This window comes from Streptococcus sanguinis (assembly GCF_003943735.1).
Classification (GTDB): domain Bacteria; phylum Bacillota; class Bacilli; order Lactobacillales; family Streptococcaceae; genus Streptococcus; species Streptococcus sanguinis_E.
Window position 1 is genome coordinate 57,672 of sequence record NZ_RJMV01000005.1, and the last position, 56,364, is coordinate 114,035.

The 56,364-nt window shown below is 43.8% G+C and carries 60 protein-coding genes, 1 tRNA gene and 1 pseudogene (2 of these 62 running past the window's edge); 12 read left to right on the forward strand and 50 right to left on the reverse strand.

Annotated features, from left to right (window positions below; all coding sequences use genetic code 11):
• Both D8877_RS07115 and D8877_RS07120 read left to right on the forward strand, forming a co-directional pair.
• Positions 1-186: the final stretch of an amino acid ABC transporter permease gene (locus D8877_RS07115; protein WP_125340944.1), read on the forward strand. The gene continues 474 nt to the left of window position 1, outside the view; 186 of the gene's 660 nt are visible here — the last part of the coding sequence; the start codon falls outside the window, past its left edge; the stop codon is at positions 184-186.
• 109 nt (positions 187-295) lie between these two features.
• Complete coding sequence (locus D8877_RS07120; protein WP_125352908.1) at positions 296-694, forward strand: hypothetical protein; 399 nt, start codon at positions 296-298, stop codon at positions 692-694.
• Positions 695-798: 104 nt separating this feature from the next.
• Here D8877_RS07120 and thrS read toward each other — a convergent pair whose 3' ends face one another.
• From thrS to ccpA, 6 genes are all read right to left on the reverse strand, one after another.
• Positions 799-2,742, reverse strand: coding sequence for a threonine--tRNA ligase (thrS, locus tag D8877_RS07125; protein WP_125352911.1), 1,944 nt, complete (start codon positions 2,740-2,742; stop codon positions 799-801).
• A complete protein-coding gene (locus D8877_RS07130) occupies positions 2,739-3,380 on the reverse strand; it encodes an adenylate kinase family protein (protein ID WP_175859824.1) in 642 nt (213 codons plus the stop codon). Before D8877_RS07130 ends, thrS begins: the two co-directional genes overlap by 4 nt.
• Positions 3,381-3,641: 261 nt before the next feature.
• Entirely contained in the window at positions 3,642-4,124 is a 483-nt protein-coding gene (locus tag D8877_RS07135; RefSeq protein WP_125340946.1) for a hypothetical protein, read from the reverse strand.
• Between the two features lie 71 nt (positions 4,125-4,195).
• Positions 4,196-5,518, reverse strand: a complete 1,323-nt coding sequence (locus D8877_RS07140; RefSeq protein WP_125340947.1) for a glycosyltransferase family 4 protein — start codon at positions 5,516-5,518, stop codon at positions 4,196-4,198.
• Between the two features lies 1 nt (position 5,519).
• On the reverse strand, positions 5,520-6,518 hold the full coding sequence (locus D8877_RS07145; protein WP_002920724.1) for an LTA glycolipid anchor biosynthesis glycosyltransferase, IagA/BgsA family: 999 nt from the start codon (positions 6,516-6,518) through the stop codon (positions 5,520-5,522).
• A gap of 247 nt (positions 6,519-6,765) precedes the next feature.
• Complete coding sequence (ccpA, locus tag D8877_RS07150; RefSeq protein WP_002894913.1) at positions 6,766-7,770, reverse strand: catabolite control protein A; 1,005 nt, start codon at positions 7,768-7,770, stop codon at positions 6,766-6,768.
• 162 nt (positions 7,771-7,932) lie between these two features.
• On the opposite strand from ccpA, the gene D8877_RS07155 reads away from it, so the two are divergent.
• From D8877_RS07155 to D8877_RS07175, 5 genes are all read left to right on the forward strand, one after another.
• Positions 7,933-9,015, forward strand: coding sequence for a M24 family metallopeptidase (locus D8877_RS07155; RefSeq protein WP_125340948.1), 1,083 nt, complete (start codon positions 7,933-7,935; stop codon positions 9,013-9,015).
• 435 nt (positions 9,016-9,450) lie between these two features.
• Positions 9,451-10,497: a FecCD family ABC transporter permease gene (locus D8877_RS07160; protein WP_125340949.1), complete on the forward strand. Its 1,047-nt coding sequence runs from the start codon at positions 9,451-9,453 to the stop codon at positions 10,495-10,497.
• 1 nt (position 10,498) lies between these two features.
• A complete protein-coding gene (locus D8877_RS07165; protein WP_125340950.1) occupies positions 10,499-11,254 on the forward strand; it encodes an ABC transporter ATP-binding protein in 756 nt (251 codons plus the stop codon).
• Positions 11,255-11,309: 55 nt separating this feature from the next.
• Entirely contained in the window at positions 11,310-12,338 is a 1,029-nt protein-coding gene (locus D8877_RS07170; protein ID WP_125340951.1) for an ABC transporter substrate-binding protein, read from the forward strand.
• Positions 12,319-13,011: an alpha/beta hydrolase-fold protein gene (locus tag D8877_RS07175; RefSeq protein WP_125340952.1), complete on the forward strand. Its 693-nt coding sequence runs from the start codon at positions 12,319-12,321 to the stop codon at positions 13,009-13,011. Before D8877_RS07170 ends, D8877_RS07175 begins: the two co-directional genes overlap by 20 nt.
• Positions 13,012-13,132: 121 nt before the next feature.
• Here the strand turns inward: D8877_RS07175 and D8877_RS07180 are convergent, their stop codons facing one another.
• The 9 genes from D8877_RS07180 to D8877_RS07220 form a co-directional block, all read right to left on the reverse strand.
• Positions 13,133-14,320: an NADH-dependent flavin oxidoreductase gene (locus D8877_RS07180; RefSeq protein ID WP_125340953.1), complete on the reverse strand. Its 1,188-nt coding sequence runs from the start codon at positions 14,318-14,320 to the stop codon at positions 13,133-13,135.
• Positions 14,321-14,438: 118 nt separating this feature from the next.
• Positions 14,439-15,002: a bifunctional transcriptional activator/DNA repair enzyme AdaA gene (locus D8877_RS07185; RefSeq protein WP_260468675.1), complete on the reverse strand. Its 564-nt coding sequence runs from the start codon at positions 15,000-15,002 to the stop codon at positions 14,439-14,441.
• Complete coding sequence (locus D8877_RS07190; protein ID WP_049540659.1) at positions 14,999-15,493, reverse strand: methylated-DNA--[protein]-cysteine S-methyltransferase; 495 nt, start codon at positions 15,491-15,493, stop codon at positions 14,999-15,001. Before D8877_RS07190 ends, D8877_RS07185 begins: the two co-directional genes overlap by 4 nt.
• Positions 15,494-15,519: 26 nt before the next feature.
• A complete protein-coding gene (locus tag D8877_RS07195) occupies positions 15,520-16,425 on the reverse strand; it encodes a DNA-3-methyladenine glycosylase family protein (RefSeq protein WP_049540661.1) in 906 nt (301 codons plus the stop codon).
• A 124-nt stretch (positions 16,426-16,549) separates the two neighbouring features.
• Complete coding sequence (locus D8877_RS07200; protein ID WP_125340954.1) at positions 16,550-17,401, reverse strand: VOC family protein; 852 nt, start codon at positions 17,399-17,401, stop codon at positions 16,550-16,552.
• Between the two features lie 229 nt (positions 17,402-17,630).
• Complete coding sequence (locus D8877_RS07205) at positions 17,631-18,080, reverse strand: Rrf2 family transcriptional regulator (RefSeq protein WP_125340955.1); 450 nt, start codon at positions 18,078-18,080, stop codon at positions 17,631-17,633.
• A 56-nt stretch (positions 18,081-18,136) separates the two neighbouring features.
• A complete protein-coding gene (locus D8877_RS07210) occupies positions 18,137-18,985 on the reverse strand; it encodes a metallophosphoesterase family protein (protein WP_125340956.1) in 849 nt (282 codons plus the stop codon).
• A gap of 93 nt (positions 18,986-19,078) precedes the next feature.
• Positions 19,079-21,802 carry an FtsX-like permease family protein gene (locus D8877_RS07215; RefSeq protein ID WP_125340957.1) on the reverse strand — a complete coding sequence of 908 codons (2,724 nt, stop codon included), beginning with the start codon at positions 21,800-21,802 and terminating at the stop codon, positions 19,079-19,081.
• 1 nt (position 21,803) lies between these two features.
• Positions 21,804-22,505 carry an ABC transporter ATP-binding protein gene (locus D8877_RS07220; RefSeq protein ID WP_125340958.1) on the reverse strand — a complete coding sequence of 234 codons (702 nt, stop codon included), beginning with the start codon at positions 22,503-22,505 and terminating at the stop codon, positions 21,804-21,806.
• Positions 22,506-22,647: 142 nt separating this feature from the next.
• Here D8877_RS07220 and D8877_RS07225 point away from each other — a divergent pair, with 142 nt between their 5' ends.
• Positions 22,648-23,208 (forward strand): TetR/AcrR family transcriptional regulator, encoded by a 561-nt coding sequence (locus D8877_RS07225; protein ID WP_125340959.1) that lies wholly within the window; start codon positions 22,648-22,650, stop codon positions 23,206-23,208.
• 89 nt (positions 23,209-23,297) lie between these two features.
• Here the strand turns inward: D8877_RS07225 and D8877_RS07230 are convergent, their stop codons facing one another.
• The 22 genes and pseudogenes from D8877_RS07230 to D8877_RS07340 all read right to left on the reverse strand — a co-directional run bounded on the left by D8877_RS07230 (position 23,298) and on the right by D8877_RS07340 (position 42,390).
• Positions 23,298-25,349: a C69 family dipeptidase gene (locus D8877_RS07230; protein ID WP_125352913.1), complete on the reverse strand. Its 2,052-nt coding sequence runs from the start codon at positions 25,347-25,349 to the stop codon at positions 23,298-23,300.
• Between the two features lie 319 nt (positions 25,350-25,668).
• Entirely contained in the window at positions 25,669-27,738 is a 2,070-nt protein-coding gene (locus D8877_RS07235; RefSeq protein WP_125352915.1) for a M13-type metalloendopeptidase, read from the reverse strand.
• A 423-nt stretch (positions 27,739-28,161) separates the two neighbouring features.
• The gene (gene tehB / locus D8877_RS07245; protein ID WP_221761541.1) at positions 28,162-29,022 is read right to left on the reverse strand and encodes an SAM-dependent methyltransferase TehB; all 861 of its coding nucleotides are present in this window, start codon (positions 29,020-29,022) and stop codon (positions 28,162-28,164) included.
• A gap of 250 nt (positions 29,023-29,272) precedes the next feature.
• On the reverse strand, positions 29,273-30,109 hold the full coding sequence (locus D8877_RS07250; RefSeq protein WP_125340963.1) for an alpha/beta fold hydrolase: 837 nt from the start codon (positions 30,107-30,109) through the stop codon (positions 29,273-29,275).
• A 14-nt stretch (positions 30,110-30,123) separates the two neighbouring features.
• Positions 30,124-31,125 carry an NADP-dependent oxidoreductase gene (locus D8877_RS07255; protein WP_125340964.1) on the reverse strand — a complete coding sequence of 334 codons (1,002 nt, stop codon included), beginning with the start codon at positions 31,123-31,125 and terminating at the stop codon, positions 30,124-30,126.
• A gap of 81 nt (positions 31,126-31,206) precedes the next feature.
• Positions 31,207-31,638 (reverse strand): Rrf2 family transcriptional regulator, encoded by a 432-nt coding sequence (locus tag D8877_RS07260; RefSeq protein ID WP_125340965.1) that lies wholly within the window; start codon positions 31,636-31,638, stop codon positions 31,207-31,209.
• A 176-nt stretch (positions 31,639-31,814) separates the two neighbouring features.
• Positions 31,815-32,282, reverse strand: a complete 468-nt coding sequence (gene smpB, locus D8877_RS07265) for an SsrA-binding protein SmpB (RefSeq protein ID WP_125340966.1) — start codon at positions 32,280-32,282, stop codon at positions 31,815-31,817.
• Complete coding sequence (gene rnr / locus D8877_RS07270) at positions 32,245-34,593, reverse strand: ribonuclease R (protein WP_125352917.1); 2,349 nt, start codon at positions 34,591-34,593, stop codon at positions 32,245-32,247. Before rnr ends, smpB begins: the two co-directional genes overlap by 38 nt.
• An 89-nt stretch (positions 34,594-34,682) precedes the next feature.
• Positions 34,683-34,916: a preprotein translocase subunit SecG gene (gene secG, locus D8877_RS07275; RefSeq protein ID WP_002894878.1), complete on the reverse strand. Its 234-nt coding sequence runs from the start codon at positions 34,914-34,916 to the stop codon at positions 34,683-34,685.
• Positions 34,917-34,958: 42 nt separating this feature from the next.
• Entirely contained in the window at positions 34,959-35,108 is a 150-nt protein-coding gene (gene rpmG, locus D8877_RS07280) for a 50S ribosomal protein L33 (RefSeq protein WP_072074309.1), read from the reverse strand.
• Positions 35,108-36,310 (reverse strand): multidrug efflux MFS transporter, encoded by a 1,203-nt coding sequence (locus D8877_RS12425; protein WP_312023228.1) that lies wholly within the window; start codon positions 36,308-36,310, stop codon positions 35,108-35,110. Before D8877_RS12425 ends, rpmG begins: the two co-directional genes overlap by 1 nt.
• A 3-nt stretch (positions 36,311-36,313) precedes the next feature.
• A complete protein-coding gene (gene coaE, locus D8877_RS12430) occupies positions 36,314-36,910 on the reverse strand; it encodes a dephospho-CoA kinase (protein ID WP_125340969.1) in 597 nt (198 codons plus the stop codon).
• Positions 36,911-36,915: 5 nt separating this feature from the next.
• Entirely contained in the window at positions 36,916-37,740 is an 825-nt protein-coding gene (gene mutM / locus D8877_RS07295) for a DNA-formamidopyrimidine glycosylase (protein ID WP_125340970.1), read from the reverse strand.
• A 25-nt stretch (positions 37,741-37,765) separates the two neighbouring features.
• Positions 37,766-37,975 carry a helix-turn-helix domain-containing protein gene (locus D8877_RS07300; RefSeq protein WP_005590727.1) on the reverse strand — a complete coding sequence of 70 codons (210 nt, stop codon included), beginning with the start codon at positions 37,973-37,975 and terminating at the stop codon, positions 37,766-37,768.
• Entirely contained in the window at positions 37,975-38,466 is a 492-nt protein-coding gene (locus tag D8877_RS07305; protein WP_125340971.1) for a hypothetical protein, read from the reverse strand. The genes D8877_RS07300 and D8877_RS07305 overlap by 1 nt, the downstream gene beginning before the upstream one ends.
• A gap of 152 nt (positions 38,467-38,618) precedes the next feature.
• Positions 38,619-38,780: pseudogene (locus D8877_RS07310) on the reverse strand (DNA mismatch repair protein MutT); the annotation flags it as partial.
• A 43-nt stretch (positions 38,781-38,823) separates the two neighbouring features.
• Complete coding sequence (locus tag D8877_RS07315; protein ID WP_125340973.1) at positions 38,824-39,606, reverse strand: alpha/beta fold hydrolase; 783 nt, start codon at positions 39,604-39,606, stop codon at positions 38,824-38,826.
• A gap of 26 nt (positions 39,607-39,632) precedes the next feature.
• Positions 39,633-40,532 (reverse strand): GTPase Era, encoded by a 900-nt coding sequence (gene era / locus D8877_RS07320; RefSeq protein ID WP_125340974.1) that lies wholly within the window; start codon positions 40,530-40,532, stop codon positions 39,633-39,635.
• A 66-nt stretch (positions 40,533-40,598) separates the two neighbouring features.
• Positions 40,599-40,997: a diacylglycerol kinase family protein gene (locus tag D8877_RS07325; protein WP_002894866.1), complete on the reverse strand. Its 399-nt coding sequence runs from the start codon at positions 40,995-40,997 to the stop codon at positions 40,599-40,601.
• The gene (gene ybeY / locus D8877_RS07330) at positions 40,978-41,475 is read right to left on the reverse strand and encodes an rRNA maturation RNase YbeY (protein ID WP_011837247.1); all 498 of its coding nucleotides are present in this window, start codon (positions 41,473-41,475) and stop codon (positions 40,978-40,980) included. The genes D8877_RS07325 and ybeY overlap by 20 nt, the downstream gene beginning before the upstream one ends.
• Positions 41,476-41,699: 224 nt before the next feature.
• A tRNA-Thr gene (locus tag D8877_RS07335) sits at positions 41,700-41,772 on the reverse strand.
• 48 nt (positions 41,773-41,820) lie between these two features.
• The gene (locus D8877_RS07340; protein ID WP_125340975.1) at positions 41,821-42,390 is read right to left on the reverse strand and encodes a GNAT family N-acetyltransferase; all 570 of its coding nucleotides are present in this window, start codon (positions 42,388-42,390) and stop codon (positions 41,821-41,823) included.
• A 130-nt stretch (positions 42,391-42,520) separates the two neighbouring features.
• Between D8877_RS07340 and ald the strand changes: the two genes are divergently transcribed.
• Positions 42,521-43,633, forward strand: a complete 1,113-nt coding sequence (gene ald, locus D8877_RS07345) for an alanine dehydrogenase (RefSeq protein WP_125340976.1) — start codon at positions 42,521-42,523, stop codon at positions 43,631-43,633.
• 93 nt (positions 43,634-43,726) lie between these two features.
• On the opposite strand, the gene D8877_RS07350 is transcribed toward ald, so the two are convergent.
• From D8877_RS07350 to rplK, 10 genes are all read right to left on the reverse strand, one after another.
• Positions 43,727-44,284 carry a DUF6036 family nucleotidyltransferase gene (locus D8877_RS07350; RefSeq protein WP_125340977.1) on the reverse strand — a complete coding sequence of 186 codons (558 nt, stop codon included), beginning with the start codon at positions 44,282-44,284 and terminating at the stop codon, positions 43,727-43,729.
• Positions 44,277-44,561, reverse strand: coding sequence for a hypothetical protein (locus tag D8877_RS07355; RefSeq protein ID WP_125340978.1), 285 nt, complete (start codon positions 44,559-44,561; stop codon positions 44,277-44,279). Before D8877_RS07355 ends, D8877_RS07350 begins: the two co-directional genes overlap by 8 nt.
• 119 nt (positions 44,562-44,680) lie before the next feature.
• Entirely contained in the window at positions 44,681-45,658 is a 978-nt protein-coding gene (locus D8877_RS07360) for a PhoH family protein (RefSeq protein ID WP_142999426.1), read from the reverse strand.
• Positions 45,659-45,748: 90 nt separating this feature from the next.
• Positions 45,749-45,964 carry a YozE family protein gene (locus D8877_RS07365; RefSeq protein ID WP_002894860.1) on the reverse strand — a complete coding sequence of 72 codons (216 nt, stop codon included), beginning with the start codon at positions 45,962-45,964 and terminating at the stop codon, positions 45,749-45,751.
• Between the two features lie 68 nt (positions 45,965-46,032).
• On the reverse strand, positions 46,033-46,887 hold the full coding sequence (cvfB, locus tag D8877_RS07370) for an RNA-binding virulence regulatory protein CvfB (RefSeq protein WP_049541523.1): 855 nt from the start codon (positions 46,885-46,887) through the stop codon (positions 46,033-46,035).
• Between the two features lie 104 nt (positions 46,888-46,991).
• Positions 46,992-47,549 carry a ribosome recycling factor gene (gene frr / locus D8877_RS07375; RefSeq protein WP_061592056.1) on the reverse strand — a complete coding sequence of 186 codons (558 nt, stop codon included), beginning with the start codon at positions 47,547-47,549 and terminating at the stop codon, positions 46,992-46,994.
• A gap of 19 nt (positions 47,550-47,568) precedes the next feature.
• Complete coding sequence (gene pyrH, locus D8877_RS07380; RefSeq protein ID WP_002894857.1) at positions 47,569-48,294, reverse strand: UMP kinase; 726 nt, start codon at positions 48,292-48,294, stop codon at positions 47,569-47,571.
• A gap of 192 nt (positions 48,295-48,486) precedes the next feature.
• A complete protein-coding gene (locus tag D8877_RS07385; RefSeq protein ID WP_125352920.1) occupies positions 48,487-49,935 on the reverse strand; it encodes an APC family permease in 1,449 nt (482 codons plus the stop codon).
• Between the two features lie 130 nt (positions 49,936-50,065).
• Positions 50,066-50,755, reverse strand: coding sequence for a 50S ribosomal protein L1 (gene rplA, locus D8877_RS07390; protein WP_002894855.1), 690 nt, complete (start codon positions 50,753-50,755; stop codon positions 50,066-50,068).
• 101 nt (positions 50,756-50,856) lie between these two features.
• Positions 50,857-51,282 carry a 50S ribosomal protein L11 gene (gene rplK / locus D8877_RS07395; protein ID WP_002894851.1) on the reverse strand — a complete coding sequence of 142 codons (426 nt, stop codon included), beginning with the start codon at positions 51,280-51,282 and terminating at the stop codon, positions 50,857-50,859.
• Between the two features lie 151 nt (positions 51,283-51,433).
• On the opposite strand from rplK, the gene D8877_RS07400 reads away from it, so the two are divergent.
• Positions 51,434-51,781, forward strand: coding sequence for a DUF3397 domain-containing protein (locus D8877_RS07400; protein WP_125352922.1), 348 nt, complete (start codon positions 51,434-51,436; stop codon positions 51,779-51,781).
• Positions 51,782-51,891: 110 nt separating this feature from the next.
• On the opposite strand, the gene gloA2 is transcribed toward D8877_RS07400, so the two are convergent.
• The 3 genes from gloA2 to D8877_RS07415 all read right to left on the reverse strand — a co-directional run bounded on the left by gloA2 (position 51,892) and on the right by D8877_RS07415 (position 55,005).
• A complete protein-coding gene (gloA2, locus tag D8877_RS07405) occupies positions 51,892-52,278 on the reverse strand; it encodes an SMU1112c/YaeR family gloxylase I-like metalloprotein (protein ID WP_125352924.1) in 387 nt (128 codons plus the stop codon).
• Between the two features lie 108 nt (positions 52,279-52,386).
• Complete coding sequence (locus tag D8877_RS07410) at positions 52,387-54,693, reverse strand: DNA translocase FtsK (protein WP_125352926.1); 2,307 nt, start codon at positions 54,691-54,693, stop codon at positions 52,387-52,389.
• Between the two features lie 129 nt (positions 54,694-54,822).
• Positions 54,823-55,005, reverse strand: a complete 183-nt coding sequence (locus tag D8877_RS07415) for a PspC domain-containing protein (protein WP_002897145.1) — start codon at positions 55,003-55,005, stop codon at positions 54,823-54,825.
• 227 nt (positions 55,006-55,232) lie between these two features.
• Here D8877_RS07415 and D8877_RS07420 point away from each other — a divergent pair, with 227 nt between their 5' ends.
• Positions 55,233-55,652, forward strand: coding sequence for an NUDIX domain-containing protein (locus tag D8877_RS07420; protein WP_125352929.1), 420 nt, complete (start codon positions 55,233-55,235; stop codon positions 55,650-55,652).
• 54 nt (positions 55,653-55,706) lie between these two features.
• Positions 55,707-56,364, forward strand: partial view of a peptidylprolyl isomerase gene (locus D8877_RS07425; RefSeq protein ID WP_125352931.1) — the 5' portion only. The gene runs 161 nt beyond the window's last position; 658 of the gene's 819 nt are visible here — the first part of the coding sequence; it begins with the start codon at positions 55,707-55,709; the stop codon falls past the right edge of the window.

Genomic DNA, 56,364 nt, shown 5'->3' on the forward strand with positions numbered 1-56,364 from the left:
CTCTATTCTGTTATTGCGCTCCAAGAACTTTTTGGTTCTGCTCAAATTCTGATGGGACGCTATTTTGAAGCTGAACAAGTCTTCGCGCTCTACCTACTAGTAGCAGCCATCTATTTCCTGATTAACTTCGCTATTTCCAGCTTCTCGCGCAAGCTATCCCAACACTGGGCTCAAGCTGCAGAATAAGTAGCTCAAATACAGAACTACTTTCTAAAAGTTGAGTTTTGCCAACTCAGCTTTTTTATTTTTAATATTTGTGGTAGAATAATATCAAAGGATAGACAAGGAGAACGATATGAAAAAACTAACATGGCTTTTCATCACTTTCTTAACACTAATCTTTCTCAGCGCCTGCGGTCAGCACTCTAGTTTCCAGGGAAAATGGAAGGCTCAGAAAGCAAATGGAGAGGACATTGACATTGTCTTCAATGACAAGACCGGCAAGCTAGGCGATAAAGAATTTCACTATAAGATAGATAAGTCAGGCTATCAAGATAATACCAAATATTACAGTATCACTGTCAGCGACACCTATCACTACACCATCCTTTTCCCAGATGATGATATGAAAATAGCTACTCTTCTAGAACCTGACGACCCGTCTAGCGACCCTCTCTATGGGGAAATGCTCTATGCCATGAACCGAAATGAGTATCCTGATTTTGATGATTATGTGGATAAATATTTGAATTAAGTTTAAACTTGCTAACATAATTAGTTAAAGAAGTTTCTACCTACAGATAGAAAACAATTAAACCCGAGCCAATTGGCTCGGGTTTCATCGTTATCTAATGAATTCTACTTTTCAACACGTGATTTGTTGGCAATGTCTGCTAAGATCTGCTCTACAAATTCGTCTACCGGTATTGTATGTGTTTCTTTTTGACCGTAGCGGCGGACATTAACAGTACCGTCTTCTACTTCTTTGTCACCAACGATAAGCTGATAAGGAATCTTGCTAGTTTGTGAAGCACGAATCTTGTACTGCATTTTTTCATTACGCTCATCCACATCAGCACGGACACCCTTGTCACGCAGCTTCTTAGCCACTTGCCAAGCGTAGTCAATATGGGCTTCATTGGAAACCGGAATCAAGGTCACTTGATGCGGAGCCAGCCAGGTCGGGAAGGCACCCTTGTAATTTTCAATCAAGATGGCTGTAAAGCGCTCCATGGTTGAGATAACTCCGCGGTGAATCATAACTGGGCGATGCTCTTCACCGTCAGCTCCGACATACTTGAGGTCAAAACGCTCTGGCAAGAGGAAGTCCAGCTGGATAGTTGACAGAGTTTCTTCATTTCCTAGGGCTGTTTTAACCTGAATATCAAGTTTTGGACCGTAGAAGGCTGCTTCTCCTTCTGCTTCAAAGTAGTCCACACCCATTTCGTCCAAGGCTGCTCGCAGCATGGTTTGGGCATTTTCCCACATCTCATCGTTATCAAAATACTTATGCGTATCCTGAGGATCACGAAGAGACAGACGGAAACGATATTCTGTCAAGTTGAAGTCAGCGTAAACGTCGATAATCAACTGCAGCGCACGCTGGAACTCTTCTTGAATTTGCTCTGGCGTTACAAAGAGGTGGCCATCGTTCAAGGACATTTCACGGACTCGCTGCAAACCAGTCAGGGCACCAGATTTCTCATAACGGTGCATCATGCCAATCTCAGCAATACGGATTGGAAGCTCACGGTAAGAGTGAACATGGTGTTTGTAGACTTGGATGTGGTGAGGACAGTTCATAGGACGCAGAACAAACTCTTCCCCATCACCCATATCCATGGTTGGGAACATATCCTCTTGATAGTGCTCCCAGTGGCCAGAAGTCTTATAGAGCTCTACAGAAGCCAAAGGCGGAGTGTAGACGTGTTGGTAGCCTGAAGCTAACTCTTTGTCAACGATGTAGCGCTCCAACTCACGACGGACAGTCGCACCATTTGGCAGCCAGAATGGCAAACCTTGACCCACTTCTTGAGAAATCATGAAGAGATCCAGCTCTTTACCTAACTTGCGATGGTCGCGTTCTTTAGCTTCTTCCCGCATTTGCAGATATTTCTTCAGGTCTTTCTTGTCAAACCAAGCAGTACCATATACACGCTGCATCATAGCATTGTCGCTGTTCCCGCGCCAGTATGCACCGGCCACGTTCAAGAGGTGGAAGATTTGGATGCGACCAGTTGATGGGACATGAGGCCCACGGCAGAGATCGACATATTCACCCTGACGGTAGATGGTCAAACCGCCCTCATCTTCTGAGTGCTCTTCAATCAATTCCAACTTGTAAGGATCGTTTTTGAAAATTTCACGCGCCTCATCCTTAGTCACTTCTTCACGGATGGATGGGAAGTTTTCTTTGACGATTTTCTTCATTTCTTCTTCAATACGAGGCAAATCTTCATTTGAAATTTGCCCTGCTTCATTATCTGTATCGTAGTAGAAACCATCCTGAATGGCAGGACCAACGCCCAAGTGAATATCTGGGAAAAGACGGCGAGCCGCTTGTGCAAACAGGTGGGCTGCTGAGTGACGCAAGATATCTAAAGCATCTTCGTGGTCAGATGTCACGATTTCAATGGCACCATCTTCAGTGATGGCACGAGTCGTATCAATCAATTTGCCGTTGAATTTACCAGCCAAAGCTTTTTTAGCCAGAGAATTGCTGATAGATTGAGCAATTTCAAAAGTTGACACGCCAGATTCGAATTCACGCACAGCGCCATCTGGGAAAGTAATCTTAATCATGAGTTTTCTCCTTTAATATCTATTCTATTTATATTGGACAATTTAAAGATTCGAGCAATCTCTTCCGCAGTCTGCTTTTCTGATTGACTACCATCTGTTATGAGGCTAGAATAGCCTAGTCTCACCGCTTCCTTCCGAACCATTTGAGCAAAAAGAATGTCTCGCTGCATCCAGTTTTCAAAAGCTTGCTCAGGATTGGTTGTTCCCTCTAAGACATAAGGAACCCATTCTCTCTGTCTATAATGCTTTTTCTGAAAATCAGCTGTCGGAGTCAAGCATAGATAAGAGGGCACTGGGCATTCAAGCTCCTTTACCAAGTGAGGCAAAAGTCCTGCCCCCTCCACCAAGAGAGGTCTATCTTGATTTTTTATCAAGTAAGATTTTACATAAGGAAAAATCTCTTCATAAAAGCGCCATTCTTCATCTGCCATCTCTTCTGGATTTCTCATCCAGATTTGTTCCGGATTTCTGTCCTGTCTAAGAAGGCAAATCGGCTGTGAGTCTGCACTTGCTTGACTCATCATCTCGTCTACCAAATCATCCAGTTTGATATGAAGCAGCTGATACTGTCTAGCAAGAAGTGAAGCAATTGTTGACTTCCCACTACAAGGCGATCCGCCAATCATATAAAGCACCATTCTCCCTCCTTCTGACAAAAGAAAAACGACATCCAAAAAGGACGTCGCAACGTGGTTCCACCTTCATTTATGCAAGTCGAAAGACTCACACCTCGAATCGGCTCTAACGTAGCCACCGTTTTATGTTTGCATAAAAGCTAATAGAGTAGTCCCAACTGCATCCTCTACGCGATTCCCAGCTCCACGCGCTCTCTAAAAGATTTCCTGCAGGTGATTTGTCTCTAGAAAACATTATAGCACGATTGGAGAAATTTGCAAGAGCTATTGACCATCAAAACCAGAAAAACGATTTAGAGCCTCTTGACTCAAAGTGGCAACTTGACGTTTTTTACGGTATTGCTCTGCCAGCAGCATTCCTCCCAAAGAAAGGAATAACAAGACATGAATATCCCTAGCATTATAAAGCGTGGAAGTGATTGGATTATAAATCTTGTCTCCTGAGTAAAAAAGTCCGTCAAAAAAGTTTTTGAATAAGTAATAATACTGAACCCCTGGAATCAAAAGAAGAAAGGGCAGTGAAAAACCTTGCATCCGAGTATTTATATAAACAATCACTGCGCCAATCAAAGGAAGCAGCACAGCATAATAAAATAAATTAAGATTAGAAAGCCAGCTCAAATCGCTTTCCATACTTTCTGTATTATTTATAAAATATTGCCAAATTTGTTCCCAAATCAAGCCCGAACCAACGACAATGCCATAGAACAAAAGCAACCACGGCAACTGTTTGAGATATTTTTTCATAAGATTTCTCCTCTATTTTTAAACAAAACCTTGCATAAATAGCTATTGCCACAATGATGCAAGGCATATTTCTATTCTAATAACTTAGTAATATTCTTGATTTTTTTAACTTGCTTACTCGAAGCTTTGAGGATACGAACGGAGCCATTGATTGGAAGAGAGATGACCTTGCCAGGCAGATAGGCCACTGTCTTGGCCAGACGCTTGGCAGCACTTTCCTCTGGGCTGAGCTCGTTATGGAAGTCCTTGGAAATGGTTAAATCCAGATAAAACTCATAGACTCTGCGACTAAAGTTCTCCGCTGAAATCTCGTAAAGCTTGTCTGCTAGCTTTTGCTCATCCATGTCAGGCGTCGCAATAATCGCCTCTAAAATAGCGCCTGATAAATCCCGCTCTTGGTAATAAAGGGTCCCAAAAATCTTGTCACTGATAACATTATCCAGATAAGGATTACCATGGGCAATAATCGGTGTGCCGCTGGCTAAGCTTTCCAGATAAGTCAGACCTTGGGTCTCACTGGTTGACGCAGAGATAAAGAAATCCGCAGATTTGTAGTAAAGGGCCGTATCACTAGGAGCAATCATCCCCGTAAAGATGACAGCTTCTTCAATCTGAAGCTTGGCAACCAGTTCTTTCAAGTCTTCCGCATAGGGACCGTCGCCGACAATGACTAGCTTGACTTTGTCATTTTCTTCAAGGACAGCAGGCATCGCCTCAACGATAGCCTGAATATTCTTTTCATAAGAAATTCGCGACAGACTGAGCAGCATAATCTCATCTTCAGCTAGTCCTAGCTTGAAACGGAGTTTCTTGATATCCTCACGCGAAATTTCCGGCCGCTCAAACTTCGCCAGCTCAATCCCTGTCGGAATTACCCGTTTTTCTGCTTCGATTTTATAATCAACCAAGAGATCATAAACAATCTCACTAGGGCAGATAACCCCATCCAAGTCACTCATGAAGCCACGGACGATGTACTTGACCATACTAGGACGGATGACCATCCCCTTGGCAATATAATGCACATAATCTTCATACTGGGTATGATAGGTATGTACTACCGGAATCCGCAGCTCTTTGGCGATCCAAATCCCCAGTAGCCCTAGTGAAAACTCAGTCTGGGTATGGATAATATCTAGCTGGTACTGACGGGCAATTTCTAAGGCGTGAGAAAAGCCTCGGTAAGCCACTCTTCGGTCCTTAAAGGCAAAAAAAGGTACGCTGGGAATCCGAATAATCTGCCAATCCTCATAGCGATTGACATCCTTGTCCGTCGTCGTAAAAATAAATACCGTGTGACCTAATTTTTCCAGCTCCGTCTTCAAAGTCCGAATACTGGTAGCAACCCCAGAAACCTGAGGAAAATAGGTATCTGTAAAAAGACCAATACGCATCTTACATCTCCAAAACTGTTTGATAAGCCTTGACTAACTGATCTGCAACATCGTCAATAGACCGGCTTTTAGCCACCTGATAACCTGCTTCGCGCTTGTCCACCTTTTTATCTAAGACATTTCTCAGAGACTGGACAAACTCGTCTACGTTATGACAGAGCTCGGCTGAACGCTCATCCACCCAGCCATGATAAACTGGAATATCGCGCAGCACAACATTCTGCTCACTGGCCAAGGCCTCCAGGACAACAATTCCTTCTGTTTCCTCATAGGACGGGAAAAAGAAAGCATCCGCTCCAGACATGGCTCCCTGAAATACCGCTCCCTTAAAATAGCCGGGAAATTCAACATTATCAGGATGGTCAAAGAGAACCAGACGGCGAATCTTGCGCGGAATCAGCCAGAGATTGATAGAGCCCAGCCAGATAAAGCGCACATCTGGCATCCTGCGGGCAACCTCTACAAAATCCTCAATCCCCTTGCGGCGGAAATAAAGACCAGCACAAACGACCACCTTCTGCCCCTCTTCAATCTTGAAGTACTTTTTAAAAACTTCTTCCTTGCGAGCATCTTTCTTATACTTAGGCAGGTCAATACCGTTTGACACAGCCACCATAGGTGTTGTGACCCCATAAGACTGGATAAGCTGCTTGGAATACTCCGACGGCGTGATAATGAAATCCGCCTTTTTATACATGTGCGTCAGATATTTGCCAAAAAGCGGGGCAAAGAGATTGGAACCAATAAAGGAATTTTCAAAGTCCTCCTTAGTTGAATGCCCATGCATAATCACTTTTTTATTGCCCCTCTTGGCAGCATGCAGGAGAAGCAAGCTACGGGGACCATAGGTATTGATGTGGACCACATCATAATCTCCTAAAACGTCCGTCGTATAAGGAATCCCAGCCAAATCCAAGGCATGCATCTGATGCTGGAGGGCTCGGCCGATTCCTGATTTCTCCAAAACGGACTTTCCTTCAAGATACAGTAATACTTTCATACTTCCTATTATACCTAAAATAAAATAAAAAGGAAATCCACAAGGGCAAATGGGGTAAAAAATCCATCCAAAGCCTGATAAGGCTTAGAAAAGTACCCCTAGCTAATTGGAAACACAAAAAAGCTGAGGTATTACACCTCAGCCTCGCTTCATAATCATAAAACTCTCTTAAAGCAGTAATTTGTTTGATCTCCTTTGTCGCTTTTCAAGCTCAGAAGACTTGATAATTAAGCTTCTATCTCACCGCTTATTTCCGAGTTGATTTACGCTCGCTAATGCTGTGAGCTAGGAGAACTTCGCGTTCTTCCAATTCTTCCTTATGCATAATCTTAGTCAGCATGCGCATACTGATAGCGCCGATGTCATAGAGGGGCTGACCGATTGTGGAAAGGTTAGGACGAGTGAAACGAGCTACTTGCGAATCATCACTGGTAATGATTTCAAAATCTTCTGGAACTTTGATGCCTTGATCAGACAGACCATTTAAGAGGCCTGCTGCCAGTTCATCTCCTGTGACAAAAGCAGCAGTTGCTTTGGAAGCAATGACACGCTCTGCCAAGTGGTAGCCATCATCATAAGAATATTTAGATTCAAAAACCAAGCCTTCGCTGTATGAAAGTTTCTTGTTCTTCAAGCCATCTTTATAGCCTGATAGACGGATTTTACCGTTGATATCATCTACGAGCGGTCCGCTGACAAAGGCAATTTTCTTATTGCGCTTAGCCAGTAATTCTACAGCATCAACCGTTGCTTGCTTGTAGTCAATATTGACGCTCGGAAGCTGATGCTCCACATCAACAGTCCCCGCCAAAACGACCGGTGTGCGCGAACGTGAAAACTCTGAGCGAATTTTCTCCGTCAGATGATAGCCCATGAAAATAATGCCATCCACCTGTTTAGAAAAGAGGGTATTGACAACGGATACTTCCTTATCATCGTCCTCATCACTGTTAGCCAAGACAATATTGTATTTATACATTTCAGCAATATCGTCAATCCCTTTTGCCAAAGTAGAGAAATAGCTGTTGGTAATATTAGGAATGACAACGCCGACGGTTGTAGTCTTCTTACTGGCTAGTCCACGTGCTACCGCATTTGGACGATAGTCAAGACGGTCAATGACCTCTAAAACTTTTTTACGTGTGTTTTCTTTGACGTTCTTATTTCCATTCACCACTCGACTGACTGTCGCCATCGAAACTCCCGCTTCACGGGCGACATCATAAATCGTTACTGTGTCGTCTGTGTTCATATAGTTTCCTTTCTTCTATTGAAAATATCGTTTTCACTTTCCTACATTCACCATTTTATCACTTCTTGTAAACACTTTCAAGTATTTTGATAAGTTTTTGAAAAGTCTTGCTTTTTTTGACATTTTTTGCCAAAATAGAGGCATAGAAAGAAGGTTGTGACCATGACAAAAATTCAACAAATCACCCACTATCTCGAGAATGAGAAGCTAGATGCTGCTGTCCTGTCTGATCCAGTCACTATCAATTATCTGACCGGTTTCTACAGCGACCCGCATGAGCGGCAGATGTTTTTGTTTGTCTATCCTGACCATGAGCCCCTGCTCTTCGTGCCAGCTTTAGAAGTTGAGCGGGCTTCAGGAGCTGTTTCCTTTTCAGTCCTTGGCTATATGGACTCGGAAAATCCTTGGCAGAAGATTAAAGCAGCCCTGCCGGCTCACTCCTTTAAGACTGTCGCTCTTGAGTTTGATAACTTGATTTTGACCAAATATCATGGATTGAAAACTGTCTTTGAAACTGCAGAATTTGCCAACCTGACTCCTTACGTCAACCGCTTGCGCCTGATTAAGTCTGCCGATGAAATCCAGAAAATGCTGGTAGCTGGGCAATATGCTGATAAGGCTGTCAATATCGGTTTTGACAATATTTCACTGGAAAATACCGAAACAGATATCATCGCTCAGATTGACTTTGCCATCAAGCGCGAAGGCTATGAGATGAGCTTTGAAACTATGGTCCTGACGGGAAATAATGCAGCTAACCCGCACGGCATTCCCGGTGCCAACAAGGTCGAAAATAACGCCCTCCTCCTCTTTGACCTTGGCTGCATGGTCAATGGCTATGCTAGCGATATGACGCGGACTGTTGCTGTTGGCCAGCCTGACCAGTTCAAAAAAGATATCTACCATCTGACATTGGAAGCCCAGCAAGCTGCTCTTAACTTTATCAAGCCAGGTGTCACAGCTCATGAAGTAGACCGTGCCGCTCGGCAAGTCATTGAAAAAGCAGGCTACGGTGAGTATTTCAACCACCGTCTCGGCCACGGTATTGGTATGGATGTTCACGAATTTCCATCCATCATGGAGGGCAACGACATGGTCATCGAAGAAGGCATGTGCTTCTCTGTTGAGCCTGGCATCTACATTCCTGATAAGGTCGGTGTCCGCATCGAAGACTGTGGCCATGTCACTAAGAATGGTTTTGAACTCTTCACCGAAACTAGCAAGGACTTGCTGTATTTTGAATAGAATTTTATAAGCCTATATTATGTCTTGAATGATTATTGGGCTTGGCAAAGGACTTCTGGTTATTTGAGCTATCATTGTTGGACATCGTTATAGCTATCTTAGTCCTTACGCATTTATAATTTCCAAAAACGATAGAAAACTTTCTGTCGTTTTTTCTTGTTTCCTAGTAATTATACTAAGCCATTTAGGTTCACCTACTTTTCCTCCAATAATATCGGTTGTCATATACTTTCCGAAAAACTCAACTACTCCTCACTATCTAGTTCTTACACTAGCAAGATAATTTCATCACTGAAAAGATAAAAAAATTTTGCTACCAACAAAAACTTATCATATCAGAGGTGTTTATCCCTTCTTGCCCTTCTGATTTAAAAATGTTATAATTTTTTATGAAATTGTCTAAAAATTCTAATCTTTGCTGTTAAGGAGGTCTGGATGTTCTTCAAAAGGTCAGAAAATCACGGATTTTCTCGCTATATCTGTCTGCTCTTGCTTCTCATCATTTTTCTGGCTTGTTCTCTCTTTTTAGCTGTCTCCTTGGGATCGGTCACTATTGACATACAAGACACTTACCAGATTATTTTCAGCAAGCTCGGCTTTTCCCTTGGTACAGGCAAACTATCGCCGTCTACAATCGCTATTGTTTGGAACATGCGGGTTCCAAGAGTACTCTTGGGAATCCTAGCTGGTGCTGGCCTTTCTGTCTGTGGCAGCGTCATGCAATCTACTGTCAATAATCCTATCGCAGAGCCTTATATCTTGGGAATTTCAGCGGGTGCAACCTTCGGAGCCACACTGAGCATTATCTTAGGGCTCAAATCCATTACTGGCACAGGTGCCTTTATAGGAGCCATTCTGGCATCGGCTGTGGTCCTTTTTATCGCATCTATGCAGGGAAAAATGACGACAAGCAGTCTGATTTTATCAGGAACAGTTGTAAATGCCCTTTTTATCGCCTTTTCCAACTTTATCATTTCTGTCGGTGCTAATGCTGACAGCCTTATGACAATCAAGTTCTGGACTATGGGCTCACTGGCTGGAACTTCTTGGTCAGATCTTGCCTTGCCTGCTCTTGTTGTTGGTCTCTCCTTTTTGTTTTTCTGTTCCCAGTATCGTATTTTCAATACTATGATGATGGGGGACGAAGCAGCTTTGACACTGGGGGTACCTCTTCGTTTTTACTGGTTCCTCTATATCACAATTGTCGCAATAATGACTGCGGTACTGGTTGCCTGCTGCGGTATTATCGGCTTTGTCGGACTAATCACTCCGCACATTGCTCGAAGATTAGTCGGTACCAACTACAAAAGGCTCTTTCCTATCGCTACCCTGCTCGGCTCCCTCTTTCTGGTCTGGGCAGATGTTTTGGCTCGAATTTTGGTCAAAAATGCCGAGCTGCCGATTGGGATCTTCACCGCTTTGGTCGGCGCCCCCTTCTTTATCTACATTGTAGCCAAAAGCCGAAAGGAGGTAAGTAGCTGATATGGATCTAACTTGCCAAAATGTCCACTATGCTGTCGGCCAAAAAGAAATCTTAAAAGGGATTTCACTAACGGTCGAGGGAAATCAGTTTCACACCATTTTAGGACCCAATGGAAGCGGCAAAACTAGTCTGCTCAAAACCATCTACCGCCAAATCAAACCTGACAGCGGGAACATTTATCTAAACGGTAGGCCACTTGAACAGGTCAGCATAAAAAAAGCAGCCCAGAAAATAGCCGTTGTAACTCAGTTTAACCATCTTCAGTTTGACTGCACTGTCCAAGACATCGTCATGCTGGGCAGGACGCCCCATCTGTCCCTTTTTCAAAAAGAGAGCGAAAAAGACTATGCCCTTGTCCGTCATGCCTTGAAGCAGGTGGACATGCTAGATAAGGGGGACCGAACCTATCTATCCCTGTCTGGTGGTGAGAAGCAAAGAGTCCTGCTGGCACGCGCTTTGGCTCAACAGCCAAGCCTACTGCTCCTAGACGAGCCAACCAATCATCTGGACATCAAATACCAGCTGGATATGCTGCGTATCGTCAAAGACCTGAAGATCAATGTTTTGGCTGTTTTACACGATATCCAACTGGCTTGTCGGTATTCAGACTATTTGTACCTCATGAAGGGAGGTGAGATTGCATACCAAGGCGCTCCAAAGGAGGCCATCACCCATGATTCACTGCAAGGCGTTTATGGCATTCAGAGCAAAGTGATCTGGACCAAGGATCGACAGGCTATGATTCAATATCTATAAGAGCCTGTTTTCAGCTTTATCTATACAAGCTTCAAGCCCAAGAAAGGAAGGCAATATGAAAAAAACACTCAGTATCTTACTCGTCGCAACTGCTGCATTGACAATGGCAGCCTGCAATTCTTCATCTAAGGAAAGTACGAAAGAAAGCTCAACTTCGCAATCTTCTTCCAAAACAGAGAGCGCGAAAAAGAGCACAGCAGAGACAAAATATCCAGTGACAATCAAAACTTACGATGGCGAAGGCAAGGAGATTGATCAGGTCTTTGAAAAGGCACCGGAAAAGGTCATCACCAACAACCTTTCGACGACCGAAATCCTGATTGAACTAGGATTGAAAGACAAGATTGCTGGTATGCTCAATCCAGACAATGATGTCACAGATAAATACAAGGCTGATATTGCCACCATTCCGCAAGTCGGCGACAAGAAAACCGTATCACAGGAAACTGTGCTATCCTATGAGCCAGATGCTCTTCTTGGCCGAAACATGATGTTTTCCGAGAAGTCTCTGGGGACAGTCAGTGCCTGGAATGAAAACAAAATCCCTGTCTATACACAGAAGGCTTCCCTGTCCAATACCAAGCAAGATCTAGGCAATATCGTTGAAGATGTCAAGAATATAGGAACCATCTTTAATGTCCAAGACAAGGCCAATCAGTATGCTGACCAGCTGCAGGCAAGAATTGACAGTGTAAAGAAAACCAATAAGGCTAGTCAAGGGGAAAAGAAAAAAGCGCTCATCATGTGTGCCTACAACGATGAGACTTTCGGTGCCTATAAATCTGCCCTGCAGGAGAGTCTGCTTAACCAGCTCGGCTATACTAATGTAGCGACTGGAACCTCTGACCTAACCTTGGAAAATCTGGTCTCTATGGATCCTGAAGTCATCATCTACGTAACCAGCGACCGCAACAAGGCCATGGATGAGCAAGCAGTTGATCTAATGAAGGCTAATCCAGTTCTAGAAGATGTCCCAGCAGTCAAAAATCAGAAAATCATGACCATCTCCTATGATGAGTTCATGGATTATGGTCCTGCTGTAATCGACTCACTCGAGAAAATCAATGACTTTGTCAATAAATAAGACCTTTGTCTGGGAGGGTATCACTGTCAAAATTGCCCTGCCCCAAGATTATGACAAATCGCGATCTTATCCAGCAATCTTGCTAAATGATGGCCTGATAAACTACCTGAGCAGGCTTTCCTCATCGGTAATCTTGATCGGACTGATATCAAACAACAGGCTGGACGATTATACACCCTGGAAAGCCAATGCTCTAAAGCCTGGCAATCCTGATTTTAGCGGCAGAGCAGATAGCTACCATCAGAAACTATTCAGCAGTATATTAGCAGAAATCAGACAGTACTACCTACTGGATGATAAGAGAATTGCCTACGGTGGCTACTCTCTCGGTGGACTAGCGGCTGTTTACAGTCTCTATAGCGACTACAAGATTCCCTGTGTCTTTTCTATCTGCGGTTCCTTTTGGTACTCAGGTTTTACCGACTATTGCCGGACCCAGAACTTGAAAAACAAGGGCTGTCTAGTTTATTTGCAGAATGGGAAAACAGAAGGCGCGAATCACTCGAATCGACTTTCCAAGGCTCCTTTTTATGCTGAAGAAATTCATCGCTTGATTCAGAAAGAAATCCTTACCACATTCTCCATCTTTGACCCTTATGGGCATCATGAAGCCATCAAAGAGCGCTATGCTGCCTTTTCCGACTGGCTAGCCACACAATGGCATATTGACTAATGAAAATCCCCTTTGTCGCTTACAGCAGTTGACAAAGGGGATTTTTGGTTTATTGCTGTACGTAAAAAAGACTCTCACCAGTAAAATGGTAAAAGTCTTGGAAAAAATTACACCAAAATTATTACTGTCCTTCATCCCCAAATTTACCAGTATGAAGGTGGATAATACTGTCATGACCAGGTAGAACGGGCAGCCCGCCAGAATCCTTACGGCTGAACACTTCAAGCAAGCCTGGTGTCAATTGAGAGTTTTTCAACTGCTCAGGGCTAATCTCATGGACAATTTCTGCTCCTCGTCCCGTCTGTACCTTATAGCCAAACAGCGGGTCAATCAAGGTGCCACGGCCGATTGCAACTAAATCCGCAGCTGTATCCTCAATAGCAGCTTCTGCATCTTCCTGACTAAAGACACCACCGATTGTAATCAGTTTAGTTTGCTCATCCATCACTTCCTTAAAATGATCTGCATAGGTCTTGTCAGATCCTGCAGGTTTTGAAGCATAGCCAGTCAAAAGCGACAAATGGATGTAGTCTAGTTCGTGCTTGACCAGCTCCTTGACCAAAAGCTTGGCTTCTTCATAAGTATAGCCCACTTGGCCTTCATGGATTTCATCTGGGCTAATCCGATAGCCAATAATAAAATCTTCCGGCGCATACTTGTCCGCAGCACGCTTCACTTCCTCGACTACTGCCAAAGGAAAAGCCATACGTTTTTCCAAAGTTCCGCCCCATCTGTCCTGACGAACATTGGAAGTGCTAGAAAAGAATTGCTGCAGCAGATAGTGGTTGGCACCATGGATTTCCACTCCTGAAAAACCAGCTTGAACTGCACGTTTGACTGCCCGACCAAAATCCTTGATAATTTCAAGGATTTCTTCATCCGTCAATTCTCTCACAGGATAAGGCAGAAAAGAAAAATCTAAGGCACTGGGAGCCAATACTTCCTCACCCTTCAAAGCACGGCCGGAAGCTGCTATCCCACCATGATGAAGCTGCAAAATTGCTTTATTACCATCTTTCTGAAGGGCAGCAGCTAATTTTCTCTCCCCTTCGATGTGATCATCAGAGTAAATACCTAATTGAACTGGGTAACCAGTCTGGTTACAAGGCCCTCCTGATGGGCTAACATAATGAAATTCAGTAATCAAAAGACTTGCTGCCTGAGAGCGTGCTCCATAGTATCGCAAAGTATCATCAGACACAAATCCTCCTTCTAAGCCACTGAAAGTATACATAGGGGACAGTACCAAACGGTGGGTTAATTTGGCACCGTGACGCAATTGAATCGGGTCTATAATTTGTTTAGACATAGTAAAAATCTCCTTTCTTCTCCAACAATTATATATATGGTTTCCAATAAGTATTTATTACCAACAGGTATTCGCTATTAAAATCTACACTGTAACATCATGAGAATTCATTATACTCTTATTTATAATGTCGTTTTCTATACTCCATCGGACTCACTCCGTAAGTCTTCCGAAATAATTTTGCGAAATAGGCTGCATGCAGGCCACCTGAATGCTCTGCAACTTCTTGTATTGAGAGATTAGTGTTGATTAGTATTTCTTTAGAGTATTCTAATCGAAGTTCGCGTAAACGTTCTTGTGGTGTTTTTCCAGTCACACTCTTATAGACATGCCGAAGATAAGACTCAGAGCCTTTTGCCATAAAAGCTAAATCATTCAAAGTTAAACTTTGCTGGAAATATTCTTTTAAAATATGATCAATTTCTTCTACCCACTCCTCTTTGCTAACCGGCTTTCCTAGTGGACGGCATCGTTTACATGGTCTATATCCTGCTTCAACTGCCTGCTCTGCTTTTTGAAAAATCGTTACATTTTCTTTTTTGGGAAGACGAGAGGCACATGAGGGACGACAGAAAATTCCGGTACTTCTAACAGCATACCAAAAAAACGTATCATAATCACTGTTATTACTTTTAATAGCCTCCCACTCCCAATCTTCAGCCATATGTCCTAACGCCATCATTTCCTCGCCTCCAGCTTCAGCAGGTAAGCTTTTTTATCAAGTCCGCCGGCATAACCCGTCAGCTCGCCATCGCTTCCAACGATCCGATGACAGGGAATTAAAATAGAAATAGGATTATGCCCAATCGCACCTCCGACTGCTCTGGCCGAACCAATCTTACCATACTCGGCTTGTAACTCTCGTAGAATATCTGAATAGGTAGCCGTCTGACCGTAGGAAATCTTCTGCAACACTGCCAGAACCTTGCTTCTGAACTCAGTCACTTGAGGTGCCAATGGAATTTCATCTGTTGGGGGATTTTCTCCCTTAAAATAAGCATCTAGCCATGCAACAACGCGTTGGCTTACTTCTGTCTCCTCCTGCTGTGCTTGCTCCAAATCATAGCCTGCACCATAATATTTCTGTCCTTCCAGCCACAGCCCCAGCAGGGCAGTTTCGTCCGTCATAATGAGAATACGGCCGATTGGGGATTTGTAATAAGTTATGTACATTTCTTCTCCTTTTCGATGATAATCAACTAATAAAGCAAACGCCAAATATAAAAAACTGCATATGAACACCATGTTCCCCACTCATTTTTTAACTTTAACAGCAATTCCTTAGACGGTTTCTCATCTAAACCAAGTATATAAGATATGCCATTCTGCAATCCAATGTCAGCCATCGGAAAAGCCGATTGGATACGAAAACATCGCATCATCACATAATGAGCCGTCCACGGACCGACACCATAAAGTTTAAGCAGCTCTTTTTCAATTTGCTCAGCTGTATCTAACTTTTGATAATAACTTCTTGAAATGGTGCCCTGATACAAGAGCTTTGATATTGTTTGCAAATATTCTGCTTTTTTACGAGTCATTTGCAACTCCAATAACTCCTCAGCCATACTATTCGCAACCATCTTTGGCTTTGGATAAAGCCAGTAAGTTTCATGGTTATAGTGAAAAGCTTCGCCATATTTCTTGACAAAACGTTCTTTTAGGGTATAAGCATAAGCAAGATTTACCTGCTGTCCTAAAATTCCCCAAGTAATAGCCTCATAAAAATCTGGGACACCAATCAAACGAAGTCCGTAAAATTTCTGAACCAAAGGAGATAAAATATCATCTTCTTGTGCAAACTGATAAAAGTTATCTAACGACTGATCTAAATCCAACCAATCTCTGACAAAATTGCTAATAACTTTTCTAGCCTCAGCAGAAAAAATAGTCTGATTTTCCGCCTGGATACATATCTCTTGAACTTGCTCATTGTAAAAAATCGTACAAAGATAAAATTCATTTTCAACTTTAAACAAGCGCTTAATTCTGTCATTTGCAACTTGGTACATCACTTCCTTTTCCTCTCTTGATAAGTAGGAAATGATTTGTCCCCAGTCAAAGATAGATGACGTTTCTAAATAGATTATATTTTTAGCTAACATTTCTCCACCTTTCTTTTAGTTATTATACCATCATTTTGGAAGCGGAAATATAACAATCTGGCTTTCTCATCAGAAAAACAAAATCCCCCTATCTTTAGCAGATGGGGGATGACATCGTATTTAACTAGGTGACTTGGAGCTTAGCCACAATCCCATCTGGGTCTGTGACTTCTAGCTCTTGGGAGCTAATCCATCGGACTGGCGCCTGCAAATCCAGAGCATTTTCATAAATTGCTACTAGGTCTTCTTTTCCTTGAACTTGGGCTTCAAAATAGACTAGTCCTAGTTGCTTGGGTTTGCGATGATTCAAGTGAGAACCTCCCCATTCATTAACTGCTAAATGATGATGGTAGTTTCCTGATGCCAGCCAGCTAGCAGAAGGTACAGAAAATTTGTCCTCCAAGTCTAGAAGCTTTTGGTAAAAATGACTGGCTGCTCTGCTATTTTTCACAGACAGGTGGACATGGCCCATACGAGTGCCTTCAGCAATACTAAACGGCTGGACTTCCTGACCCAGTTCATAGATTTCTTGAGCAGCTAGAGCTTCCGTCACTCCGATAATGCGACCATCTTCTCGAATATCCCAATCATCCTGAGGTTTGTCCCGATAAAGCTCAATGCCGTTGCCTTCTGGATCCTCCAGATAAATGGCTTCACTATAACCGTGGTCCGCCCCTCCAACCATAGGAACTTTATTTTCTGATAAATGCTTAAGGATATCCGCCAAAGCTTGACGGCTTGGAAGTAAGAGTGCCAGATGATAAAGACCGTAAGCCGACTTGACTGACTGCCGGTCACTGGTCGCTAAGAGTCTCACCAGCACTTGTCCGTCCCTGCCCAAAGCTACCTGTCCGCCCTGCTCTTCCAAAAGCTCCAGCCCTAAAACACGCTGATAAAAATCCCTTTGTCTTGCTAGGTCAGCCACATAAAGTGCCACCTCTCCTAGATAAATCTTGCTTTCATATTCAAAAGTCATGTTTTTTCTCCTCTCTTTAATTTTAAATGTCAGCAGGTTTCCTGCCTAATCTTTCTTTTTATTTTCTCAAAACAGAGATAGGTTCCTTGATGCGGATGCCTGCCTTTCCATTTGCTTCGAAAGATTATTTTAAATTGTAATTATTTATGTTACATCTATTAGTATAGCACATCTTAATGTAATGTCAACAATTACATCTCAGAAAATTCTTAACAAAAAAATCTGCTCACTAGGTAACAGATTGTTCTTTAATTTCTTTTTCGGTTGCTGCGACGACCTCGTCAAGACTGGTCTGAGCCAATTCAGCTTCCATGGCTGCCTGGATAGCCGCCAAGCGGTCGTCTAAGACATTGTGAATGTTCTTACCGATAGGACAGTCTGGATTGGGCTTGTCATGAAAACTAAAGAGCTGGCCGCTCTTACCCAGACATTCAACCGCACTATAGACGTCCAACAGACTAATATCTTTCAAATCTTTGGCAATCTCCGCTCCTCCAGTCCCACGAGCAACGGTAATCATTCCTGCATTCTTGAGCTGGGACAGGGTCTTGCGAATAATAACTGGATTGACGCCGACACTACTAGCAAGAATATCACTTGTCAGTTTTTGTTTTTTTCCCTCCAAAGCTAGGACAATCAGCATATGAGTGGCAATGGTAAAACGGCTAGAAATCTGCATTTTTTCTCCTCCCTCATCATTTTCTCTCACTATTATATCTCAAAAATGGTGTAACTTCAAGAGTTACGACTGGACTTTAAGAAAGCTGCAATCTCATCCGCATAGCCTTCCCGCTCACTGATTTCCCGCAGCAGGTCGTGGTTGTGGGTATGGTGGATACCATTGACCAAACTCTCCCGATAAATCTCATAGTAAGGCAAGTGGAGCTCCCGAGCCAATTTCAGCTCCTGCTCCACATCGTAGGCCACGCGCCGTAGGTCGACATCAGCCAGACCCGTCTCATCTATCTCTAAAATGGCATACTGGGCTCGCAAGTCCTGACGCAAAGCCGAATCTAGAAAGAATGGCTGACCAATAGAGCCGGGATTGATAATCAGCTGCCCCTGAGTCCCGTAGCGGAGAAACTGCTGGTGAATATGACCATAAACAGCAACAGCGCAGTCGTTTCCCTCGAAAAGTCGGTCGAAATCACTCTGCTCGCCAATATGAATCAACTCCCGCCCCCAATTCTTATCTGGTAGATGGTGGCTAACCGCAATCTTCAAGCCTTCTACTTCTGTCAAGACCTGTAGAGGAAGTTCCTGCATGCGGTCAATCTCTTCAGGACAGATTTCCTCTAGAACAAAATGGCAGAGCCGGGTCAGATAGAGATGGCTGGGACGATCCAAATCCAGCTTTTGATGCAGGGCATGCCCGAGACTGTCTTCCCAATTCCCTCTAACCTGGAGGCTGTTCTGCAGCTTCTCCATCCTATTTAAAATATTTCTGCGGCCAGTTCCTGGCAGGAGCAAGTCCCCCAAAAACCAATAGTCTGTCACCTGCTGGCTTTCCGCATCCGCCAGTACTGCTTCCATGGCTGTGCTATTCCCATGCACATCGGATAATAAGGCAATTTTTCGTGTCATCGTATGTCTTTCTCTTTCTTTACAAAGAATATTATATCAAAGTTCAAAAAGACTTCCACCCATCAAGTGAGTGAAAGTTTTGAAGTGTTTTTTTCAATCGACAGACTTAAGTGCTTCCAGCATATCTACTCGTCTGAGACGGTAGTTGACAAAGAAGCCAAGCAAGGTCAGAATAAGAGTCACTGCAGTTAGAGGAAACGAATAGACTGAGGAGCTTACTTGAGGGTTTAAGCTGATAATGCTAGGCGCAACCTTCTCAATCAAAAAACGATGAAGGAAGAAACCGCCTAGAAGCCCAACTGCCATCCCAATCACTGACAGAATAATGGTCTCTCGATAGATATAGAGGGTCACTTCCTTATTGTGGAAGCCCAGAACCTTGATAGTGGACAGCTCGCGAATCCGCTCGGCCACATTGATATTTGTCAGATTGTAGAGAATGACGACTGCTAAAAGAATGGAAATCAGGACCAAAACCAGCATCGTATTATTAAGAGATTCAGCTAGAACGTTGAACTGCTTCACCATGCTAGCATTTTGGGAAACACTCTTGACAGACTTGAGACTCATAAATTCATTGGCCTTGTCAACAATATTTTTGCTAGAAGAGTCCTTGAGTCGCACTAGATAAGCGTTTTTCTCGGGCTTTTTCCCGTAAATCTTCTGGTAGTCAGTCGCCTTCATAAAGGCAAAATGGCCAAAATGATTCTCATTGACTGCTGCGAGCTTGACAGGCTTGCCACCCAGCTCTATACTACCACCGGGGCTAACTCCAGCTATGCGGGCCAATTTATCCGAAACAACTACACCGTCCTTGAGAGTCAGCTTTTGCTGGTTGTCAGGACTTTCCATAGAAATAAAAGGTTCAAAATTTTCCTTGTCCGCAACCATTAAAGTGACTGACTCTGTCTCTTTTTTCCCTTTGTATTTCTCTGTTAGGGTTTCACTATGGATTTCCTGATAGTCAGCAATCGAGTCATCTGCCAGCATCTTTTTCAGCTTGTCTTGTTCGGCTTGATTTTCCCCAGGATTGACAGCAACAATCAAGTCGTATCGCAGAATCTCCTCAAACTGACGTTTGGGAATACCACCAATAGAAGATTGGAGTCCTAGACCGGCAAAGAGCAGGGCAACAGAACCCGCCACACCAAAGATGGTCATAAACATCCGCTGCTTATAGCGAAAGATATTGCGTGCTGTGACTTTCTGAGTAAAGCTAAGATATCGCCAGATAAAGGGCAGTCTTTCCAAGAAAATCTTGGAGCCCTTGACCGGTGGCTTGGGCAAAAGCAAGTGAGCTGCTTCCTCTGTCAGCTCCCGTCTTGCCACCAAATAGGCAGGGAGAACGCTGGAAAGAAGGGAAAGCCCCAGGGCCAGTAAACTATAGGAAACATAAAAATATGCATGAGGGGCAGAGAGCACCATCCCTCTGGTAATAATAGAAGAAATCACTCCCGACAAGAAATAATGTCCCAGCAGAATCCCTATGAGGGTACCTAGACTCCCCGCCACCAAACCGTAAAGAGCAAACTTGCGAATGATATCTCGGCTATGATAGCCTAGAGCCTTGAAGACGCCTGCATTCGTTCGCTCCTCATCGACAAAGCGAGTCATGGTGGTAAAGGTCACCATAGCTGCCACCAGATAGAGCACCACCGGGAAGATATTACCAATCGACGCAATACTATTCATGGAGTTTTTATACATATGATAGCCATTCCCACCTGGCAGAGACTTGCGATCATAGCTATGATAGGCCGGCTCTTTCAAACGACTCAGGTCTGCCTTAGCGTCAGCTAGCTTGTCCTTACTAGCTGATAAGTCTTTCTCTGCCTTTGCTAGCTCTGCTTTTTTCTGATTGAGTTGGGACTCAGCTTCCTGAATCTGCTGCTGGCTCTGACTGAGCTGTGCAGAAGGGAGGATAGAAGCAGATTGAGCTGCCGATAGCTGGCTTTTTTGCTGGTCTAGCTGACTCTGAGCTTGCTCTAACTGTTTTTTACCTTGGGTCAGCTCACTCTCAGCCTGACCAATCTTATCTTGGCCCTTCTGAATGGTGCTTTTGGCATCTGCCTCTAATCGCTTAAAGCGAGCCACTCCGTTATCTTCCAGGCTCTTGTCCAAAGCAGTCTGGTGCTGCTCCAAACGCTCCTGATAGCTTTCAGAGAAGGGAGCCAGCTTTTTTAAATCATGATAGCGCAGGCGGACAATACTGTAAACATCTGTATCAAATGCCTTGGGGCTTACTACAGCATAGGCTGATAAAGCCCCGCTGCCACTAGTCGCATTGCCCAGATTTCTATCAGACCATAGCTCCGCCGAGTTGACAAAACCCACAATCTTATAGGTCTTGTTTTTCAGAACTGACCGACTGCCGGCCTTTTCAGTCAGATCAATCTCCTGGCCAATTTTATATTTTTTAGACCAAAAGCTAGCTAGGGCAATTTCTTGCTCATTCTTGGGAAGACGACCGGAGGTCACTTGAAAGCTTGAAATATCCTTGGTATCTGAGAATACTCGGAGAGCCTCCTCGTCCACGGTGACATCTGTCAGATAGCCAAACTCGACATCGGCTCCCTTGATAGCTTCCAGCTCTTTCTGATCCTCCGCATCCAAACCATAGTCCGCCATAACAACCAAGTCCATGGTTCTCTGTTCTTTCAAATAATCTGTTGCTGTTCTGCGCATATTGGGTGGAGCGACCTTGAGCCCCACAAGAGCTAAAGAGCCCAGCATCATGAGGATTAAAATAGATAGGAAACGTCCTTTAGAGCTAGTGAAGGAGCGCAGAATATCTTTCCAATAAATCTTTCTCTTCATATCAATACTCCAATGTACTTATATCCTGAGGCTCTTCATTGACTGTAACACTCTTGACCCTCGCATCGTGCATGCGGATAACCCGATCAGCAATGGGAGCCAAGGCAGCATTGTGGGTTACGATAATCACCGTCGCCCCTTGATTGCGGGACATGTCCTGTAAGATTTGCAGCACTTGCTTGCCGGTATTGTAGTCCAGAGCACCTGTCGGCTCGTCGCAGAGCAAAATCTTGGGATTCTTTGCCACTGCCCGAGCGATAGACACCCGCTGCTGCTCCCCTCCTGATAGCTGTGCAGGAAAGTTATTGAGGCGATTTTCCATACCAACTGCGGTTAGAACGGCCACTGGATCTTGAGCATCCTTGACAATCTCCGAAGCCAATTCGACATTTTCCTTGGCCGTCAGGTTGGGCACCAAATTGTAAAACTGAAAGACGAAACCCACGTCATTGCGGCGATAGTCCGTCAGCTGGTGGGAATTGTAGTCAGCAATATTCTGGCCGTCTATCAGGATATCTCCCTCATCATTGGTATCCATACCTCCAAGAATATTAAGCACTGTTGACTTACCAGCACCAGAAGCACCCAGGATAATGACCAGTTCCCCCTTTTCAATCTCAAAAGAAATATCATGATTGGCGACAATCTCCGTGTCACCTACCTGATAACGTTTAAAACTATGTTTCATTTCAATGTAAGCCATGTTATCATCTCTCCTTTTCAAAACTCGTTTCCTTAAACCAACAAGGTGTTGATTCTAAATCACAGATATTATATAATGAGCTTAGATAAAAAGCAATAACCAAAAATCAACAAAGTGTTGATTTAAGGAAAAAGGAAGAAAAATGGTCCAGAAACGAAAAACTAGTACCAAGGAAGACATCAAAGAAGCCTTGATTCAGCTACTATCAGAGGAAAGGTTTGATAATATTTCCATCAGCAAGCTCTGCAAGCGGGCTGGGATTAACCGCGGCACCTTCTACCTCCACTACCAAGATAAATATCAGATGGTTGATAGTCTCAAAAAAGAAATTATTTCCCAACTTTCTAGTTATAGCTTGTTTGAAGCAGAGAACGAATATCCCAAAAAGTTAATGATAGCAAAATTCCATATACTGCGCGCTAATGAACGTCTTATCAATGCCCTGACCAAGAGCCATTATATTGACTTTCGCGAAGCTATTCGGGAGTACATAACCACTATCATTCTGAGTGATAAGCAAAAGGATGCTACCCAGCGTTTTTTAGAGGAGAACTTCCATATCCCTCAGAAATACGCCTTGGAAATCTTCCTATCCAGTGTTGAGGGGATTATTTCTCTTTGGATAGCCGGCGGAGCTCAAGAAGAACCTGAAGAACTCACTGACATAATTTTGACTACTTATAACTATGATTATTTAAGATAAGGGCTCTAGTTTAAAGGATAGCCTAGACAAAAATCGTTTTTTCACCAAGAAAGGCCGAACATTTTGCTCGGCCTTCTTTTTATTTTAGATTAGTTTTTATTTGTTTTCTTCAAAAGGAAGAAGACTCCTGCTAGGATAATCAAACCTGCAAGGCCTATGATGGTGACTTGCTCACCTGTTGATGGCAGGTCTTTTTTCTTAGCTTTGACAGACTGCTCATTTCGATACTGCACTTGATAAACAGAGAAATGATTGGTCGTGAAGCTGATGGTCTGGTTTTGATTAACCGTTACATCAAATTTCTCAACTTGTTTGCCATTTTCATCCAGAGCATAGACGGCATCTACTGGCAAGTCTTTGCGAACTGGAATCGTCACAAGTGTTGGACTGACCTGATGCACCGGCTGACCATTCGGATCGGTCAAGCTAATGTCATAAGTATCTGTCGGCTGAATCTTGCTTTCCATTTTTTTCACTGACAGCTGAAGACCAGCCTTGACCAAGTCAGCATTTTTCAAGCGAATGCCAGTTGTGACATCTACCAAGCTGTCATCTTCTACATTGACTTCCGTCCGTGTATCCGAACTGCTAGAAGTTGCTGAAGAGGAAGAACTTGACGAGTTTTGAGTTGATGAAGAGCTGCTAGAATCTTTGCTGGAGCTAGATGGAGTTGTTTTTGTTGCTTCCTTGATTTTAGCTTCCATTTCAGCTTCTAGCTCTTTCATTTCCTTAAAGACTTGCGCTGCTCGAGCCTGTGTTTCCTCTGTGACTTTGGCTGAAGAGTCTGGAAGAGCTGCATTGGCTGCATCTAGAGCATTTTGCTCCTCAATAAATCGGGTTTCCAAAGCCTTCCACTTATCTTGGACAGAAGTTCCAAAGAGGTCCTGATGCTTGGCCGCCATATCGTAGATATGAGATGCTACCCAGTACCAAGAGTCTGGACTGTAGCTAGTTGTGTTGACCTTATAAGCATCGTAAGTATCCGTGATATTCCCATTATAAGGCAGGTAAGGTGAGAAGCGCGGACTGCCTACCGCCAGCCACATAGTGCCTCCGCCCATATTGGCTGGAACGCCGTCTTTGAGCTGGAAAATATGAGCTTCCATGACATTTGGGTTGCCCAACGGATATTTGTAAACAGGGTCTGTCGTACCGCGTTGTGGCAGCCCCTTACCATCTAGCTCCATTTGGTCCAGAGGTTTGAACTGAGTGCCCTCAAAGCGATTGCGCTGCATAGCCATGACATCTGCTACACTGATCTTTCTGTCTGTGGAGTGCATGAGATCAAAGTAAGAGTCGTTATAAGACACGGCCGCATTTGGATCTAGACTGGTGATACCTGCCCAGGCACGCGAACGATCTGCCTCTGCCATCGGTGGATTGTAGGACTGAGAAATGTGGAATTTGCCGTCAATTTCTTTATAAGAGTTAGCTTGCTTGGCTACATTCTGAACACCCTTTGAGGCAATAACATTTTCTGTATCGTCAAAGTCAACACTACCCAAGAAGAAAGTATTAGGAAAGACAGCATACTTGTCATCTGGGAATTTAATAGCAACATATTGGTGACCAGATAGGATTTCCATATACCAGACACCAGTCTTGTCAGCAATGGTGATAATATTACCCTCTGCTGCTCCCTTCTCTCTGACAATCTGCGCCATCAGCTCCACACCCTGACGGGCAGTCTGAACATGGGGCAGAACGACGGTTGTCAGGATAGACTCTGCCAAACCATTTGCTACATAAGGATCCACTTTTTGGATGGCATCATTAGCCTTGGCAGAAACAGTCGCAGAAATGGAAACACCGTATTCATTGAAGCCAACCTCATCAAAAATACCTTGGGATGGGGTCACATCTGATACCGAAGTATACTTGTAGCTTTCTGCCGGCAGGGTCCATTCAAAACCGTTGGCTTCATCGACTAGTTTGGCACCACTCGCATTAGTCTTTCTCGGATGAACCAGAAAGACCTTATTGTGATTTGGCTCCAAGTCCTCTGTCCGACCGTAAAGCGTTGTGCCGTCTGCCGTCAGGTCTTTCCCGACGATAAATCCTGTGCAGGCTTCGACCACTTGGAAAGGAAAGAGAAAAATGGTCGAAAGAGCTAACAAGGAACGAAACAATATTTTTTTCATAAAAATATCTCCTTTGTTTTTTTGTGAAAAATTACAAAATTAAATACTATATTCAGTATAGCCTTTTACTCTAGGTTTTGCAAGCGATTTCATTTTTTTGACGTGTAAGATTTACTAGATAAATAATTCATTTCAAAATAGAAAAAAGCCAGATAAAATCTGACTTTAAAGACACGTGGCTGCGGAGGCACAAACCGCAGCCGCGCAAGTATTGCAGGAAAGAATGGATAGGAGAAAAAGGACAAACTTCTCTCCTATTTCCAAACTGGTTGTGCTTCATAGCTTAGATTATTTTACCGTCTTCTCTAGACAAGCAATCTTACCATACGCTGACCCGCTTATCTGGAGCCAGATACATGGCATCACCTTCTTTGATTTCTGGATAGGTTTCATAGAAGGCCTCTACATTTTTGAGTTGCTGGTTGACCCGCAGTTCGGACGGAGCATGGACATCTACCTTCAGAAGAAGTTGGTTAAATTGCAGACTGGCCTTGCTTCTCCAGATATTGGCATAGTTTTCAAAGTAATTCTTCAAGTCCGCATCTGGATATTTCTTTTTCACAACTTCAAGAGTAGCTGAAAGTCCTCCAGCATCGGCTACATTTTCTGTTACCGTAAGCTTGCCGTTGACCTTGCCACCGTAGATTTCAATACCATCCCACTGCTTGGTAACAGCTTCAATTTTCTTGTCAAAAGCTTTCTTATCTGCTTCAGTCCACCAATTGTTCAAATTCCCCTCTTCATCAAAGTTTGCACCGTTTGAGTCGAAGGCGTGAGTAATCTCATGACCAATAACCATACCAATACCGCCGTAGTTCTTTTCCATCTCTTGCTTAGCATCAAAGAATGGATTCTGCAGGATTGCGGCTGGGAAGTTGATACTGTTATTTTCCTGTGAGTAGTAAGCGTTGATATCATAGGAAGGCATGACCCACTCGTCCTTGTCTACTGGCTCCGAGAAGTGCTCAACATCATATTGATGTTTTGCTTGACTCAAAGCAATTGCATTCTCAAAGAAGGATTTCTTATCGTCTACTTTCAAGGCCTTAGTCGCTTCGCGAACTTTTTCAGGATAGCCGATATAGAGTTTCATAGTATCCAGCTTCTTGACTGCCTTCTGTTTGGTTTCTTCTGATAGCCATTCGTTTTTCAGCATACGTTCCCGATAGACTTCCTTGATATCCTTGACCATTTGGGTTACTTCTTGCTTGGCTTCCTCACCGAAATATTTACGTCCATAGTAAAGACTGAAGACATCTGAAAAAGTTCCTGTTGTCAGATTGTAGGCTGCATCTTCTTTTGAAGTTGCTTCCTTAGTTCCTTGCAAGGATTTTTGGTACTCTGCAAAAATCAGCCGATAGTCATCGGTTAGAAAACTAGATGCTGATGCTGCCTGCTTCACAAGCATCCAAGATTTGAGCTTGCCAAAGTTCTTGTCATTGACTACCTTGGCAAAATTTTCATAATACTTAGGGTTAGGAACATTGACATCGCCAGATTCCTGGCCTAGATAGTCATTGATAATATCGTGAAACTTAAAGGTATCAGAGTAGGCATTGATGTCTTCTGCCGTCTTAGGATGGTGAAGATTTTTAATTTCCGAAGTTTCTTCATTACTTTGGGCATACTTGGCCAGTTCTCCATCAAATTCTAAGGCTTCTTTGACAATCTTTTCGCTGTCTTTTTCACTGTAGCCCAGCTTTTGCATGGCTTCTTTGAATGCTTTTTCCAGCGGATCCATCATCCTTTTCTTAGCAGCTTCATCTTCATAGTAGCTCTTATCCGGCAGCATAAGACTTGGACTGGACAGATTCACTTGTTTCTGATTGGTATTTTCTAGGTTAGAACTGATTTCAAAGGTAAATGGCAGTGCTAGACCACGCTTTTCCCAGTCAACAGCCTTGCTAGCTAGGTCCTTTAGATCGGACAAGTCTTCAATTTCCTTGAGATAGGACTTGAGAGGATCTAAGCCATCCTTTTCCCGCTGCTTGAAGTCCGTCGCTTGCTGGTAGTATTTGATAAACTCAGGCATGCCTTCAATCGTTGACTCTTCTTTACCAGAGACTAGATTTTTGACATCCGCCTTCATCTTATCCTTGACCTGCTCGTTCAGCTCATAAAACACACCGTTAGACGGCTGATCGCTAGGGATTTCTGCCTTTTCCAACCATTTTTTATTGATGGCTTGATAGTAATTGGTCCTCACTGTGGCATTCTTATCAATCGGTGTCTCCTGAGGGACAAAGGTCTTATAAGCCCAGTAGCCACCGGCAGCCAAGATTAGGCCGGTCACAGTCAACGTAGAAGTTAGAATGATTTTGGTTCTTTTCTTCATGAGTTCCTCCTTGTATCTTAAGTAAAATATAATTGACTTTTTTATTTTACTCATTTACTTTAACATATTCTTTTTTCCTCGTCAACAGAAAACTGAAGGTCTGGAAAAATTTGCCGCAAGAAGAGAGAATAAGGTCATTCAGTCTGCTTTTAAAAGTGATCTGCTCTAGACTCACACTTAAAGAAAAACTAAAGTTTCTATCAGCTGTCCTGTTGCTTCCAGCTCTTTTCTCTCCTCCTTGCACTTTCTAGTATAGCGTCCAAACTTCAGATATTTCTCAAGAAATTCTAAAATATTTCTAAAGTTTTTTACTAAAATAAAAAAACTGAGACAAAAATGCCTCAGTCTAGCTTTATTACGTTCAAAAAATATTGAATCTGAGACAATTTAAATTGTCTCCCAGACCTTTTAAACCTAAGCCTCAAAATAAGTGAGCCAAGCTAAATTTTCAAAAATCAACTTCTGTCCTACTGTCTTCTACTGAACCTTTTTAGCCAGCATAGTCGCAAAGCGCAGCTGAATTCGATTGCCGTTTTCATCCCGGCGATGGAGGTGACCAGGATTTTCATTGTACTTAACCAGCTCCCAGTCTTTGTAATATTCGGCAAGCTCACCTTCCTTAAAAGTAAAAAGAAAAGGCATAGAGCATGGGAAGTCTTCTGTATCCATAGCACAGACGATGAGATTGTAGCCACCAAGCGCTGTATGCTCTTGCATATTTCGGATAATATACGGAATCCGATCCGCCTGCAGGAACATAAGTACAACGGTGGAAACGATCAAATCATAAGTCTGGGTCAGACTAGCTGAGTTAATGTCGTAGCTACCCACTGGCAGATCTAAACCCTCCTGCTCCACAATGCTGCGTAAAATCTCCAGTGCCAGCTCATTCTGATCTACAGCCGTCACTTCAAAGCCCTGCTTGGCTAGAAAGAGAGCATTGCGACCCTGACCACAGCCCAAATCAAGCGCCCGCCCTGGTCGGACTGTCTGCATGGCTTCCAAAACCTCTGAGTGCACTGGATTGCTGCCGTATTTCTTTGAGAAATAATCCTCAGGCCGACAGTAAAACTCCAAATACCACTCTAGGTCATCCGTCAAGGCTTCGACCCGATGCCAAGCTTGGGGTTGGGCAAAAGGATTGTCCTGACCAGCCTCAAAGATGTGCTCAGCCAGCTCCTCACCCTCCTCTGACATCTCGACAAACTTAAGGCGTCCCTTGAGAACAGTAATTTTGCCCCAAGTTCCCTCTTTGGTATTGTGCTTTCTCTTTACCGCTTCTGGCATGGTCTCAGCCGTCCACAACGGCATGCGTTTATAGGCTAGCAATTCTTCTATCATAAAAAATCCTTTCTCTTAAAGCCAAGCTCCGAATAATCTAACTGTCTTTATCATACTCGAAAAGGATAAACTTGACAAGTGTTAAATTGGACAGAACTTTTTTGTTTGGTAATTTCGACAACGAACAATTTAAGATGGCTACTGTAGATGAGAATCACTAAGATAAAACTAAAAAAGACCGGTCACCCAGTCTTTTATCTTGTATGAAAGTTGCTATGTCCTTTTTTAACCCTAGCATTTTGACTATTTATGCTGCCAAAAAACTCAACAATTCCTTTGAGAATTCATCCGCATATTGGAAAATGGAACCATGTCCAGCATTTGGATAGATAAGAAGTTTGCTGCCTTCTACCTTTTCATGCATAGCATAAGAATTTTCTGTTGGGACTTGCATATCCTTATCACCATTCACAATTAAGGTTGGTTGAGTGATATATTTCAGATCGTCTTGTGGAGCTTGTCCCCAAGCCTTGATTGCCTTGAGCTGCGCTAAGAAACCAGCAATTTTCATGTCTTTGTCCTTAAATTCCTCAGTCCGCGCGCCCATACGATCTAAAACCTTCAAAGCCTCTACTTTACCTTGCTCATCATGATTGTAAAAAATATAGCGTTTTGGGTCAATACGCTCAAGGGCAGCTTTAAACATATATTTGAATGTTTTTCCGGTAACCTTATCCATTTCAAATCCACCTCGAGGACCAGTTCCTGCCAAAATAAGACAATTAACCAAATCAGAATCCATACGAACTATTTCTTGAGCAATCATACCTCCCATAGACAGTCCTAGAAGATTGATACGATTGTAACCTAAATCACTTATAATGGCGATGGTTTGCTCTGCCATGCCTTGGATAGTCGTTGCAACTTTTCCCTGACTTGCCCCAACACCTGGTAGGTCTAAGACAAGGACATGATGCTCTTTCGCAATCAAATCTAAAAGTTTTGGATCCCAATTGTCCAAGGTCGCAGCCAAGTGAACTAACATAACAAGCGGAAAGTCAGACTTACCCTTGCTAAGTTCACGATAGGCAATTTGATTGCCAGCAACAGAGATGTATTGATTTTTTGTTGTGATGTAAGACATAAACTTCTTTCTAATTATTCAAAGCTGAGAACTGTTTTCCCACGTGAACGTCCATTCGCAACCTTATCGAGAGCAGCATTCACCTCATCAAACGTGTAAACTGTATCAATAGATGGTTTGATTTCAAGTTTACTGAAAATATCTGCTACTTCTTGTAATTGAGCACCATTACTTTCAACAAAGATAAAATGATAATGAACACCATACTTCTCAGCCATCTTATCAAACTTACGACCAGCAAGTCCTAGCAAGATTTGTTTCCATTTTGGCAAGTTCATACGTTTAGCAAAAGCACCATTTGGCATCGCTCGAAGAGAAACTAAGTGTCCGCCTTTTTTCATGATAGACATTTGCTTCTCTGTTTCAGCACCACCAAGTGTATCCAAAACATAGTCCACATTGCTGACAGTTTTTGTATAATCCTCCGTCTTGTAATCAATAAAGCGATCTGCCCCTAGGTTCAAGATACGCTCAGCGTTAACGGCAGCACCATTCGTGATAACCTTCAAGCCTTTTGCTTTAGCAATAGGAATCGCCATGCCACCAACACCACCTGTCCCTCCAGAGATGAAGATTGTTTTACCAGCTTGAGCTCCCATAAGCTCAAGAGCTTGCATAATAGTCAAAGCTGTCAAAGGCATCGCAGCGGCTTCAATGTCTGTCAAATATTCTGGGACTTTTGCCAAGGCTTCACTATCTACGCCAACATATTCTGCAAAAGCTCCGATATGATCAAGTGGAAGGCGAGCAAAAACACGGTCGCCAAGCTTGAAGTTGCTGACACGGCTTCCAAGTTCTTCAACAACTCCAACAACTTCATTTCCAGCTGTTTGCGGCAATTTGTAAGGGACAATCATCTTAACTTCTCCTCGGGAAATCATATTGTCCAAAGGATTGACTCCCGCTGCAGTGACCTTAACCAAAACTTGATTATCTGTAATGATAGGCTTTGCTATTTCTGTTATCGTAAGGTTGATGTTCTTTTTGTCATATTTTGTATGTAGTGCTGCTTTCATTATAATCTCTTTTCTATCCTTTATCTTCTTTGCATCAAGTGCAAGACTGTATTTTTGTTTTTAAAACTAAGATTTTACAAGTCAGTTTCGAACTTGATTAGCTGTTTTATATAAATTATTGATGACATCATCTAATGTTTGATGACTTAGTGCTTTTTCTAGTTGAGCTTCTGTGCTAGCGAAAATCGGCGAGACCGCTTCTTGAATATTTTGTCCGACAGGACATTCTTGATTAGCGTTCTGATGCATTTGAAACAAACTAATGTGCTTAACTTCTTGGGTAGCATAATAAATCTCAAGTAAACTCATCTTCTTAGGAGTTTTACCGAGTTGGTAGCCCGATTTACCTTGATGAGAAATAATTAAACCTGCATTTTTTAACAAGGTAATGACTTTTCGGATATAGCTAGAATTAGTTCCTACACTCGTCGCTAAGTTTTGCGAACTCAAAGTCTCCCTACTCTCACTAATCATTGTCAAGATATGCAAAGCCACTGAGAATTTTGTATCCATAGAAACTCCTTTTTCATAAACTTGTATCTAATACAAGAACAAGTATATCATCTGGATGGTTACTTATCAACTATTATGCTCACTTCTTTTTTTAAAATTAGAAAAGTCATCGAAGACAATCGAATAACTGGAAAACTTGCTCCCTAAAATAAAAAAAGACCGGTCCCCCCAGTCTTTCATCTTGTATTAAAGTTCTTCATCTGTCTTGCAATGTCGCGGCTTTGCTCGCGGCGTTTGATGGATTCGCGCTTGTCGTAGTCGTGCTTTCCTTTAGCTAGGCCCAGGAGGAGCTTGGCATAGCCGTCCTTGAGATAGACCTTGAGTGGCACCAGTGTCATCCCAGTTCCCTTGGTCTCCTGCTCCAGCTTTTGGATCTGCTTCTTATGCAGCAGCAGCTTTCTACGACGCTCAGGCTCTTGGTTCCAGATATTGCCCTCTTCATAAGGCGCAATATGGACATTGCTGAGCCAGGCCTCACCGTTCTTAATCTGGGCAAAGCCGTCTTTGAGATTGATGCGGGCGGCACGGACGCTCTTGATTTCCGTCCCTGTCAGCACCATGCCAGCCTCGATGGTATCCACGATGGTGTAATCGTGTCTGGCTTTTTTATTTTGCGCGACGACCTTTCCTTCTCCCTTTGCCATGCTTGGCTCCTTTCTTGACTAGTTCCTTGTAAAATGCCTTCTGGCTCTTGCCTTTCTTGGACTTCTTATCTTTCTTATCTCTGTAGCCTTTTTCTTTGGAAGAATGGTTGCGCTTGTCATCCTCACAGCGTCTCTTTCTGCCGGATTTGCCTCTGACACTCTTGCTTGTCTTTTCTACCAGGTCAAATTCACTAGGCAGGTATTCAAAGTCAATCTCACCCGTAGCCTTATCCGCTCGGACCAGCTTGATGCGAATTTGCTGACCGACCTTGAAGACCACGCCAGACTTTTCTCCTTGTAGCGTCATCGTCCGCTCATTGTAGCTGTAAAACTCTGGCAGGTTGGTGACATGAATCAAGCCCTCGACCGTATTAGGCAGCTCTACGAAGAGTCCAAACTTGACCACGCTTGAAACCACGCCGTCAAATTCTTCTCCAACAAATTCTTCCATGTACTCAGCCTTCTTCATAGCTTCAACTTCACGCTCGGCCTCGATAGCCCGACGCTCTCGGCTGGAGGACTGACTGGCAATCTCTGGAATCACTTGCTCAAAATGCTCTGCTATTTCCTTAGACTTGCCATAATCCCGCACCATCCGGTGAACCAGAAGGTCCGGATAGCGGCGAATCGGACTGGTGAAATGCGTATAAAACTCCGCTGCCAGACCGTAGTGGCCGTAATTGTGCTCGGAGTAGCGAGCCTGCTGCATGGAGCGCAGAAGCATCATGGATAGGACATCCTCATAAGGCTGGTCTTTGACCGATTCCATAATATCCTGCAGGGCCTGCTGACTCATAGAGCTAGCCGTCCCGTATATCCGAATCCCAAAGCTAGAGGCGTAGTCGATAAACTTCTGCACCTTCTCCGCCTTAGGCTCCTCGTGGATCCGATAGATGAAGGGCAGATTTAGCTTAGCAAAATGCTCAGCCACCGTCTCATTCGCCACCAGCATAAAGGACTCAATCATGCGCTCAGCAATCCCCCGCTGACGCAGGATAATATCCACCGGACGACCTTCCTTGTTGACCATGATTTTGGCTTCATTGGTGTCAAAGTTGAGTGCACCTCGTTTAAATCGCATGCTTTCCAGAATCTCATGCAGCTGGACCATACTGTCAATACTAGGCACAATTTCCTTGAACTGCTCAGCTTTTTCCTGATTTCCAGCAATGATGTCGTTGACATCACTGTAGGTCATGCGGAAGGTCGTCTTGATGACAGTTTGGGTGATGGTATGCTTGACCACGCGCCCCTTGGCATCAATCTCCATGATAGCCGACTGGGTCAGCCGATCCACATTTGGATTGAGCGAGCAGATTCCGTTGGACAGGCGCTCTGGCAGCATAGGCACCACGCGGTCGGTCACATAGACTGAAGTCGCCCGATTGAGGGCTTCCTTGTCCAGCTCAGAGCCTTCTTTGACATAGTAGGACACATCTGCGATATGGACGCCTAGCTCAAAGTTGCCATTTTTCAGGCGCTTGATATGGACAGCATCGTCCAAGTCTTTGGCATCCGCTCCATCGATGGTGAAGATAACCTCTTCACGCAGGTCCAAACGCCCTGCCAAATCACTCTCTGTCGGCGCATCTGGAACTCGCTCGGCCTCTTCCAAGACCTTTTCTGGAAACTCAGAGACAATGTCCATCGACTCCAGCACTTCTAATACATCAATACCTGGATCGTTGACATGACCGACTACATCGACCAGACGAGCCACGAAGAAATCGTGTTTCTTGGTCGGATATTTGTCAATAGCGACCTTGAGCACCTCTGTACCATCCAGAACCATAGCTGGTTTTTTGACATAAATAGGCTGGCTTATTTTCTGATTTTTCGAGCGGATGTAGCCCGCATACTTGGGCTTTTCCTCATCCAGAACCAGCTGACCAACTGCTGACGTCAGGCTGTGCTCCAAAATATCGATAATCTTAGCCTCGGCTGACGTTCCCTTGATACGGTCTGCCACCTTGGTGATGACTACTTCCACCGTATCGCCATCAATGGCATGATTGACATCATTGCGGCCGACAAAGAGGTCATCCTCTTCCTCATTCAGGGTGACAAAGCCAAAGCCATTCTTGTGAGCATGAAAAACACCCTTGAGCGTCATACGCTCCTGCTTTTTCTTCTCATAAAGCTCAATCCGCCCCTCGTTATCAAAGCGAATCTGATGCTTTCTTTCCATCTGGGAAATGGTCTTAACCAAGCTACTAAAATCCTTGGAAGACTCTTTCCCCAAAGCAGCCGCCAGCTCATCCACGCTAGCCTGCTGCCTGTCTTTTAAATATTCAATGATTTCTGATTTCATATTCCTCTTCTCTTGATGAGTTCTTTCTTCATCTCTTTTAAATCTCTTTCAAACTTAAAAAATAGGCCAAGACGAAGTCAGAGCCCATTTTATTTACTAGATAATACTGCTAATACCAATGCAATCAGTAGCCAGAAGAAAATCATGATTCCCGTCATACGCTGCATCACAGCTTCAAAACCGCGTGCCTTAGGACGTTCGAACAAGTCGTTGGCACTGGCATCAAAAACGTTGCTGGACTGATTTTTGGTTGGTTGCATGAAAATTGCAATGACAATAATAGCTGATAAAATGACTAAAATGGTTAATAATAGGTTGTACATAAATAAAAACTCCTTAAAATCCTATCTATTTTATCATAAAATCTACTTGGATTCAAGATGTAAAGTAACTTTTCTTTCCTTAGGACAATACTTTAAGACCTCAATTTTTTCCGGATGCGTTTTAGTATTTTTGCTGGTCAGATAATTCTGACTGCCGCAGCTGGAACATTTTAAATTTATTTTAACGCGCACTAGATATCCTTCTTTTTAAATAAATTTCGAAAACTAAAGAGATTGGCCAACATACTGATGGCGACTAGCCCTGCTGTTGCATAAAAGACTGAATGATAGCCATAGGCTGCCGCAATGACCGATCCAGACATAGGACCGACCACCCCGCCCAGATAAAAGAATATCTGATTATAGCTGAAAATCCTAGAGATTCCAAATTTGGGTGTTATCTTACTTAGCAGAGCATTGACTCCTGGTATCAGCGCACCTGTTCCTAGGCCAAATAAAAAGCGATAAAAGCCCAGCTGCATAGGGGAGCCAGCATTGGCACAGAGCAGATAAATCAGGATTGAATAGAACTGAGCCAGCACTAGAAGCCGGTGATTGCCGATACGGTCTCCTAACCGCCCCAGAATACTGGAGCTCATCATGCTGGAAAGTCCCATGCTAGATACGATGAGACCCGAAACAAAAATCAGATTGTCCTTTTGTCCCAGCTCTCTGACATAGAGGGCAAGGATAGGGCTGATAGATTGAGCTGCAAACTGTATGACAAAGCTGGTCAGAAAGAGATTCATCAGCATCTTAGGATACCTGAGTTGGCGCAGCAATTCCCTAAAGCCTACCTCTTCTTGTCGGGTCACCGGCACAAAATCCTCCCGAATCAAATAAAAGGTCATCAAGGCTGCCACTAGAAAGAAGCCGCCAATCAGGAGAAAGACATTGCGAATACCGAACATCTCCGCAATCAGACCGCCAATAAATGGTCCCATAAGATTACCCGCAACGACACCGGTCGAGAGAGTTCCCAGAGCATAACCCGTTTTTTCCTTGGGAGCCTGACTGGCAATCAGAGCTGTGCTGTTGGGAATATAACCAGCAAAAACCCCATTTAGAAAGCGTAGGAGCAAGAGCCAGAAAATATTGGGTACAAAGGCAATACCGCCCATAGTGAAAACCATGGCAGTAGCTGCACGTACCATCATAGGCTTACGGCCATATCGGTCGGCCAGACTTCCCCATACAGGAGAGAGCAGTGCCGCTGAGATTGCCGAGAGAGAAATCCCTAGCCCAGCGTAATACTCCACCTCATGACCGCTAGCACCTAGCTGCTCCACGAAAAGTGGCATAAAAGGCGTCACCAGAGAAATGCTGGCACCTGTCAGGAAATTCCCAAACCAAGCGATTTTCAGGTTATGTTTCCAGTTTACTTGTGTCGTGATAAATCAACTTCTTTCTAATTTCTGCAAGGCATCGCGAATCTGCTGTCGAGTAGCCTCTAGCGAGCCATTATTATCAATCAACACGTCCGCCCTCTTTCGTTTTTCTTGCAAAGACAGCTGAGCTGCTATGCGTTTTTCCGCCTCTTCTTGACTAAGAGAGTTTCGAGTCATAAGACGACTGAGCTGAGTTTCCTCTGTCACGTCCACCAGCCAGATTTGGTCAAACCAATCTTCATATTGTAACTCAAACAACAAGGGAAGATCCATAAAAAAGATATCTTCCATCTCTGCCAACAAATCTCGTCTGCCAGCCAGTTCCTCGCGAATAATACGGTTTTGTATTTGACTGGACTGCGCCAAGAGTTCGGGATTCCCAAAAATCATAGCTCCCAGCTTAGGCCGATCCAAGCGGCCATCTTCCTGTAAAATAGCTGGGCCAAAAGTGGATAAAAGAGCTTGATAAAGCCGTCCGCCCGGCTCCTGCAGTTCATGCACTACTTGATCCGCATCAATGACTTGGTAGCCCTGCTGCCTCAAAAACTCTGTCACTGTTGACTTACCCGAGGCAATGCCGCCAGTGATACCGATAATTCTTACCATGACAGTTACCTCGCTTTCTGACAATGAGGACAGAGATGAGTACCGCGTCCACCCAGCTTAATTTTCTCAATCGGGCTGCCGCATCTAGCGCAGGGTTGGCCAGTCTTTCCATAGACCTGCAGAAAATCCTGCATAGTGCCATCCTCACCCAAAGCATTGCGGTAGGTCCGAATGGTCGATCCTCTCTTTTCAATCCCAAGCTGCAAAACTTCTATAATCTGCTCACGCAGCCGCTTCACTTCAGCTGGTTTCAGACTAGCTGCTGGCCTTGCCGGATGAATCCGCGCCCGCCAAAGGGCCTCATCTACATAGATATTGCCTAGACCGACGACCAAGGTCTGCTCCAGCAAATAGGGTTTGATGGGCTTCTTGGAACGACTCAAAGCTGCGGCAAAAGGTGACAAAAGAAAGTCCGCCTCTGTCGGCTCAGGACCAAGCTTTCTGGCAGTAAAATAAGCCTCCAGCTTGTCCTTTCTCAACAGCTCCATGGTCCCAAACTTGCGGACATCCTCATAAACAAGCGTCCCGCCATCCGTCATCTCGAAAAAGACATGAGCATGCTTGCGCTCAGGCACCGCATCAGGATAAAAAAGATACTTGCCTTCCATTCGCAGATGGGAAACCAGCACTCCGCCTGTCAGGTAAAAGAGCAAATACTTGCCCCGACGGCCAATCCTTTCAATGGTCTGACCTGGCAAGTCATGGACAAAACTATCCACTCCCGTACCAATCATCTTGGCATAGCGGACCCGCACCTGCCCAATCGTCTTGCCAACAACCAGACGCTCCAAACCGCGCCGAACCGTTTCCACTTCAGGTAATTCAGGCATAAAGCTCCTTTCTTTCTCCTATTCATTAATCAGAAATATACTCTAAAATATCAGCAGGCTGACAATCCAGCGTTTCACAGATAGCCAGCAAAGTCGCAAAGCGAATTCCTTTAGCCTTGCCTGTTTTTAGAATGGACAAATTTGCTTGTGTAATGCCAATAATTGTCGCCAATTCTTTCGAGGTCAGGCCTTTTTCTTCCAACACTTTATCTAAATTAACCTTGATTTTTCCCATCACACAAAACCATCTACATCTTCTTGAATTGTCTTCCCGTTTTTTATGACAAGATGCAAGACCCCCAAGACAATTACCAGAGCAAGACTATCCATATAGGGTAGAAATATATTATCTACAAGCTCTAGCCAAGTCTGTATGGACTTTTGACCGATAAAAACATCCCATATAACACTACCAATAGGTAAGCAAGTGACTAAAATCAATAGATGTCTGCTAATCTTATAACTTTCATCTGTAAAAAGTTGATGGTTTATCATACTGTGTAAAAATCGGCGAATCAGTCCAAAAAGCAAAATAGGAAGCAAACCCAACCAAAGCATTTCATAAGAGAACCTTAATAACTCTGAAAGTGGGGTAGCAGTTGATTGCCAGTTATAAATCATCAAGACAATGGCTACAAAACCTCTAGCTAAAAACCAGAAAGCACAAAATATTTGTACCAAACAAGTAATTATGGTTATTACTTGTTTCAAAATTCGCATCTTCATATCTTACCTCCTTATTGTTTTACAATAATTTATCCTTACAATTATTATAAAACAATAATTTAACTAGGTCAAGAAATATTATAAAACGATAATTCAATCAAACTATGAAGTATGATATTGTTCTAAATAAATGACATGCTCATAGTAAGATATCAAAGCCCCATAGCAAAGCTGTCCGAAAAATACTCATCCAGCATCAGGCGGTGTTTATCCGATACATTTTCCAGCTCTGCTATTTCTTCTTTAGAAAAAAAGCCTAAACGTAAAGTTTCCTCATTGTAAAAATTGGAAATATCAAAATTCAGGATAACCTTATCATGCCCCACCTTGGAGCGAATATAGGAAATATAGTCCATATCAAAATCCTTTCAATTTCTCTGGAAAGGCAGCGTTTTGAAAGAAATAGCGCAATAGCTGAATATGCGTATCCACATCACTAAAAAGCCAAGCATGCCCTTTGCCAGGATAGTAGGCGCATTCAGACCTAGCATTTTTCTGCGCCAACCTGCGGTGCCAGTCATGAATGGTCTCAGCTTCTTTTCCACCTGAGACAAAGAAAGCAGGATTATCAAACTGCAAGTCAAGTCTCAACAGATTTGCCTTTGACATCGCATGGCGAAATGAGCGCTGTTCAGCTCTTTGGAAATCTGCAACAAAGCTCTGAACGTCTTGGACAGGTGCTCCGTCCTCTTGCATCATCTTTGTCAGGAAATTAGCTACAAATTTAGTATTTTTCAAGAAAGACATCAGATAGACAATGGCAATGATCTTGCGATAGCCCTTAATTGGCTGAGGACTTGCCACATCCACAATGACTTTATCTATAAGACTGGAATGTTTTTCCAACAACTTAAGTATGAGGGAACCGCCTAATGAAAGACCAACCAAGTGCGGCTTGCCATGTGCTTTGCTTTTAATGACAGCCACAATCATTTCCACGACATCATCAAAGTTTGTCCACTCAATATTATGACTGGCTCCGTGACCAGGTAAATCCACAAGAATGCAATGAAAATCTTTCTCAAGCACAGCAACATGGTGTCGCCACATCTGACTGCTAGAGCCTGAAGCATGCAAAAAGATAATACTTTTTAAATTTTGCTGCCCTCTTTCGTCAATGAATAATGACGGCATCTCCATCACCTCACTTACTAGCTTAGAAAACCTCAATACTCCTTCTTATTATAGCCAAAGTCCGCTAAGTCCAGCTTCTTATCCCGCCAGTTTTTCTTGACCTTGACCCAAGTTTCTAGGAAGACCTTGTCCCCCAGCATGAGCTCAATATCGCGGCGAGCCATGGATCCGATTTTCTTCAGCATGGATCCGCCTTTACCAATGATAATGCCTCTTTGGCTGTCGCGCTCCACCATGATAGTCGCTCGGATATGGACCTTGTCCGTCTCTTCGTCTCGCTTCATGCTGTCAACAACCACCGCGACTGAGTGGGGAATTTCCTCCCGTGTCAACATCAACACTTTCTCCCGAATCATCTCTGACGCCAGAAAGCGCTCCGGATGGTCGGTAATCTGGTCTTCAGGGAAATACTGGAAGCCTTCCTCCAAATTCTCACTGAGGATGTCAACCAGACGGGAAACATTATTACCCTGCAGTGCGGAAATCGGCACGATTTCTTTGAAGTCCATCTGCTGGCGGAAATCATCAATTTGCGCTAAAAGCTGATCCGGATGGACTTTATCAATCTTATTAACCACCAAAATAACTGGCACCTTAGCCGCTTTCAAGCGCTCGATAATCATGTCATCGCCCTTGCCACGCGGCTCATCAGCCGGCACCATGAAGAGGACAGTATCCACCTCGCGCAGAGTGCTGTATGCTGCTTCTACCATGAAATCGCCTAGAGCCGTCTTAGGCTTGTGGATTCCCGGCGTGTCGATAAAGACAATCTGCTCCTTATCCGTCGTGTAAATCCCCATAATCTTATTGCGCGTGGTCTGAGCCTTATCGCTCATGATGGCAATCTTTTGCCCCATAACATGATTCAAAAAGGTTGATTTCCCAACATTAGGACGTCCTAAAATAGCTACAAAGCCTGATTTAAAAGTCATTATTTCACCTCTATTATTTCCATTAAAACAGCAGAAAATCGGCAGTCTCCCCCGATTTTCAAATCTTTAAAAAATCCAATCCCAAATCTTGGGAACAAAAATAATCAGTCCTGTCACAACGGCAAAGCCAGACACGACCAGAACAGCTCCCGCTGCCATATCCTTGGCATTCTTGGCCCGCATAGAAAAGTGGTAATCGCTGGCCAGATCTACGACATTTTCAATGGCAGAATTGACAATCTCAAAGGCAATGACCAAAAAAATGCTCAAAAAGAGAAAGAGCCATTCTATCGCGGACAAGTCAAAAATCAGTCCCGCAACTATCACTGCCAAAGCCGAAAGGACATGCTTGCGCAGATTGCGCTCCTCTTTAAAGGCTGTAAAAATACCGGTTAAAGCAAATTCCAGACTCGAGACCACATCTCGATTTTTCCATTTGCGTTTGTTATTTCCTTGTGAGTCCATAAGCAGTTAAAATTTCTTCCTGTAAACCAAACATTTCTGCTTCTTCTTCCGGCGTATAGTGATCATAGCCATTGATATGCAGAAAACCATGCACTGCCAAAAAGCCCATCTCCCGCTCAAAGCTGTGGCCGTATTCTTCAGCCTGCTCACGCGCCTTGTCCACTGAAATGAACAGCTCGCCGATATAGGCATCAAAATCCTCCAGCATCTCAGCTAGCTCAGGATGGTCCAGCAAATCCTCCTCGTCAACAGCGATGTCCAGCTCAGGCTTATACTCCAAGCTAATCACATCCGTCGGCCGATCTGTATCTCTATATTCCAAGTTGAGTTCATGACTGCGCTCATTGCTGACAAAAGTCACAGCCATTTCCTTATTTTCCTTGCCCGTTTTCTGAGCCGCAAACTCTAAAATTTCCTGAGTCTGTTTAAGAATCTCTTCTGAAACCTGACCCGTTTCATCTACCATTTCGATATACATATCTTACCCGCTTTGCTAGTATTACCTTATTATATCATATTTTGACTCACTTTAGGGAGCCGAGGGCAGGGTTTTGGAAAATAGCAGAGCAGATTTGTCAACCTCTCACCGCAAAGACAAAAACAGCTATTTTCATTTTTACCCACCTCAAAACTTTGCCTTCCACTACCTGCTGTCATTGACAAAAAGAAAAGGCTGGGAAAACCCAACCTTGTCCTACAAGATGCTAATTGCCGGGATCGAACCGGCGACCTCATCCTTACCATGGATGCGCTCTGCCAACTGAGCTAAATCAGCGTACCTATCTAATATATCATGTAGATAGGTGCTTGTCAATATCCTTTCTCATTTTTTTGCAAAATAATCTTCCTTAGTCAGATAGTAATGAACCCGTGTCACAATACGGCCTTTCTCATGCTTGTCTAGTGATGCGTAAGGCTCTTCGTGGGAATATTTCATACCCGACTTGACCATAACCCTGCCAGATGCTGGATTGTCCGCATCGTGCAGCGCCACAAGTTTGTTCATCCCGATTTGCTCAAAAGCCAGCTTGATTACTGCGCGATTGGCCTCTGTCGTATAACCCTGATTCCAGTATTTTTTATTGATTACATAGCCGATAGCCGCCGTTTTCAAATCCAGCCTGATCTTATGCAGGTCAATCGTACCGATGAATTTGCCGCTTTCTTTCACTTCTATCCCCCAGCGTCCCAGAGGATTGGCCAGATAAAAGAGAGCGATATTATTGCGTGTTTCTTCCAAGCTTTTATTTGTCTCAAAAGTATAGCGAGTATTTTCCTCATCCGATGCGTACTCAAACATCGCCGGGGCATCCTCCAAGGTCACCGGACGCAGAATCAACCGCTCAGTTTCCAGTCTGGTATGACGAGCCAGTTTGACATAGATATTTTCCATCAGGACCTCCTAGTTTTTCTTAACAGAATAGCACAATTCACTAATGAAAGCAAACCGCTCCGATTTTTTCTTGATTTTTGAAGCGTTTTCATATACAATAAAAACATCTTAAAAAAGGAGCATATTTTTTATGTTAATCGGTATTCCAAAAGAAATCAAAAACAATGAAAATCGTGTCGCTCTGACACCAGCTGGTGTTCAAAGCCTCGTTGGTAAAGGACATGAAGTGCTGATTGAGACAAATGCAGGGCTGGGATCTGGTTTTACAGATGCAGACTACCAAAAGCAAGGTGCAAAAATCGTCCCTACTGCTGCAGAAGCTTGGGCAGCTGAGCTGGTGGTCAAGGTCAAAGAACCTCTGGCAGCCGAATATAGCTTCCTCCGCGATGACCTCTTACTCTTTACCTACCTGCACATGGCTGCCGCTCCTGAGCTAGCAGATGCTATGACAAGTGCCAAGACGACTGGTCTGGCCTATGAAACCGTCCGCGATCAAGATGGACAACTACCACTCTTGGTACCTATGAGTGAGGTAGCTGGTCGGATGGCGGTCCAAATCGGAGCCCACTTCCTGACTAAGCGTGAAGGTGGATCTGGCGTACTTCTCGGTGGTGTACCAGGTGTTCCGAAAGGTAAAGTCACCATCATCGGTGGCGGTGTCGTAGGTACTCATGCCGCTCGTATCGCTCTAGGACTGGGTGCTCAAGTGACTATTTTGGATATCAGCGCTAAGCGTCTGTCTGTCCTAGAAGATGTCTTCGGTCATCAAATCCAGACCCTCATGTCTAATCCGTTCAATATCGAAGCTAGCGTTCGAGACGCAGATGTCGTGATTGGCGCTGTCCTCATTCCAGGTGCGAAAGCTCCGAAACTAGTGACAGACGATATGGTTAAGCAAATGCATCCAGGCTCTGTCATTGTTGACGTAGCTGTTGACCAAGGCGGTGTTATTGAAACTGCTGACCGCGTAACGACTCACACCGAGCCTGTTTACGAAAAACACGGTGTCCTCCACTATGCAGTTGCTAATATTCCTGGTGCCGTAGCCCGCACTTCTACTATCGCCTTGACCAATGTCACCCTTCCTTATATTGAAGCCTTGGCAGAGAAAGGCTTCAAACAAGCCATTGAAGATGACCCAGGCCTGCGTCAAGGTGTCACAACCTACCAAGGCCACATCACCAGTCAGCCAGTTGCAGAAGGCCTCAACAAGGACTACACATCTATTGACGAACTCGTTTAGTTGATTATTTCAACTTTAAAATCAATCGCACAAAAAAGAGCAGAAATAAATCTGCTCTTTTCGTATGTTATTAGATAAAAATCAAAGCTTTCTTTAGTAATACCCCTTTAGCTCTTCCTGATTTTCTTTGAAAAATTCCTCTAGCCATTCCATACCATAGGCATGACTAAAACCTTCTAAAAGAACAGAAAAATCAATCGTATCAAAGCCCAACTTTCTCAGGTCCTCAAAGGTATTGAATGGGGAATGAAAATCTTTGTATTTGATAATAGCTCCGATGTCTTTCAAATCCTGTTCTCTAATGCTGATCATTTTCATTCCTAAAACATATTCAATCGGAACCATTAAAACCCTTAAATGACTAAAAGTATATAAGGTCTCACATAAGTCAACCGCAGGTTGCTTGTTCATACTCGCTACATTATTATTGAGCCAAAGTTCTTCATGAGTATTGAGGTTAAATCGTTGTCCTACTCTCGCAATAATCTCATTGATTTTTTGGTTTTCTTGGTAAAAAGCATCTACATCTTGCGTTGCTCGCAAGCCATGATGTTCCAAGACATAGCCCCCAACACAGATAATAGTTAAAGTAAGGTTGGCTTGGGCCAATTCTTGATTTAAGGCTTCAAAAACTGGTTTCATTTTATCCATGCTTGTATTTCTCCATCAGCTCTTGAACATTTGTTAACTTAGCAGGTTTGTTTAAAGAAACCACATACTCATGCGTGGGAGTGTGTTCTTGTAGAGCATATTTCAGACTAACCTTTTGAAAATCTGTCAACTCTTTTGAAGCCAACAAACGTTCCACATCTTTGTCAGTCAAATAAGAACTATCTTCAAAAATAACCTTTCTAAGGTAACGAAACCAATGACTGGCGTTAAACCTTGATTGCCTAGAAGCATTAATCATGTAATCATACCAATCCATCTTCTACCCCTTTTTAAAATTTTATCTTTCTAAATAATCATTTTTATTCATTTTATAAATCTTAAAAATTCTATATCATGGCCGATGTATACTGATATTTAGTTCTCTTATTCCATTTCTTATGGCTCAGTTGCAGCCTCTTTAACAGGAGTTGGTTCATAAGCTCGGATAATCTCCGCCACCACTGGATGACGAACGACATCCTTAGCTGAGAAATGCACAAAGTCGATCTGAGAGATGTTCTTCAATTTCTCCTGAGCGTCAATGAGTCCTGATTTGACATTGCGAGGCAGGTCAACCTGGCTGATGTCTCCATTGACAATCATCTTGGACTGGAATCCCAGCCGTGTCAGAAACATCTTCATCTGCATGATGGTAGTATTTTGAGCCTCGTCCAGAATCACGAAGGCATCATCCAGCGTCCGTCCCCGCATATAGGCTAGGGGAGCAATCTCAATGATTTCTCGCTCCATGAGGCGCGTCGTCTGGTCCTTACCCAAAATCTGATACAAGGCATCATAGACCGGACGCAGATATGGATCTACCTTTTCCTTAAGGTCACCAGGCAGAAAGCCCAAGCTCTCACCAGCTTCCACTGCTGGACGTGTCAGGATAATTCGTTTGACCTGCCCACGTTTGAGAGCTGTCACCGCCAAGGTCACCGCCAGAAAGGTCTTCCCTGTTCCGGCTGGCCCGATACCAAAGACAATATCATGATTTTTAACACTGTCCACATAGATTTTCTGACCAAGTGTCTTGATCCGAATTGGCTTGCCATAACTGTCCTTGATAATCTCTTCTTCATAAAGAGCTACAAACTTATCAATTTCATCATTTTTGACCATTGTAATGGCTGTCACAACATCGGGCGTACCGATGGTCATGCCACGATTAACCAAGACCAACAGAGCCTGAATGACCTGTCGAGTCTCCTCACAGGCAGCCTCCGTACCCAAAATCTGCACAATCTCGGTTCGGGCATGAATGGTTACCTTCAATTCCTGCTCCATTAGGCGCAGATGGCGTTCATTAGAACCAAAAAGATGAAAGGCATCATCTGGATGGCCCAGTTTCAATTCTACTGAATGTTCCTGCAAACAAAGAACCTCTCTATTTTATTTTTTTGAATGAATTATCTTTATTATATCAAAGCAAGCAGAAAATGACTATCCCTAGCCACTATCCACTTAATGGGCCTGATACTCTTCCCAAATAGCATCGAACTCGCCCAAGTTAAAGGAAAAATTTGCATGCTCCTCCAGAAAACGACTGACCTCATCAAAATCATCCGTATGCTTAGGAAAGGCTGTATCCTGAAAAGCCAAATCCGCCAAAATAGCCTTGGGCTCCTTGCTCTTAGGATTACGCTCTGTCATCAGCCAACTGTAAAAAGATTTTCTCATAGGTTCCTTTCATTTCTTTAAGATCATATCCTTCCAAGCATCAGCTCTAGATACGAGACTCTCTACCCTCACACCAACTCCGTTCCGGTCGGGTCCTGCTTGATTTTACCAGCTTTCATCAGCCCACCCAGAGCTTTTTTAAACTGGCCTTTGGAAATGCCAAAGGTCGCCTTGATATCGTCTGGTGAAGACTTGTCGTTCAAGGTCATAAAGCCGCCATTGCTCTCCAGATAGGTCAGAATCATCTGGGCATCGTTTTCCAACATTTCAAAGGAACGAGGCTTGAGGGAGAGGTTAAGGGTGCGGTCTACTTCACGGAAGCCAATCACCCGTGCGTCCAAGACCTGACCGAGACGAGGCTCTGCATAGCGCTCGCTCGGATGAATGAAGCCCAGCATATTATTCTCCGGCAGGTAGACAAAAGTGCCAGAAAGCTTGAGCCGATAAACGATGGCTGGCCAGTTTTGATTTTGCATGTTATTGTAAGCAGGACGAGCCAGACGCTGGAAATCCTCTTGATAAGCCAATTGGCCCCAGATGCGATCTTTCTTGTCCACATCTAAACGGATATAAAGGCGGTCGCCTTTCTTAGGCCAGAGTTCCTTGATTTCTGGCAAGATGTCTAGTGACACGACGATTTGCTTGTCCGGCAGACCGGTATCTACAAAGACACCAAGATCCTTGCGAACCTCCGTCACTGTTCCCCAACCAAACTGCTCTTGAGTAGCTGTAACTTCAAGGGTTGTCAGGCGAAGCTTCTGCTTCATATCGCTATAGGCAAAGCCTTTGACAGACTGACCCAGCTCATGCGCTCCCTCTTCCTTAGAAAGAGCGTAAACCTGACCGTCCTTTTGAACAAAGTAAAAGCGATCATTTTCATCCGTGATGATACCCACGATGAAGCTGGCAAGATTTGTATTCATATAGACCTATTTTCTACCTTGCTTCTTCAAACTAGGCAAGGATTTTTGATGTTAAAACAACTCAGTCAGCCAAAGCCAACTGAGTTTTGATTCTGATAAAAATGTTAAACTTCTAAGAGTTCTTTTTCTTTATTTGCTGCCATCTCATCGATATGTTTGACAGCATCGTCCGTTACTTTTTGAATGTCCTTTTCCAAGGTCTTCAATTCGTCTTCAGTGATTTCTTTGGCTTTTTCCTGCTTCTTAGCTTCGTCCATAGCATCGCGGCGGATGTTACGGATAGCAACTTTAGCATTTTCACCGACCTTTTTCACTTCTTTAGCCAAGTCTCGGCGAGTTTCCTCTGTTAGAGCTGGAATGACCAGACGAATCACAGAGCCATCGCTGGCTGGCGTAATTCCAAGGTCAGAAGCATTAAGCGCACGCTCAATGTCCTTGATAGAAGACTTGTCAAAAGGTGTCACCAAAAGAACACGCGCTTCCGGAATCGTAATCGAAGCGATTTGATTGAGCGGAGTTTCTACTCCATAGTACTCCACATGGATGCGGTCCAAAAGGCTGGCATTGGCGCGGCCTGCACGGATGCTGCCAAATTCACGAGCCAAACTTTGGTGCGAGTGGGTCATTCTTTCTTTTGCTTTTTCTACAATTGCATTTGCCATGAGTTTCTAATCTCCGTTCTTATAAATTATTTGATACTGTTGTTCCGATTTGCTCACCGATAACAACGCGTTTAATATTGCCCGGCTCATTCATGTTAAAGACAACCAAGTCAATATCATTGTCCATAGACAGAGTCGAAGCCGTTGAGTCCATAATCCGCAGTCCCTTACTGATGACATCCCGGTGGGTCAGCTCATCAAACTTAACAGCGGTTTTGTCTTTCTTAGGATCGGCATTGTAAACACCGTCCACGCCATTTTTAGCCATGAGAATCGCATCTGCTTCAATCTCAGCTGAGCGCAAGGCAGCGGTTGTATCGGTTGAAAAATAAGGAGAACCAATACCTGCACCGAAAATGACGATACGGCCTTTTTCCAGATGCCGAAGGGCCCGACCACGGATGTAAGGCTCAGCCACCTGCTGCATGGCAATCGCTGTCTGCACGCGCGTATCTACACCTACCTGCTGGAGCGAATCGGCCATTACCAGCGCATTCATGACAGTGCCCAACATACCAGTATAGTCGGCCTGCACGCGGTCCATGCCTGCTTCTGCTGCCGGCTCACCCCGCCAAAGGTTTCCACCTCCGATAACCAGAGCAATTTGAACTCCCAAATCATGAACTTCTTTGATTTCTTCCGCCATCTTCTGAACAGTCTGAATATCAATACCAACGCCTTTTTCACCGGCAAGAGCTTCACCTGACAACTTAATCAAAATACGCTTATACTTAGGTTCTACCATTTTTTTACTCCTTATTTTATCTGTACTATTTTACCACATTTTATGATTTTTATATAGTTAAATCACTGAAATTTTTCTTTTTTCCTTTTTGTAAAATAGCAGAGCAGACAAGCTCATTTCACAAAAAACCAGCCCCATCATCAGATAGGACTGGGAATAAATACTTCAATTATCTTTTGCAAAACCTACTCACTACTTGAGCGACTGTTTCTTTTCCCGCTTAGCTAAGAGTGGCAGGATGACACCCAGACTGATTAAGACGATCGGCGTCAGGATATTTGTTAATAGAGAGAATTGCCAGCCTGCTGGGTCTTTGGCAAAGTCTACTTTGGGAACCATCCCTAAAATGCAGGCAAAGGCTGTAAAGAGGAAGCACCAAGCTCCGATGGCAAAGCCAACTTTTGGATTTTTGGTAAACTTGTACTCGGCATCCTTGTACTTCTTCCAGGCCTTGTTCAACATCATGTAGGCCAGGAATACCCAGAGATACCGCATGGGCATAACGATGGAGTTGAGGTTGGTCATCCATTTGACTAGGCCGTCAATTTCCTTGATTCCAAAGATTGGCAGAATAATCAAGAAGCTAACCAAAATCCCTGTCAGAATGTAACCGTTAATGAGGACACCTTTTGATGTTCGCTTACGCAGCCAGCTTGGGACAAACTCTTCATCGGCATTATTGAGCATGATTTGCAGAGGTGCGTCAATAGAGAAAGCCAGTGCAGCAATCTGTCCAACCATGTTGGTCAGGGCATAAATGACTACTAGTACATTTCCCACACCCCAGTAATTGCCCAGCTTTTGGAAGGCTTGGTAAGCGCCGTTTCGCATCAGATCCTCAGGGATATTGCTGCCATCAAAAAGCATGCCCATAGCAATAGAGCCTAGGATAGCAGATGCCCCAACCATGACAGCCATTACAATCATTCCCTTTGGGAATTCCTTGGCTGGATTGCGTGTTTGATTAACGTAAGGAGAGATTTTCTCTGCTCCACCAACCGCAAAGACTAAGAGGGAGATGGTCGTGAAATAAGAAAAATCAAAGTTGGGAATATAAGTGCTAAGCTTATCCATATTGGCCGTCGCAAACTGCATGTCAGGTTTGATAAAAGGCGCGCCGACCGCTAAGAGAACGAAGAGGAAAGACATAATCAGCATGGCACTTCCTGCCAAGCCCCCAATCACCTTGAGCGTGGACAACCCCTTGGTAGACAAGTAGAGAAAGGCACCGAAAATCAGTAAGCTAAGAATAACAATCCAGTGAATATCAAGACTGCTCAAAAAGTCGCCATTTCCCTGAATAACCCAGCCCAGCGGAATCAAAACTCCCTGCGGCTTTTGAGCCAGATATGGAATATGCACCACCCAGTAAGTCCAGGCCGCAAAATAAGCCAGACGCTTGGTAGAGGTTTTCTCTACCCAGTCACTGACACCACCTCCACTCTCCTTGAAAGTCGATCCAAGCTGCCCCACGATAAGGGCATAGGGAATAAAGTAAATAGCAAGGATAAGAATCCAAGAAACAATTACCGAAATACCCTGCTGGGAGTAGTTATTAACCACATTTCCCAGACCCCAGACCATATTAAAAGCAATCAGAGATACCATCAGCCAGGTTAGCTGGTTCTGATCTTTTTTCATGACACCGTCTCCTTTTGTTATAAAATAAATTGATTCGATATTATTATAACATGTTTCTATAAGTTTGTAATCGCTATCATCAATTTTATTTCAAAAAAAAGAACTACCCGAAGGCAGTTCAATTTAATTCTTAAAGTGAGTTTACGTCAACCTTGATACCAACACCTTGTGTAGTAGTGATAGTCAGGTTGGTTACGTAAGTACCTTTAGCAGTAGCTGGTTTCGCTTTTTGGATTGTGTCGTTGAAAGCTTTGAAGTTTTCAACCAACTTGTCAGCTTCAAATGAAACTTTACCAATGATAGCTTGTACGTTACCCGCACGGTCTGCACGGTAAGTAATCTTACCACCTTTAGACTCTTCAACTGCTTTTGCAACGTCCATTGTTACAGTACCAGTCTTAGGGTTTGGCATCAAGTTACGAGGTCCAAGGACACGTCCAAGGCGACCTACAAGTGCCATCATGTCAGGTGTAGCGATTACTACGTCAAAGTCCAACCAACCGTCGTTGATTTTTGCAACGAGGTCATCTTCACCAACGAAGTCTGCACCAGCAGCTTTCGCTTCTTCTGCTTTAGCACCACGTGCGAAAACAAGAACTCGTGAAGTTTTACCAGTTCCGTTTGGCAATACCATTGCGCCACGGATTTGTTGGTCAGCTTTTTTAACATCAATGTTCAAGTTGTAAGCAACTTCTACAGTTGCATCGAATTTTGCAAAGTTAGTTTCTTTTGCAAGTGCTACAGCTTCTTCTACGCTGTATGCTTTTGTGCTGTCGATTTTTTCAAGAGCAGCACGAAGTTGTTTGCTTTTTTTAGCCATTTTATCTTTCTCCTTGTAAGTGGTTCAATCGATTTTCATCTCCCACGTCACTCGTCAATCTGATCAAGTGTAGTGCGGGCAAATGGGACGAGTGTTATTGATTAGTCAACAACAGTGAATCCCATAGAACGAGCAGTACCTTCAATCATACGCATTGCAGACTCGATGTTTGCAGCGTTCAAATCTGGCATCTTAGTTTCAGCAATTTCTTGTACTTGCGCACGAGTAACTGTTGCAACTTTCGTTTTGTTTGGCTCACCAGAACCTTTTTCAACACCTGCAGCTTTCTTCAAAAGAACAGCAGCTGGCGGAGTCTTAGTTACGAAAGTGAATGATTTGTCTTCGTATACTGAGATAACAACTGGAATAATCATACCAGCTTGATCAGCTGTACGAGCGTTGAACTCTTTAGTGAATCCCATGATGTTGATACCGGCTTGACCAAGCGCAGGACCAACTGGTGGAGCTGGAGTAGCTTTACCAGCAGGGATTTGCAATTTTACAAGTTTTTCGACTTTTTTAGCCATTTTTAAATCCTCCTTTGTGGTTTTGGCGGTAAATAAATATTTTTACCTCCCACAAGTATGCTTTTCGCATACCTTTCTATTATACACTAAACTTTGTTAAATGCAAGGAATTTTATCTTCTTTTTTGAATTTTTTGTGGTAAAATAATCTTATGACACTATTAAAGATTGCTTCGATTTTATTTATCTTTTTAACTTTGATTTTAACCACTATTACTGTGCGAGTTTTTCAATTAAGAAAATACGGTTTAAACTTTGCGGACTTGGCTTTTCCGCTTTTTGTTGTGGAATTTTATATCATTTCAGACAAGGCCTACTATCATAGCTTACTGCCCCAGCTTACCCTAGCTCTCTCAGTTCTCGCTATCGCCATCACCATCTATTTTCTCAAGAAAAAACGAAGCTTCTACTATCCTAAGTTCTTTAAGTTCTTCTGGCGGGCTGGTTTTCTTTTGACCTTCTTCATGTATCTAGGCATGGTCATCGGACTCTTTTTGTAACAATGTAAAACAAAATCCATCGGTTATTAGATAGCCGATGGGTTTTTCATATGCAGGACTTACAAGTCGTTCTTTTACCGAGAAAAAGGGACCTTCCGATGCTCCTAGTCTTATTCGTGAATCTCCAGAGGCAGGCCATCCGGATCAAAGAAGAAAGCCATCTTACGGCCGTCAAAGTCGTCATAGCGCAGCTCGGTATGAGGAATCTCCAAACGGTCAAATTCTTCCAGTATTTCTTCGACATTTGTCACTCGGAAGGCCAGATGCCGCAGACCTGTATGCTCTGGAGCAGGCAAGGCTGGCCGCTTAGGAGCTTCTTCCTTGATAAAAATTTCCAGAGTCAGATTTCCCTTGCGGACATTAAAGAGAATATCCTGTTTGTCTGGTCGGTGGTGCTCATCCAGCTGCTCAAAGCCTAGCTTATCCACATAAAACTCCCTGGTCTTAGCATAATCATGACCGATGATAGCTACATGGTGAATGGTGTCTAGTTTCATACCTTCTTTTCCTTTCCTTGGAATAAGTAGAGAAAATCTGCCGGCTGACTGCTGGCAGATTTGTTTTTATCAAATGGCTATCTTGCTGGCAGACTAGTGAAATTAGAATCAATTTGTCTGCAAAACCTTTCTCGGCTTGGTTCCTTCGGCTGGACCGATAACGCCTGCTGCTTCAAGTTCTTCCATGAGTCGAGTAGCGCGGTTAAAGCCGACCGAGAGTCGTCGCTGAATCATAGATGCGCTGGCTTTCTGAGTCTCGATAACCAAGGCCTTGGCTTCTTCAAAGAGAGGATCGCCTTCATCGTCACTCCCGCTAGTATCCAAATCACTTTCAGATACTTCACCCGGATCAAAGCTATCGTCATAATCCGCTTCAGCTTGATTCTTGACAAAGGCTACGATTCGCTCCACATCTTCATCTGAGATAAAGGAGCCCTGCAAACGAACCGGATGGTTTTCATCAATAGGCTTAAAGAGCATATCCCCACGCCCCAAGAGCTTTTCCGCCCCATTTTCATCCAGAATGGTCCGACTGTCTGTCCCGCTGGACACAGCAAAGGCAATCCGAGAAGGCACATTAGCCTTAATCAGACCGGAGATAACATCTACAGATGGCCGCTGGGTAGCCAGAATCATGTGAATCCCAGCCGCACGCGCCTTTTGTCCCAACCGGATAATGGCGTCTTCCACTTCCTTGCTGGCCACCATCATAAGGTCAGCCAACTCATCCACGATGACAACGATTAAAGGCAGGGGAACCTGCTTGTATTCTGACTGAGCATTGTACTCAGCTACTTTAGCATTGTAGCCGGCAATGTTGCGGGCACCGACCTTGGAGAATAGTTCGTAGCGGTTTTCCATCTCGTCTACAACCTTCTGCAGAGCTCGACTAGCCTTGCGGGGATTGGTCACGACGGGGATAAGCAAGTGGGGAATGTCATTATAAACGGACAGCTCCACCATCTTAGGATCTACCATCATAAATTTGACTTCATCCGGTCTGGCCTTCATGAGAATGCTGGCGATAATACCGTTTACGGCCACAGATTTTCCAGAGCCAGTAGAGCCCGCTACCAAGAGATGGGGCATCTTAGCCAAGTCAAAGGAACGGACAGAGCCGTTGACAGCCTTACCAAGTGGGATTTCTAGGAGCTTGCTGGCATCCGTCTTGGACTGTTCCCAAAGTTCTCGGAAAGTCACGGTCGCAACTTCAGAGTTGGGTACTTCAATCCCGACTAGGGATTTCCCAGGAATTGGTGCCTCAATCCGTACATCCTTAGCAGCTAGGGCAAGAGCCAAGTCATCAGCCAGATTGGAAATTCGATTGACCCGGACACCGACTGCTGGCTTGACCTCATACTTGGTGACGGAAGGTCCGATTTCAGCCCGCTCAACAGCAGCCTTGATGCCAAAACTAGCAAAGGTTTCTTCCAAAATCTTAATATTGTCTCGGACAATGCGCTTTTCTTTAGACTGGTTTTTAGGCTTGTCAGGCGCAAAGAGGTTGATGGTCGGCAGCTTGTAGTCCAGACTTTCCTTGGCGGTGAAGTCCACTTCTACGTCCACGTCCGCGTCTGCCTCCTCCATCTCTTCTTCGCGACCAAAGTCCAGAGGCTCATGAGGGTCATACTCTCCTAGTTCCTCATAGTCTGCTTCGTCAAAGTCCACAGCTGTTTCTGACAAGTCCTCGTCATCTAAAATCTCTCCTGTTTCAGGATCGACTTCAGCTTCTTCTTGCTCTACTTCAATGGCTTGCATCGCTGCCTGTGCAGCTTTCTCTTCCTGCTCAAGGAAACGGAGCTGACGCTTTTCTTCCTGCTTTTCTCTCCAATTTTGAAAGGCTGCCATAGCCTTTTCTGAAATGTCATAGATAGACCAAGGGCTCATAAGCAGACCGCCCAAAAGAATGAGCAGCAGGCCGAAGAAATAGGAACCGATATTTGAAAAAAGGAAAGAGATAGGCGCGTATAAGAGAGAGCCCAGCAGACCGCCTCCCGCGAAGGAGCTGACCTTAAAGGCTGTCAGATCAGTCAAAACCCTGCCTAGAGTTGTGGATAAGACAGCTGCCCCTTCTAGCTTCAACACACTGACGAAATAAGCTTGGAAAATTAACTCCAGTCCCAAAAAGAGGCTGATAAATCCTGAAAGCGTCCCCTCGTGCTTGTGCAGCCACTTGAAAAAAAAGAGATAGCCAAAGCTGGCCAGAATGGCCAGATAGGCCAAGCTTCCCACCAAGAGGCGAATCATATTATAAATAGTGACCCCAAAGGCGCCCAGCTTAATTGCTGCAAACAAAAGAATAAGAGCCAGCACAAAGGTGGCAATCATTCTCTTTATTGCTTTTTGTCTTTCTAATTCTGCTTTTGTCGGCCGACGAGTAGTCCGGCCTTTTTTCGTGTTTTTCTTTGTTGCCATAACCCTTATTATACCATATTTGGGACTTAGATGAGAAATCTTTTATCTAGATCAGAAGCAAAAAACTTATTTATCCACGCAAAAAGAACTGGGCTAACCAGTTCTCATTTCACTATCACAAAATTCTTATTAAGCCTCTGGCATAACCGCCCAGGCAATCAAGTAAGCCAAGACACCTGTACCTGCTGCACAGCAAAAAACAATACAAAGAATACGGACCAAGGTTGGATCCAAATCAAAGTAGTTTGCGATACCAGCACATACACCAGCGATTTTCTTGTTGTTGACATCTCTTGTCAGTCTTTTCTCCATGGAAAACACTCCTTATTATTTTTACACTGTTTATTTTACCATAACATTTCTCTATGCACAAGTTCGCCTGCTATTAAACTCTCTTTTCAAATAAAAATTAATTAGATCAAGATGAATTTGTTCACTCTACCATACTTTTAGAAAGTCCCAGCAAAACTCTTGTTCTTGTGTTAGAATAAAAGGAAATTCTAATTAGTAAACAGTAAAAATATTTCAGGAGGAAGATAATGCGAGCCGGAGTCATTCTTTTCAATCCCCAAACTAAGCAAATACTGCTCATCCACCGCTGGAAAAATGGAGAAGAGTATTTTGTGATACCGGGAGGCGGAGCCGAGTCAGGTGAGACTGCAGTCCAAGCAGCTCAGAGAGAAATTCAGGAAGAGCTGGGTTGGAGCTTGTCTGAAAAGCAGCTGCAGCCAGCCTTTACTTTCAAAAATGGCCAACACTTAGAAATCTATTTCCATGCCACTATCGGCCATACATCAGCTCCAATGATTCAGGGCGAGGAAGCCCTTCGCAGTCATGCCCGGAATCTCTATAAGCCTGAATGGGTAGACATAGAAGCAATTTGCGGCCTAAACATACAGCCAGCAGGACTTAAAAATCTGCTTCTGGATTGTCTGACACAGGAGGGTTTGAAAAACTAGCCTAATTGTAGTAAAATATCAGTAGTTTACAATCTAATGCGAGAAAGGTTTTATATGAAAAAAATTCTTCTTATTAGCCTCTTATCAGGACTTGTCTTGGCTGGCTGCTCTGGCAAAGGCAAAGAAGAGGAGACTACTAGCTCCTCCAACTCATCCAGCAGTTCCTCTCTAGTAAGCTCTAGCTCTGACCCAGAGGAGACCAGCAAACTCCGTGAGCAACTCAAGGATGCCATGACCAACGAAAATGCCAACTTCCCGCAGCTATCTACAGAAGTTGCAGAGGATGAAGCGGAAGTCAAGTTGGTAACGACTGAAGGCGATATCCGCATCAAGCTCTTTCCAAAACAAGCCCCACTGGCCGTTGAAAACTTCCTAACTCATGCCAAGGAAGGCTACTATGACGGCATTATATTCCACCGTGTTATCAATGAATTTATGATTCAGACCGGAGACCCTAAAGGTGACGGCACTGGAGGCGAGTCTATCTGGAAGGGAAAAGACAAGTCTAAAGACTCTGGAAACGGCTTTAAAAATGAGTATTCTCCATATCTTTATAATATTCGCGGCGCCCTATCCATGGCTAATGCAGGCCCTGGTACCAATGGCAGTCAGTTCTTCATCAACCAAAGCAAGAAAGACTTGTCTAGCCAAATGTCTACGGATTCCTTCCCTGCTAAAATCATCGAAGCTTATAAAAACGGTGGAAATCCTA

What these genes read in the sequence shown, in the direction of transcription:
- rnr (WP_125352917.1), bottom strand. Translation starts at nt 34,593, where the DNA reads ATGAAATCAGAAATCATTGAATATTTAAAAGACAGGCAGCAGGCTAGC.
- D8877_RS07300 (WP_005590727.1), bottom strand. Translation starts at nt 37,975, where the DNA reads ATGGGAAAAATCAAGGTTAATTTAGATAAAGTGTTGGAAGAAAAAGGC.
- D8877_RS07135 (WP_125340946.1), bottom strand. Translation starts at nt 4,124, where the DNA reads ATGAAAAAATATCTCAAACAGTTGCCGTGGTTGCTTTTGTTCTATGGC.
- D8877_RS07235 (WP_125352915.1), bottom strand. Translation starts at nt 27,738, where the DNA reads ATGAGTAAAATAAAAAAGTCAATTATATTTTACTTAAGATACAAGGAG.
- D8877_RS07195 (WP_049540661.1), bottom strand. Translation starts at nt 16,425, where the DNA reads ATGTTAGCTAAAAATATAATCTATTTAGAAACGTCATCTATCTTTGAC.
- pyrH (WP_002894857.1), bottom strand. Translation starts at nt 48,294, where the DNA reads ATGGTAGAACCTAAGTATAAGCGTATTTTGATTAAGTTGTCAGGTGAA.
- era (WP_125340974.1), bottom strand. Translation starts at nt 40,532, where the DNA reads ATGACTTTTAAATCAGGCTTTGTAGCTATTTTAGGACGTCCTAATGTT.
- ald (WP_125340976.1), top strand. Translation starts at nt 42,521, where the DNA reads ATGTTAATCGGTATTCCAAAAGAAATCAAAAACAATGAAAATCGTGTC.
- D8877_RS07145 (WP_002920724.1), bottom strand. Translation starts at nt 6,518, where the DNA reads ATGAAAGTATTACTGTATCTTGAAGGAAAGTCCGTTTTGGAGAAATCA.
- rplA (WP_002894855.1), bottom strand. Translation starts at nt 50,755, where the DNA reads ATGGCTAAAAAAAGCAAACAACTTCGTGCTGCTCTTGAAAAAATCGAC.
- D8877_RS07140 (WP_125340947.1), bottom strand. Translation starts at nt 5,518, where the DNA reads ATGCGTATTGGTCTTTTTACAGATACCTATTTTCCTCAGGTTTCTGGG.
- D8877_RS07255 (WP_125340964.1), bottom strand. Translation starts at nt 31,125, where the DNA reads ATGAAAGCAGCACTACATACAAAATATGACAAAAAGAACATCAACCTT.
- ybeY (WP_011837247.1), bottom strand. Translation starts at nt 41,475, where the DNA reads ATGTATATCGAAATGGTAGATGAAACGGGTCAGGTTTCAGAAGAGATT.
- D8877_RS07315 (WP_125340973.1), bottom strand. Translation starts at nt 39,606, where the DNA reads ATGGAGATGCCGTCATTATTCATTGACGAAAGAGGGCAGCAAAATTTA.
- D8877_RS07305 (WP_125340971.1), bottom strand. Translation starts at nt 38,466, where the DNA reads ATGAAGATGCGAATTTTGAAACAAGTAATAACCATAATTACTTGTTTG.
- D8877_RS07340 (WP_125340975.1), bottom strand. Translation starts at nt 42,390, where the DNA reads ATGGAAAATATCTATGTCAAACTGGCTCGTCATACCAGACTGGAAACT.
- D8877_RS07120 (WP_125352908.1), top strand. Translation starts at nt 296, where the DNA reads ATGAAAAAACTAACATGGCTTTTCATCACTTTCTTAACACTAATCTTT.
- D8877_RS07365 (WP_002894860.1), bottom strand. Translation starts at nt 45,964, where the DNA reads ATGAGAAAATCTTTTTACAGTTGGCTGATGACAGAGCGTAATCCTAAG.
- D8877_RS07420 (WP_125352929.1), top strand. Translation starts at nt 55,233, where the DNA reads ATGCGAGCCGGAGTCATTCTTTTCAATCCCCAAACTAAGCAAATACTG.
- D8877_RS07160 (WP_125340949.1), top strand. Translation starts at nt 9,451, where the DNA reads ATGTTCTTCAAAAGGTCAGAAAATCACGGATTTTCTCGCTATATCTGT.
- D8877_RS07165 (WP_125340950.1), top strand. Translation starts at nt 10,499, where the DNA reads ATGGATCTAACTTGCCAAAATGTCCACTATGCTGTCGGCCAAAAAGAA.
- D8877_RS07415 (WP_002897145.1), bottom strand. Translation starts at nt 55,005, where the DNA reads ATGGAGAAAAGACTGACAAGAGATGTCAACAACAAGAAAATCGCTGGT.
- D8877_RS07250 (WP_125340963.1), bottom strand. Translation starts at nt 30,109, where the DNA reads ATGTCTTACATCACAACAAAAAATCAATACATCTCTGTTGCTGGCAAT.
- D8877_RS07155 (WP_125340948.1), top strand. Translation starts at nt 7,933, where the DNA reads ATGACAAAAATTCAACAAATCACCCACTATCTCGAGAATGAGAAGCTA.
- D8877_RS07400 (WP_125352922.1), top strand. Translation starts at nt 51,434, where the DNA reads ATGACACTATTAAAGATTGCTTCGATTTTATTTATCTTTTTAACTTTG.
- D8877_RS07220 (WP_125340958.1), bottom strand. Translation starts at nt 22,505, where the DNA reads ATGGCTTACATTGAAATGAAACATAGTTTTAAACGTTATCAGGTAGGT.
- D8877_RS07350 (WP_125340977.1), bottom strand. Translation starts at nt 44,284, where the DNA reads ATGGATAAAATGAAACCAGTTTTTGAAGCCTTAAATCAAGAATTGGCC.
- rplK (WP_002894851.1), bottom strand. Translation starts at nt 51,282, where the DNA reads ATGGCTAAAAAAGTCGAAAAACTTGTAAAATTGCAAATCCCTGCTGGT.
- D8877_RS07185 (WP_260468675.1), bottom strand. Translation starts at nt 15,002, where the DNA reads ATGATGGCGTTAGGACATATGGCTGAAGATTGGGAGTGGGAGGCTATT.
- D8877_RS07410 (WP_125352926.1), bottom strand. Translation starts at nt 54,693, where the DNA reads ATGGCAACAAAGAAAAACACGAAAAAAGGCCGGACTACTCGTCGGCCG.
- D8877_RS07180 (WP_125340953.1), bottom strand. Translation starts at nt 14,320, where the DNA reads ATGTCTAAACAAATTATAGACCCGATTCAATTGCGTCACGGTGCCAAA.
- thrS (WP_125352911.1), bottom strand. Translation starts at nt 2,742, where the DNA reads ATGATTAAGATTACTTTCCCAGATGGCGCTGTGCGTGAATTCGAATCT.
- smpB (WP_125340966.1), bottom strand. Translation starts at nt 32,282, where the DNA reads ATGGCAAAGGGAGAAGGAAAGGTCGTCGCGCAAAATAAAAAAGCCAGA.
- D8877_RS07200 (WP_125340954.1), bottom strand. Translation starts at nt 17,401, where the DNA reads ATGACTTTTGAATATGAAAGCAAGATTTATCTAGGAGAGGTGGCACTT.
- gloA2 (WP_125352924.1), bottom strand. Translation starts at nt 52,278, where the DNA reads ATGAAACTAGACACCATTCACCATGTAGCTATCATCGGTCATGATTAT.
- D8877_RS07130 (WP_175859824.1), bottom strand. Translation starts at nt 3,380, where the DNA reads ATGGTGCTTTATATGATTGGCGGATCGCCTTGTAGTGGGAAGTCAACA.
- D8877_RS07230 (WP_125352913.1), bottom strand. Translation starts at nt 25,349, where the DNA reads ATGAAAAAAATATTGTTTCGTTCCTTGTTAGCTCTTTCGACCATTTTT.
- mutM (WP_125340970.1), bottom strand. Translation starts at nt 37,740, where the DNA reads ATGCCTGAATTACCTGAAGTGGAAACGGTTCGGCGCGGTTTGGAGCGT.
- D8877_RS07215 (WP_125340957.1), bottom strand. Translation starts at nt 21,802, where the DNA reads ATGAAGAGAAAGATTTATTGGAAAGATATTCTGCGCTCCTTCACTAGC.
- D8877_RS07260 (WP_125340965.1), bottom strand. Translation starts at nt 31,638, where the DNA reads ATGGATACAAAATTCTCAGTGGCTTTGCATATCTTGACAATGATTAGT.
- D8877_RS07225 (WP_125340959.1), top strand. Translation starts at nt 22,648, where the DNA reads ATGGTCCAGAAACGAAAAACTAGTACCAAGGAAGACATCAAAGAAGCC.
- D8877_RS07175 (WP_125340952.1), top strand. Translation starts at nt 12,319, where the DNA reads ATGACTTTGTCAATAAATAAGACCTTTGTCTGGGAGGGTATCACTGTC.
- D8877_RS07325 (WP_002894866.1), bottom strand. Translation starts at nt 40,997, where the DNA reads ATGGACTCACAAGGAAATAACAAACGCAAATGGAAAAATCGAGATGTG.
- D8877_RS07190 (WP_049540659.1), bottom strand. Translation starts at nt 15,493, where the DNA reads ATGTACATAACTTATTACAAATCCCCAATCGGCCGTATTCTCATTATG.
- D8877_RS07205 (WP_125340955.1), bottom strand. Translation starts at nt 18,080, where the DNA reads ATGCAGATTTCTAGCCGTTTTACCATTGCCACTCATATGCTGATTGTC.
- frr (WP_061592056.1), bottom strand. Translation starts at nt 47,549, where the DNA reads ATGGCAAATGCAATTGTAGAAAAAGCAAAAGAAAGAATGACCCACTCG.
- D8877_RS07210 (WP_125340956.1), bottom strand. Translation starts at nt 18,985, where the DNA reads ATGACACGAAAAATTGCCTTATTATCCGATGTGCATGGGAATAGCACA.
- secG (WP_002894878.1), bottom strand. Translation starts at nt 34,916, where the DNA reads ATGTACAACCTATTATTAACCATTTTAGTCATTTTATCAGCTATTATT.
- ccpA (WP_002894913.1), bottom strand. Translation starts at nt 7,770, where the DNA reads ATGAACACAGACGACACAGTAACGATTTATGATGTCGCCCGTGAAGCG.
- cvfB (WP_049541523.1), bottom strand. Translation starts at nt 46,887, where the DNA reads ATGAATACAAATCTTGCCAGCTTCATCGTGGGTATCATCACGGATGAA.
- D8877_RS07385 (WP_125352920.1), bottom strand. Translation starts at nt 49,935, where the DNA reads ATGAAAAAAGATCAGAACCAGCTAACCTGGCTGATGGTATCTCTGATT.
- D8877_RS07170 (WP_125340951.1), top strand. Translation starts at nt 11,310, where the DNA reads ATGAAAAAAACACTCAGTATCTTACTCGTCGCAACTGCTGCATTGACA.
- D8877_RS07355 (WP_125340978.1), bottom strand. Translation starts at nt 44,561, where the DNA reads ATGGATTGGTATGATTACATGATTAATGCTTCTAGGCAATCAAGGTTT.
- coaE (WP_125340969.1), bottom strand. Translation starts at nt 36,910, where the DNA reads ATGGTAAGAATTATCGGTATCACTGGCGGCATTGCCTCGGGTAAGTCA.